The sequence below is a fragment of the Bartonella massiliensis genome (assembly GCF_902150025.1).
GTDB classification, from domain to species: Bacteria; Pseudomonadota; Alphaproteobacteria; order Rhizobiales; family Rhizobiaceae; genus Bartonella; species Bartonella massiliensis.
Genome location: NZ_CABFVS010000024.1, coordinates 57,672 through 115,342, shown reverse-complemented (window position 1 = coordinate 115,342; position 57,671 = coordinate 57,672). Strand labels below are relative to the sequence as shown.

52 protein-coding genes, 1 tRNA gene and 1 pseudogene are annotated in these 57,671 nt (G+C 35.6%); 28 read left to right on the top strand and 26 right to left on the bottom strand.

The genetic code is table 11. From position 1 onward, the window contains the following. The first annotated feature begins 295 nt into the window (after positions 1-295). The 3 genes from glpD to cobT all read left to right on the top strand — a co-directional run bounded on the left by glpD (position 296) and on the right by cobT (position 4,873). Positions 296-1,813 carry a glycerol-3-phosphate dehydrogenase gene (gene glpD / locus FNZ60_RS06290; protein ID WP_246054729.1) on the top strand — a complete coding sequence of 506 codons (1,518 nt, stop codon included), beginning with the start codon at positions 296-298 and terminating at the stop codon, positions 1,811-1,813. A gap of 701 nt (positions 1,814-2,514) precedes the next feature. Continuing rightward, the gene (dusA, locus tag FNZ60_RS06285) at positions 2,515-3,513 is read left to right on the top strand and encodes a tRNA dihydrouridine(20/20a) synthase DusA (protein WP_142416798.1); all 999 of its coding nucleotides are present in this window, start codon (positions 2,515-2,517) and stop codon (positions 3,511-3,513) included. Positions 3,514-3,865: 352 nt separating this feature from the next. Further along, on the top strand, positions 3,866-4,873 hold the full coding sequence (gene cobT, locus FNZ60_RS06280) for a nicotinate-nucleotide--dimethylbenzimidazole phosphoribosyltransferase (RefSeq protein WP_142416797.1): 1,008 nt from the start codon (positions 3,866-3,868) through the stop codon (positions 4,871-4,873). Between the two features lie 29 nt (positions 4,874-4,902). Here the strand turns inward: cobT and FNZ60_RS06275 are convergent, their stop codons facing one another. The 7 genes from FNZ60_RS06275 to topA all read right to left on the bottom strand — a co-directional run bounded on the left by FNZ60_RS06275 (position 4,903) and on the right by topA (position 13,582). Next, a complete protein-coding gene (locus FNZ60_RS06275; protein WP_142416796.1) occupies positions 4,903-5,394 on the bottom strand; it encodes an Lrp/AsnC family transcriptional regulator in 492 nt (163 codons plus the stop codon). A 21-nt stretch (positions 5,395-5,415) separates the two neighbouring features. After that, positions 5,416-6,045, bottom strand: coding sequence for a uracil-DNA glycosylase family protein (locus tag FNZ60_RS06270; protein WP_142416795.1), 630 nt, complete (start codon positions 6,043-6,045; stop codon positions 5,416-5,418). Between the two features lie 25 nt (positions 6,046-6,070). Beyond that, positions 6,071-6,631, bottom strand: coding sequence for a thermonuclease family protein (locus tag FNZ60_RS06265; RefSeq protein ID WP_142416794.1), 561 nt, complete (start codon positions 6,629-6,631; stop codon positions 6,071-6,073). A 330-nt stretch (positions 6,632-6,961) separates the two neighbouring features. Next, positions 6,962-7,129 carry a 50S ribosomal protein L33 gene (rpmG, locus tag FNZ60_RS06260; protein WP_004864083.1) on the bottom strand — a complete coding sequence of 56 codons (168 nt, stop codon included), beginning with the start codon at positions 7,127-7,129 and terminating at the stop codon, positions 6,962-6,964. Between the two features lie 103 nt (positions 7,130-7,232). Further along, entirely contained in the window at positions 7,233-8,402 is a 1,170-nt protein-coding gene (locus tag FNZ60_RS06255) for an MFS transporter (RefSeq protein WP_142416793.1), read from the bottom strand. 332 nt (positions 8,403-8,734) lie between these two features. Next, on the bottom strand, positions 8,735-11,005 hold the full coding sequence (rnr, locus tag FNZ60_RS06250) for a ribonuclease R (protein ID WP_142416792.1): 2,271 nt from the start codon (positions 11,003-11,005) through the stop codon (positions 8,735-8,737). Between the two features lie 3 nt (positions 11,006-11,008). Continuing rightward, on the bottom strand, positions 11,009-13,582 hold the full coding sequence (gene topA / locus FNZ60_RS06245; RefSeq protein WP_142416791.1) for a type I DNA topoisomerase: 2,574 nt from the start codon (positions 13,580-13,582) through the stop codon (positions 11,009-11,011). Between the two features lie 266 nt (positions 13,583-13,848). Here topA and FNZ60_RS10175 point away from each other — a divergent pair, with 266 nt between their 5' ends. Continuing rightward, on the top strand, positions 13,849-14,055 hold the full coding sequence (locus tag FNZ60_RS10175; RefSeq protein WP_142416790.1) for a hypothetical protein: 207 nt from the start codon (positions 13,849-13,851) through the stop codon (positions 14,053-14,055). Here FNZ60_RS10175 and dprA read toward each other — a convergent pair. The 4 genes from dprA to FNZ60_RS06220 are packed head-to-tail and all read right to left on the bottom strand — an operon-like array spanning position 13,985 to position 18,082. Further along, the gene (dprA, locus tag FNZ60_RS06235) at positions 13,985-15,217 is read right to left on the bottom strand and encodes a DNA-processing protein DprA (protein WP_142416789.1); all 1,233 of its coding nucleotides are present in this window, start codon (positions 15,215-15,217) and stop codon (positions 13,985-13,987) included. The two genes, FNZ60_RS10175 and dprA, sit on opposite strands and share 71 nt — an antisense overlap. Beyond that, positions 15,174-15,806, bottom strand: a complete 633-nt coding sequence (plsY, locus tag FNZ60_RS06230) for a glycerol-3-phosphate 1-O-acyltransferase PlsY (protein WP_142416788.1) — start codon at positions 15,804-15,806, stop codon at positions 15,174-15,176. Before plsY ends, dprA begins: the two co-directional genes overlap by 44 nt. Before the next feature lie 12 nt (positions 15,807-15,818). Further along, positions 15,819-17,120 (bottom strand): dihydroorotase, encoded by a 1,302-nt coding sequence (locus FNZ60_RS06225; RefSeq protein ID WP_142416787.1) that lies wholly within the window; start codon positions 17,118-17,120, stop codon positions 15,819-15,821. Next, entirely contained in the window at positions 17,117-18,082 is a 966-nt protein-coding gene (locus tag FNZ60_RS06220; protein ID WP_142416786.1) for an aspartate carbamoyltransferase catalytic subunit, read from the bottom strand. The genes FNZ60_RS06225 and FNZ60_RS06220 overlap by 4 nt, the downstream gene beginning before the upstream one ends. A gap of 126 nt (positions 18,083-18,208) precedes the next feature. Between FNZ60_RS06220 and FNZ60_RS06215 the strand changes: the two genes are divergently transcribed. Beyond that, positions 18,209-19,828, top strand: coding sequence for an acyl-CoA dehydrogenase family protein (locus FNZ60_RS06215; RefSeq protein ID WP_142416785.1), 1,620 nt, complete (start codon positions 18,209-18,211; stop codon positions 19,826-19,828). Here FNZ60_RS06215 and ruvX read toward each other — a convergent pair. Next, positions 19,813-20,292, bottom strand: coding sequence for a Holliday junction resolvase RuvX (ruvX, locus tag FNZ60_RS06210; RefSeq protein WP_142416784.1), 480 nt, complete (start codon positions 20,290-20,292; stop codon positions 19,813-19,815). The genes FNZ60_RS06215 and ruvX overlap by 16 nt on opposite strands. Positions 20,293-20,435: 143 nt before the next feature. Between ruvX and gatC the strand changes: the two genes are divergently transcribed. Together gatC and gatA are read left to right on the top strand one after the other, a co-directional pair. Then, positions 20,436-20,723, top strand: a complete 288-nt coding sequence (gene gatC, locus FNZ60_RS06205) for an Asp-tRNA(Asn)/Glu-tRNA(Gln) amidotransferase subunit GatC (RefSeq protein ID WP_142416783.1) — start codon at positions 20,436-20,438, stop codon at positions 20,721-20,723. Positions 20,724-20,754: 31 nt separating this feature from the next. Beyond that, positions 20,755-22,239, top strand: coding sequence for an Asp-tRNA(Asn)/Glu-tRNA(Gln) amidotransferase subunit GatA (gene gatA, locus FNZ60_RS06200; RefSeq protein WP_142416782.1), 1,485 nt, complete (start codon positions 20,755-20,757; stop codon positions 22,237-22,239). Between the two features lie 95 nt (positions 22,240-22,334). Here the strand turns inward: gatA and FNZ60_RS06195 are convergent, their stop codons facing one another. The 5 genes from FNZ60_RS06195 to FNZ60_RS06175 all read right to left on the bottom strand — a co-directional run bounded on the left by FNZ60_RS06195 (position 22,335) and on the right by FNZ60_RS06175 (position 27,190). Then, a complete protein-coding gene (locus FNZ60_RS06195) occupies positions 22,335-23,045 on the bottom strand; it encodes an ABC transporter ATP-binding protein (protein ID WP_142416781.1) in 711 nt (236 codons plus the stop codon). Continuing rightward, entirely contained in the window at positions 23,032-23,814 is a 783-nt protein-coding gene (locus FNZ60_RS06190) for an ABC transporter ATP-binding protein (protein ID WP_142416780.1), read from the bottom strand. Before FNZ60_RS06190 ends, FNZ60_RS06195 begins: the two co-directional genes overlap by 14 nt. Beyond that, entirely contained in the window at positions 23,811-24,869 is a 1,059-nt protein-coding gene (locus tag FNZ60_RS06185) for a branched-chain amino acid ABC transporter permease (RefSeq protein WP_142416779.1), read from the bottom strand. The genes FNZ60_RS06190 and FNZ60_RS06185 overlap by 4 nt, the downstream gene beginning before the upstream one ends. Continuing rightward, positions 24,869-25,942 (bottom strand): branched-chain amino acid ABC transporter permease, encoded by a 1,074-nt coding sequence (locus tag FNZ60_RS06180; protein WP_142416778.1) that lies wholly within the window; start codon positions 25,940-25,942, stop codon positions 24,869-24,871. Before FNZ60_RS06180 ends, FNZ60_RS06185 begins: the two co-directional genes overlap by 1 nt. A gap of 114 nt (positions 25,943-26,056) precedes the next feature. Then, positions 26,057-27,190, bottom strand: coding sequence for an ABC transporter substrate-binding protein (locus tag FNZ60_RS06175; protein ID WP_142416777.1), 1,134 nt, complete (start codon positions 27,188-27,190; stop codon positions 26,057-26,059). A gap of 314 nt (positions 27,191-27,504) precedes the next feature. On the opposite strand from FNZ60_RS06175, the gene FNZ60_RS06170 reads away from it, so the two are divergent. From FNZ60_RS06170 to FNZ60_RS06155, 4 genes are all read left to right on the top strand, one after another. Then, on the top strand, positions 27,505-28,080 hold the full coding sequence (locus FNZ60_RS06170; protein ID WP_142416776.1) for a cold-shock protein: 576 nt from the start codon (positions 27,505-27,507) through the stop codon (positions 28,078-28,080). Between the two features lie 257 nt (positions 28,081-28,337). Then, on the top strand, positions 28,338-28,850 hold the full coding sequence (locus FNZ60_RS06165) for a DUF192 domain-containing protein (protein WP_142416775.1): 513 nt from the start codon (positions 28,338-28,340) through the stop codon (positions 28,848-28,850). After that, a complete protein-coding gene (locus tag FNZ60_RS06160) occupies positions 28,847-29,620 on the top strand; it encodes an alpha/beta fold hydrolase (protein ID WP_142416774.1) in 774 nt (257 codons plus the stop codon). Before FNZ60_RS06165 ends, FNZ60_RS06160 begins: the two co-directional genes overlap by 4 nt. 558 nt (positions 29,621-30,178) lie before the next feature. Beyond that, positions 30,179-30,391, top strand: coding sequence for a DUF3126 family protein (locus tag FNZ60_RS06155; RefSeq protein WP_142416773.1), 213 nt, complete (start codon positions 30,179-30,181; stop codon positions 30,389-30,391). A 42-nt stretch (positions 30,392-30,433) separates the two neighbouring features. Here FNZ60_RS06155 and radC read toward each other — a convergent pair whose 3' ends face one another. The 3 genes from radC to sfsA are packed head-to-tail and all read right to left on the bottom strand — an operon-like array spanning position 30,434 to position 32,785. Beyond that, the gene (radC, locus tag FNZ60_RS06150) at positions 30,434-31,228 is read right to left on the bottom strand and encodes a RadC family protein (RefSeq protein ID WP_142416772.1); all 795 of its coding nucleotides are present in this window, start codon (positions 31,226-31,228) and stop codon (positions 30,434-30,436) included. A 17-nt stretch (positions 31,229-31,245) separates the two neighbouring features. Continuing rightward, on the bottom strand, positions 31,246-32,076 hold the full coding sequence (gene map, locus FNZ60_RS06145; RefSeq protein WP_142416771.1) for a type I methionyl aminopeptidase: 831 nt from the start codon (positions 32,074-32,076) through the stop codon (positions 31,246-31,248). Next, positions 32,069-32,785 (bottom strand): DNA/RNA nuclease SfsA, encoded by a 717-nt coding sequence (gene sfsA / locus FNZ60_RS06140; protein WP_142416770.1) that lies wholly within the window; start codon positions 32,783-32,785, stop codon positions 32,069-32,071. Before sfsA ends, map begins: the two co-directional genes overlap by 8 nt. A 297-nt stretch (positions 32,786-33,082) precedes the next feature. Here sfsA and FNZ60_RS06135 point away from each other — a divergent pair, with 297 nt between their 5' ends. From FNZ60_RS06135 to ttcA, 4 genes are all read left to right on the top strand, one after another. Next, positions 33,083-33,913 (top strand): RNA methyltransferase, encoded by an 831-nt coding sequence (locus tag FNZ60_RS06135; protein WP_142416769.1) that lies wholly within the window; start codon positions 33,083-33,085, stop codon positions 33,911-33,913. After that, on the top strand, positions 33,913-34,740 hold the full coding sequence (murI, locus tag FNZ60_RS06130; RefSeq protein WP_142416768.1) for a glutamate racemase: 828 nt from the start codon (positions 33,913-33,915) through the stop codon (positions 34,738-34,740). Before FNZ60_RS06135 ends, murI begins: the two co-directional genes overlap by 1 nt. Before the next feature lie 170 nt (positions 34,741-34,910). After that, positions 34,911-35,528 (top strand): 30S ribosomal protein S4, encoded by a 618-nt coding sequence (gene rpsD / locus FNZ60_RS06125; protein WP_142416767.1) that lies wholly within the window; start codon positions 34,911-34,913, stop codon positions 35,526-35,528. A gap of 263 nt (positions 35,529-35,791) precedes the next feature. Next, positions 35,792-36,667 (top strand): tRNA 2-thiocytidine(32) synthetase TtcA, encoded by an 876-nt coding sequence (gene ttcA / locus FNZ60_RS06120; protein WP_142416766.1) that lies wholly within the window; start codon positions 35,792-35,794, stop codon positions 36,665-36,667. 539 nt (positions 36,668-37,206) lie between these two features. Here ttcA and rimO read toward each other — a convergent pair. Both rimO and lexA read right to left on the bottom strand, forming a co-directional pair. Further along, positions 37,207-38,520, bottom strand: coding sequence for a 30S ribosomal protein S12 methylthiotransferase RimO (rimO, locus tag FNZ60_RS06115; protein WP_142416765.1), 1,314 nt, complete (start codon positions 38,518-38,520; stop codon positions 37,207-37,209). A gap of 718 nt (positions 38,521-39,238) precedes the next feature. Then, positions 39,239-39,952, bottom strand: a complete 714-nt coding sequence (gene lexA, locus FNZ60_RS06110) for a transcriptional repressor LexA (protein WP_142416764.1) — start codon at positions 39,950-39,952, stop codon at positions 39,239-39,241. 1,197 nt (positions 39,953-41,149) lie between these two features. Between lexA and FNZ60_RS06105 the strand changes: the two genes are divergently transcribed. From FNZ60_RS06105 to FNZ60_RS06065, 9 genes and pseudogenes are all read left to right on the top strand, one after another. After that, positions 41,150-41,225 (top strand) — tRNA-Lys (locus FNZ60_RS06105). Between the two features lie 566 nt (positions 41,226-41,791). Further along, positions 41,792-42,688 carry a septal ring lytic transglycosylase RlpA family protein gene (locus tag FNZ60_RS06100; RefSeq protein WP_142416763.1) on the top strand — a complete coding sequence of 299 codons (897 nt, stop codon included), beginning with the start codon at positions 41,792-41,794 and terminating at the stop codon, positions 42,686-42,688. A 1,060-nt stretch (positions 42,689-43,748) separates the two neighbouring features. Further along, a pseudogene (locus tag FNZ60_RS06095) lies at positions 43,749-44,911 on the top strand (D-alanyl-D-alanine carboxypeptidase family protein). A gap of 29 nt (positions 44,912-44,940) precedes the next feature. Next, entirely contained in the window at positions 44,941-45,576 is a 636-nt protein-coding gene (gene tmk, locus FNZ60_RS06090) for a dTMP kinase (RefSeq protein WP_142416762.1), read from the top strand. A gap of 5 nt (positions 45,577-45,581) precedes the next feature. Then, a complete protein-coding gene (locus tag FNZ60_RS06085; protein WP_142416761.1) occupies positions 45,582-46,625 on the top strand; it encodes a DNA polymerase III subunit delta' in 1,044 nt (347 codons plus the stop codon). A gap of 75 nt (positions 46,626-46,700) precedes the next feature. After that, positions 46,701-48,260, top strand: a complete 1,560-nt coding sequence (metG, locus tag FNZ60_RS06080; RefSeq protein WP_142416760.1) for a methionine--tRNA ligase — start codon at positions 46,701-46,703, stop codon at positions 48,258-48,260. After that, the gene (locus FNZ60_RS06075) at positions 48,250-49,023 is read left to right on the top strand and encodes a TatD family hydrolase (RefSeq protein WP_142416759.1); all 774 of its coding nucleotides are present in this window, start codon (positions 48,250-48,252) and stop codon (positions 49,021-49,023) included. Before metG ends, FNZ60_RS06075 begins: the two co-directional genes overlap by 11 nt. A 10-nt stretch (positions 49,024-49,033) precedes the next feature. Then, positions 49,034-49,843, top strand: coding sequence for an MBL fold metallo-hydrolase (locus tag FNZ60_RS06070; RefSeq protein WP_142416758.1), 810 nt, complete (start codon positions 49,034-49,036; stop codon positions 49,841-49,843). A 45-nt stretch (positions 49,844-49,888) separates the two neighbouring features. Then, on the top strand, positions 49,889-50,128 hold the full coding sequence (locus tag FNZ60_RS06065) for a hypothetical protein (RefSeq protein WP_142416757.1): 240 nt from the start codon (positions 49,889-49,891) through the stop codon (positions 50,126-50,128). A gap of 468 nt (positions 50,129-50,596) precedes the next feature. On the opposite strand, the gene FNZ60_RS06060 is transcribed toward FNZ60_RS06065, so the two are convergent. Genes FNZ60_RS06060 through pcsA form a run of 3 tightly spaced genes read right to left on the bottom strand, consistent with a single transcriptional unit; the run spans position 50,597 to position 52,895 of the window. After that, entirely contained in the window at positions 50,597-51,010 is a 414-nt protein-coding gene (locus FNZ60_RS06060) for a DUF6163 family protein (RefSeq protein ID WP_142416756.1), read from the bottom strand. Then, complete coding sequence (locus tag FNZ60_RS06055; RefSeq protein ID WP_142416755.1) at positions 51,007-52,053, bottom strand: enoyl-CoA hydratase/isomerase family protein; 1,047 nt, start codon at positions 52,051-52,053, stop codon at positions 51,007-51,009. Before FNZ60_RS06055 ends, FNZ60_RS06060 begins: the two co-directional genes overlap by 4 nt. A 23-nt stretch (positions 52,054-52,076) precedes the next feature. Next, complete coding sequence (pcsA, locus tag FNZ60_RS06050; RefSeq protein ID WP_142416754.1) at positions 52,077-52,895, bottom strand: phosphatidylcholine synthase; 819 nt, start codon at positions 52,893-52,895, stop codon at positions 52,077-52,079. Positions 52,896-53,074: 179 nt separating this feature from the next. On the opposite strand from pcsA, the gene FNZ60_RS06045 reads away from it, so the two are divergent. The 4 genes from FNZ60_RS06045 (at position 53,075) to sodC (ending at position 56,733) form a co-directional block, all read left to right on the top strand. Next, entirely contained in the window at positions 53,075-54,307 is a 1,233-nt protein-coding gene (locus FNZ60_RS06045) for a UbiH/UbiF family hydroxylase (protein ID WP_142416753.1), read from the top strand. A gap of 846 nt (positions 54,308-55,153) precedes the next feature. Next, complete coding sequence (locus FNZ60_RS06040) at positions 55,154-55,498, top strand: hypothetical protein (RefSeq protein ID WP_142416752.1); 345 nt, start codon at positions 55,154-55,156, stop codon at positions 55,496-55,498. Continuing rightward, positions 55,476-55,832 carry a hypothetical protein gene (locus FNZ60_RS06035; RefSeq protein ID WP_142416751.1) on the top strand — a complete coding sequence of 119 codons (357 nt, stop codon included), beginning with the start codon at positions 55,476-55,478 and terminating at the stop codon, positions 55,830-55,832. The genes FNZ60_RS06040 and FNZ60_RS06035 overlap by 23 nt, the downstream gene beginning before the upstream one ends. Before the next feature lie 376 nt (positions 55,833-56,208). After that, on the top strand, positions 56,209-56,733 hold the full coding sequence (gene sodC / locus FNZ60_RS06030) for a superoxide dismutase family protein (RefSeq protein ID WP_142416750.1): 525 nt from the start codon (positions 56,209-56,211) through the stop codon (positions 56,731-56,733). Positions 56,734-57,247: 514 nt separating this feature from the next. Here the strand turns inward: sodC and FNZ60_RS10170 are convergent. Then, complete coding sequence (locus tag FNZ60_RS10170; RefSeq protein ID WP_246054727.1) at positions 57,248-57,508, bottom strand: HrgA protein; 261 nt, start codon at positions 57,506-57,508, stop codon at positions 57,248-57,250. Positions 57,509-57,671 lie beyond the last annotated feature (163 nt).

Below are 57,671 nucleotides of genomic sequence, written 5' to 3'. Positions count from 1 at the left end.
AAAGCATTATCTAAGTGCAATAAAGCATTTAGCTATAGTATCTATTCAGAATGAAAGAAAACATCAATTTTTCTCTAAAAGCTTTCATAATGATACGCATTTGCAAGAATTATGATCTCTAAAGGAGAGAGGGAACTCTTTAGTTAATTTGTCAAATGTTGTTTTGATAAAAGTGTGTCAAAAAGCTTTTTATACGTATTTATTGTGGAAAAAAGCAGGTTGATAGTACAATGAAAAACACTTGTATTGATTTTTTGCTGTTACCTTATTGAGTAGTGTGAAACAAAATTAAATAATGAAAAGTAAAATTATGAAAACCACAACGCATTATGAGTTGTTTATCATTGGGGGAGGGATAAACGGATGTGGATTGGCAAGAGATGCAGCTGGGCGCGGCTTTAAAGTAGGATTAGCTGAAATGAATGATCTTGCATCAGGAACATCAAGTGCATCAACAAAGCTTATTCATGGTGGTCTTCGTTATCTTGAACACTATGAGTTTAAACTTGTTCGTGAAGCACTGAAAGAACGCGAGGTTATTTTACGTATGGCGCCCCATATTGTGCGTCCTTTGCGTTTTCTTCTTCCTTATCATAAAGAATTACGCCCTGCTTGGATGTTGCGTTTTGGACTTTTTATTTATGATTATTTAGGGAAATGGAATCAGAAATTGTGGCGTAGTAAAACGATTAATTTTTCAAAAAAGTTTTGCTCTATACTAAAGAAAGAATATCAGAGAGGTTTTGAATATTCTGATGCCAGAGTAGATGATGCCCGTTTGGTTATTGCCAATGCACGTGATGCCGAAAAATGGGGAGCTGATATAAAAGTACGGACAGAAGTCCTCTCTTTAAAAAAAGAAGATGAAAAGTGGCGTATTGTTCTACAAGATAAGTTAAGTGGTGAAGAATATTGTGTCACAGCCTCTTATGTCGCAAATATGACAGGACCGTGGATCGATCATGTTTTGACAAGCATATTAGACTGTAAAGAACATCCACCTGTACGGCTTGTTAGAGGTTCTCATATTTTGGTTCCCAAGCTTTATACGCATGATCGTGCTTATATTTTTCAAAATGGTGATGGGCGTATTATATTTGCTATTCCGTATCAAGAGAAGTTTACATTGCTTGGAACAACAGATTGTAACTATCAGGGTAATCCAGCTGACGTTCATATTACCGATACAGAGATTGATTATATTTGTGCTGCAGCTAGTGAATATTTCATACAACCAGTGTCGCCTAAAACTATTGTCTGGTCTTACTCTGGAGTCCGTCCACTCTATGATGATGGTTCTTCAAAAGTACAAGAAATTACACGTGATTATGTATTAAAAGAAATGGGAACAGGAAGTACAGCAAAGATTCTTAATCTTTATGGTGGGAAAATCACAACTTATCGTAAATTGGCTGAAGATGCGATGAAATTCGTTGAAAAAGCGCTTGGCAAAAAAGGAGCATCATGGACGGCTCATGCAGTTCTTCCAGGAGGTAATTTTCCTTATAACCAATTAGATGCAATCGAAAACAGGATTGCTTTTTTGATGGCAGATTTAGATGCTTTTACACATCGCAGACTTGCTCGCTCCTATGGTACGGAAGCATTGGTGATATTTGCAGATGGTAAGGCGGATAGAGGAAAAGATTTTGGACATGGGCTTTATGAAGTAGAAGTAAAGTGGTTGATGGAAAAGGAATGGGCTAAAACATGTGAAGATGTGTTATGGCGTCGTTCAAAACTTGGACTTTTCTTTAATCAGCAAGAAGTTGATACTCTTTCTTCCTATATGCAAAGTCAAAAAGGAAATTGAAAATTTTTAGAGTGATCTAGCCTTACAGGCTTGATCTGCAATGTTGTGAAATATTTTTCTCCAGGAGATATTGATACAAGTTGTACACGTTTAAAAGGTAATAATTGTCTATATCTTCAAATTAGTTTTTTTCAACCACCATAAAATAGCAAAATTAGATGGAATATTTAGAATGAAATTTCTCTATCCTATGAAGAAAAATCCAATAAATATCACCCAAGAAAAACGCATTGAGAAAAAATAACTTATCATCTGATTCCCATGGAATAAGGAAGCTTTGCTTTTTATTAGAGGAGAAATAAAAGCCTTTTTGTTACATCTTTTTTACAATGAATTGAAAAAGGCTAAAGAAAATTAAGCCTATCATGGAAAATTATGTAATGTTTTAGTTTATGATTTTAAACTCTATGCTAAAATGTTTAAGGATAGAAGGTTAATGGGCATAAAAAACTTGTAAGTGAATTTTTTTACATTACAGACAAAGATCTGCTTTTTTCATGTTTATATATCTGAGCATAGCTCTATGAAAGTGTGGTTTAGTATGATTAATTATCATAACCCTTTATATCACTTGAATAAAGAATTTGAATAGAGGGGCTTTATTATGCTCATGGTGGTCTTAGAGAATAAAACTTCCTATAAACTAAAAAGTAAATATTTTTCTATGTGTAAAGAGAGAGGGATATGAGAGTAATACCCTCATGACATTTTACCATCTTCCATCGCCTATAAAATTTGCAGTAGCACCAATGTTGGACTGGACTGACCAGCATTGCAGGTTTTTTTATCGTCTTTTAACGAAAAAAGCACTCCTTTACACGGAAATGGTCGTAGCAGACTCTGTCATTCATGGTGTTCGCGAACAATTGTTGTCTTTTAGCCATGAAGAATCTCCTGTTGCATTACAATTAGGGGGAGCAGATCCCAAAAAATTGGCAAAGGCCGCACGAATTGCTGAAGATTTTGGTTATAATGAGATAAATCTCAATGTTGGTTGCCCATCAAATCGCGTTCAAGCAGGCGTATTTGGCGCTTGTTTGATGTTACAGCCAGATATTGTGGCAAATGCTGTAGAAGCGATAAAAAAAGCCGTTACCATACCTATAACGGTTAAATGTCGGCTTGGGGTAGACGAACAGGATGAAGAATTAGCTTTAGATCTTTTCGCGGATAAAGTTTGGAATGCAGGGTGTGATGCTCTTTGGGTTCATGCACGTAAAGCGTGGCTACAAGGATTGAGCCCGAAAGAAAATCGCAATATTCCGCCCCTTAATTATGAAAGAGTTTATAAATTAAAACGTAAATATCCTCATAAATTCATTGGGATAAATGGTGGAATTAAATCAATTGGTGAAATCAAAGAGCACTTGACTTTCTGTGATGCAGCCATGGTTGGTCGCCAAGTTTATCATGATCCAACTTTGTTAAAACACATTGATTTTGAACTCTATGGTGAATCGCAAAATAATTTGAGTGAGAGTGATCTTATTGAAACCATGTGTGATTATGCAGCTCGTCATATTGCATCGGGAGGACGACTTTCTCATGTGACGCGTCACATGATTGGTTTATTTCATGGGCGTAGTGGGGCACGTCGATGGCGGCAAATATTATCAAATGATGCGACAAAACCAAATGCAGATATATCTATTTTGAAAGAAGCTTTTTCCGCTCTCATTGAAGAACAGCCAAAAAAATAATTATGTTATAAAATTCAAATTCTTAGCACTTTAATCACTTCAATTTTATAAGTTTTTGAAAGTTTATTATTTTTATTATGAATATGAATGTTAGAACTTATAGATTAAACGGCATGCTGATATAGCTATTAAACAGAGGGATAGCTTAAGAATATGATATTAAAAATAGTTATAAGATATTGATAATATTTTTTGCATGTTTGTTGTTGGAGTAGAAACTAGAATATAAAAATCATTGCTTTTATAATATTTATTATTTTTTAAACAGTGTTTTAAAAAGCAATAAATTATTCATACCCTATCTATATGACGTGATTTTCATTAAACACTGTAGATTTTAAAAGGTATTTTCATGACCGCTCGTCCATTTGATGATTTTCGTGCTTTGCTTACAAATTTACCTGTTGCTGATGAGTTTTCTATAATTTTGGCTAAAAAACGGCAAGAAAATTTAACAAAAGCACGAGGAACATTAGGAAAACTAGGAGATATTGCTGTTTGGTATGCGGGGTGGAGAGGTACAGAAAAACCTATCGTAACGCGACCTTTGGTTGCTATTTTTTCTGGAAACCATGGTATCGTAGAAGAAAATGTTACACCGTTTCCACAATCTATGACACAAAAGATGGTAGAAAATTTTGCATCTGGTGGTGCTGCTATCAACCAAATTTGTATAGCTTATGATCTTGGATTGAAAATTTTTGATTTAGCACTGGAATATCCAACAATGAATATTACAAAGGATGCTGCAATGGACGAACGAAATGCGGCTGCTACAATGGCATTTGGTATGGAATCTATTGCTGGTGGAACAGATCTTTTATGTATTGGTGAAATGGGAGTTGGAAATACAACAATAGCTTCAGCTTTATGTTTTGCATTATTTGGTGGAGAAGTGGAAGAGTGGATAGGAAATAATATGGGGGCTGATGGCGATTTTTATCAGCGTAAAATAGCAGCAGTTAAAACAGCCATTGCTTTGCATAAGGAGCATTTTAATGATCCCTTTGAGATAATGCGGCGCTTAGGAGGACGTGAAATTGCTGCTATGGTTGGGGCTATTTTAGCAGCAAGAATGGAAAAAATCCCCGTTATTTTAGATGGTTTTGTGGCAACTGCTGCTGCTGCTATCCTTTATAAAATGCATCCAAGAGCGCTTGAACATACCCTTGTTGGACACGTTTCTTCTAAGACAGCTCATCGTAAACTTTTGAAAACAATTGGTAAAAAACCTCTTCTAGATTTGGAGATAGGTCTTGGTGAAGGGGCAGGAGCTGCTATGGCTGCTGGTATCGTTAAAGCTGCTGTTTTAACACATGCGCAAATGGGAGTTTTGGAACAAGAAAGTTTGAATAGCTAAAAGAATGATGAGAAGGATATAAAAAGCTCTTAAGAGTTTTGTTCATTCGCCTTTTCGTGTAATTTTATATAATTAAGTGGAAGTTCTGTTGTATATTTAATCTGTTCCATTGCAAAAGAGGATGAAACATCACGGATGTCAATTTTAGAAATCAATTTTTTATAAAAAAGATCATAAGCTTCAATATCGGGAACAACAACACGCAATAAATAATCAATATCTCCACTCATTCGATAAAATTCAATGACTTCACGAAATTCTTGTACAATTGTTGAAAAACGCTTAAACCATTCATGACTATGGGTGTTTGTGCGAATAGAAACAAAAACCGTGACATGCGCATTGACCTTTTCTGGAGAAAGAACAGCAACACGACGCTGAATAACACCATCTTCTTCAAGTTTTTGAATTCTACGCCAGCAAGGTGTGGTCGAAAGTCCCACTTTTTTAGCAATATCAGCAACAGAAAGCGTGGCATTTTCTTGCAGAAGGTGTAAAATTTTTCGGTCAAGACGATCCATATTTTTTCTCAACATTTTAATTTATAAAAATTTACGAACTAAACGACGCAGATATACAACAAGTTCATCATTAAACCATGGATTTTTCTGTAGCCAAGAAGTATTTCTCCATGATGGATGAGGCAAAGGCATAACATTATAACCTCTAGGTTGCTGTATGGAAAGGATATTCCTCCAGTCTTTGACGGTTTCTGAAACAGTCTTATGTTTTAATTCTGTAATATGCCACTTTTGCGCATAACCGCCAATAGCAAGAACAAGTTTTATTTGCGGCATCGCTTGAAATATCTTTTCATGCCATATTTCTCGACATTCACGTCTTGGTGGCAAATCAGCTTTATTTTTATCATATCCTGGAAAACAAAATCCCATAGGAACAATTGCAAAGAGAGATCGATTATAAAATTCTTCTTTTGTTACGTTAAGCCAATCCCGTAATCTTTCGCCAGAGCGATCGTTAAAAGGGATAGATGTTTCATGAACGCGCAAGCCCGGTGCTTGTCCTGCAATAGCAATTAAAGCCGTATGAGATAAATAAACAACAGGATTTGGTTCATGAGAAAGAGGGGGAAAATAATGGGGTTGTTCGATACAAACCCGACAGGAATAGATTTTTTTTTCAAGTTTAATGAGCTGGCTATATTTTTTCATCGTTAAAAAATAAAGAGTCTCTCTCTTATTCCATACGAGGATTTGCTTTGCGCCATTCTTTTGGTCGTTGAAAACTTGATGCCCATATGCCCCTTTTTTTCCTTCTGGCTTCTTGCTCCTCTTTAGGGTATTCATAATAGCTTACAGCCCAACCATTCTGTACAAGCGCTGCATTGATATTGCTAACGTGCTTCGTTTGACATGTTGCAAGGATACGGTGATATTTATCTGTTTTATGCCAGTGACATGTAACAGATTGATTTTCTACCAATTGTTCTAAATATTTTTTTGCCTCAAGCCCGCAAGGGTAGCGTTCCTCCTTTTTTCCACACAATTGGTGGAGTTCAGGGGCATCGATTCCAACCAATCGGATCTTAATGGAAGAAATCATGATAGAATCGCCATCAATGATCAATGCCTTTCCTTCAACAGAATTTTGAGAAGAAAATTTTTCTTTTTGAGAAAACGTCTGGGGCTGCTTAAAATAAGTTGCTATAATGAAAAATATGCCAGCAGCGATCACAAGACCAAAATCGATAATTTTTCTAAAGCTTCTTAGATAAAAATGAGAAAGGATCTTTTTCATGAAATAGAAAAACTGCAACTATCATTATAACGTACTCTATTAAGTGCTTATAATTCTTTCAAAAAACTTTATATTCACATGACGAAACAACATCTCGTTTTAATGACAAAATTTTCATTAGAATCACAACAATCAAATATGCATACACTACGATATGTAAGCAGCTTAAATAATAAATCAACTTAAGCTGCAGCCATACAAAATATACAAATTAAAAATATAACAGATTTTAAAGCAAACCTTTAATATCCCCTTCAGAAAATAATTTCGAAGAGCAATAAGCCCACATTTTTTTGCAGTATAAAACCTTATCAATAATGATTGACTCATTTATTTAATTTTTGTTTCTTTAAATTCAACATGCTTTTTTACAACTGGATCATATTTACGTTTGCTCATTTTATCTGTCATTGTACGGCTGTTTTTCTTGGTTACATAGAAAAAACCAGTATCTGCAGTTGATAAAAGCTTAATCTTAATAGTTGCTGCTTTAGCCATAATGTAAGAACCCTGTTTATACTGAAAAAAATATTATTGCTATCAAAACCTATTTCCGACATCATCAGATTTTTTGGCAACAGTACGGATGTTCTCGAAAAAGTCAAGAGCTGATTAATTTTCTCATAAGTTGGACAAACACTAAGATGGCATATAAACCGAAAAAAATAGCCATGGCGATTGAAAAACCAAAAGGATTAAAGATATCCATGGATTTTCCAATAAAGGTTGGTCCAATGAGCATGCCAATTCCATAGCAAAAAATAAAAGCAGAATTAGCTGCAGCAAGTTCTTGTCCCTTGAGACGTGCACCTAGATGTGCAAGACCAATTGTATAAAGGCTTGCAGATACGCCGCCAAGAAGGAATAGATCAATCATTAAAATCCATGGATATTGAATAATCCATGGTACCATAAAAGTTCCCATAAAACCTAAGATAGCGCAACTGATCAGCGGATAGCGCCGATCTTTGGCATAATCACTTATCATGCTGATAGGAATTAAGAGCAAGACATTTCCAAGTGCAAGCGTTGCTATAAAATGTGCTGCTTCATTCTCATCATAACCAATGGATAAACTAAAGGGTGTTATAAGAGTCAATGCCCCCATTTGAATAGCACCATAAACAAGGACTGCCATCATTGCGCTTGGAACATGAAAAAGATAACGAAAAAATGGCGTATATTGGCTTTTTTGAAATTCTGGACTTAATTTCCAAGCAGCAAGAATTGGAATAGCAGCTAATATAATAAGGCTATAACCAATGCCAAAAGGAATAAATCCTTGTGTTCCTACTTTTATCAGCAGTGTTGGACCTACCGCAAATCCTAACCCTAAGACAATAGCATAAATAGAAAGGATCAAACCACGTTTTTTAGGGGAGGCATAACTGTTGATCCAAAACTCTGACAGGATAAACATAACTGTCATTGTAAAATGTAATATAAACCTTAAAGTGAACCAAACCCATATGGATTCAAAAAAATAGAACCCTAAAAAACTTAAAGATCCTATCGCCATCATAAGCAATATTGTTTGAGAAATGCCTAAATATAAGGCGATTCGCGACGTAAAAATAGCAGCAATAATTGTGGCGATTCCACCAACTGTTCCACTATAACCGATCGTAGTGTTGGAAAATCCTTTCTCTGCCATAAGAAGAGAGACAAGTTGTGTTCCCATTCCCAATGCTATTCCAACAATACCAATAGTTGCAATAGCGGCAATAATTGCACGCAAAGAATTATTTTGAGGGGCTAAAAATTTTTTCATGAGAATAGCTTAAGGTACTTTTATTTATACGAACAATGAAGAGAAAAGAAAGGTTAAATGATCTTTGCAGATTTTCTCAGTTCATTGAATATAAAAAACTTTGCAAGACTGTTATGCGGTTATTATGGATATAAAATATACGACTTTATATGCTAAAGAAAGCCTATTGTATATATAAAATAATATAAATACAACATACTATAGAATAATTTCTTATTCTAAATCATTCTATAGTGTTATTTCATTATTACTATGCCCTTTAAGAAGGAATAAAAAACTTAATTTAAAAAAAATAAAACCATGAAAATTGCAAAAATATTTTTTGTGTTTAATTAATATTTTCTTCTTCCATAAAAACGATGCTTTTGTTTTTTTAATTTGTTTTTATGGTAGGATGTCGATGAAAATTTGATTGGACGAGGCTCTGTTAAGAGTTCAAAGCTTAAAGCACCAGCAAAAGGTTGTACCGTTATAAGTTTTACTTCTACAATATCACTGAGCTGATAGCCTTTATGGCTATGTTGTCCTACAAGAATATGTTGCGCTTCATCAAAATGATAATAATCATTTTTAAGTGTAGAAATAGGGACAAAACCATCTGTATTGAGTTTATCAAGTGAAATAAAAAGACCTGCTTTTATAACGCCAGAGATGCGACCTGTAAAAACACGGCCGATTTTATTGGTTAAATAATGAGCAACAAGACGATCAATGGTTTCTCTTTCAGCCATCATTGCACGCCGCTCGTATAAAGAAATTTGTGCAGCAATTTCTGCAAGATTTTGTTCTTGTGTATCTGTTAATTGATCATTGCCTAATTTGAGAGCTTTAATGAGTGCACGATGAATAATGAGATCAGCATAACGACGGATTGGTGATGTAAAATGTGTATAGTTTTGCAAATTCAAACCAAAATGGCCACTATTTTTAGGATTGTATTCTGCTTGTGATTGAGAACGCAAAATAACTTGATTGACCAGTCCTTGCTGTTCGGTATGAGCAACCTTTTCTAAAATTCTATTAAGGCGTGCTGATGTTAATTCTGCACTTTTGGAGAGGGATATCCCTAAACTTTGAAGAAAATTCCGCAATATTTCTTGCTTGGCAAGGGAGGGTTTGTCATGAATACGATAAATGAGGGGCTGATGATGTTTTTTTAATGTTTCAGAAGCCGCAATATTGGCTTGTATCATAAACTCTTCAATCAAACGATGGGCTTCTAAATGTTCTTCACTCACAACATCTTGGATACATCCATTTTGATCAAGAATAATCTTTTTTTCTACTATTTCTAATTCTAGTGGTTGTCGATGATCCCGCGCAATCTTAAGGCATGCATAAGCTTCCCATAAGGGTTGCAAAATATTCTCAAGCAGAGGCGCGACTTTTTTATGGATATGTCCTTTTCTTGCCAATTGCACTTCTTGATAGGAGAGTTTGGCGCTTACACGCATCATAATACGATGAAAACTATGTTTTAGTTTATGACCATTTGCATCAAAAATCATACGAACAGCTAAAGCGGGTCTTTCTTTTCCCTCACGCAGAGAACATAAATCATGAGAAAGGCGTTCAGGCAGCATTGGTACAACGCTATCCGGAAAATAAACAGAATTTCCACGTTTTAATGCTTCTTTATCTAAAGCACTTCCTGTTTTGATATAGTAAGAAACATCGGCAATGGCCACAATAATAATCCAGCCACCATCATTTGCAGGATCTTTATCCTTGCTTGCATAGACCGCATCATCATGGTCCTTGGCATCTGGTGGATCAATCGTAATAAATGGTAATTGTCGCCAATCTTCGCGATTATTCATATTGGCAGCTTTAATATGTTTGACTTGCTCAAGAACGCTTTCAGGAAAAACATAAGGAATTCTCTTTGAGAGAAGAGCAATCATTGAGAGTGTTTTCTCACTCTTAATATGTCCTAAAACATTTTTTATTTGCGCATTTTTAAAACTATAACCAGTATTTTTTGTTATTTCAACTTCAACGAGATCCCCCGTTTTGATCTTCATTTCTGGAAATATTTCAACCATGAGCTCATTGGCTTTGCGGTCTATAGGCTCAAGACGCCATTGATTATTTTCCAACTCTCGTACCACACCCAATATACTCTTTGGGGATACTTCAACCTTACGAATAATTCGCCCCGTATAAGAGAGATTTTGAGAATTTTTATTTCGAAAGACCTTTACAAGAACATGATCTCCAACGCCAACGCTCCCTCCTTTTATGTGACGAAAAGAGTGTATTTCAATATTGGGCTTTGGCGTATCTTCCCATTCAAGAGGTTGGGCAATAAAACTGCCATCTTTATCACGTTTGCTAATTTTTACTAAAGCAACAGGAGGTAATTTTCCTTTATTTATTCCTCTTTTACGCTGTTTAGATATAAGATTTTGATCCTTTAACGCACGTAATATATCTTTAAGCCAAATACGAGAATCACCTTTTAAGTTAAAAGCTTTGGCGATTTCTCGTTTACTTGATCGATCAGGGTTCTCATTGATAAAGGAAAGAATCTCTTCCTTAGTGGGTAATTTTTCCCCCTTAAGTGAGGAGAGGCATTTTACGTTTTTTTCACCTTTAGCCAAAATTTATGTCTCTTTTGTTTTTGCTTTTGTTTTGGAAGAAGTTCTTTTTGACGTTGTCTTTTTACGCGATGCTTTAGCCGATATAAGTTCTAATGCCTCTGGAAGGGTTACACTAATGGGATCTTTATCTTTTGGCAATGTTGCATTAATTTTACCCCAATTGACATAAGGACCATAACGTCCATCGCGTACGGTGACAGTTCCTCCTTCTGGATGTTCCCCTAATGTTGCCAATGCTGCAGATGTTGTTCGGCTTTGCTTGGTTTTATTTTCTTGTTGTTCTGCCAATACTGTAACAGCGCGATTGATACCAATATCAAAAACGTCATCTGCATGAAGAAGGCGTGCCGATTTGCCATTATGACTAAGATAGGGACCATAGCGTCCGATTGTCGCCGTAATCATTTTACCCGTTTCAGGATGAATGCCAATTTCACGGGGAAGAGAGAGTAAAGCCAATGCTTTTTCAAGGGTTATATTTTCTGTCTGCCATTCTTTTGGTAGTCCTACACGCTTGGCTTCTTTGCCTTCCCCCAATTGAATATAAGGACCAAAGCGACCATTGCGAAGAGAGATCTCTTTTTCTGTTTCAGGGTCAATACCAAGCATAATAGGTTCGTCATTGCGAACAGCTTCATTCTCTTCTCCTGTGTCGCTACCAAGTTGGCGTGTGTATTTACACTCAGGGTAATTGGAACAGCCAACAAAAGCACCATAACGACCAAGTTTTAATGATAATTGACCATTTTTACAAAGAGGACAGGAACGTACATCACTTCCGTCTCCACGTTCAGGAAAGGCGAGGGGAGCTAATGTTACATTTAAAGCATCAAGGACATTGGTGATACGCAGTTCTTGGATATTGCTAATAGATGCATTAAATCCATCCCAAAAATCGCGTAATACGTCTTTCCAAGAAAGTTTGCCATCAGAGATAAGATCCAGCTTTTCTTCAAGATCTGCTGTGAAACCATATTCTACATAACGATTAAAGAAATTTTCAAGAAAGGCTGTAACAATACGTCCCTTAGCATCAGGAATAAGCTTCCGTTTATCAATGACAATATATCCACGATCAGACAATGTTGCCAATGTGGAAGCATAAGTTGAAGGACGACCAATTCCTAATTCTTCAAGTTTTTTAATTAATGAAGCTTCCGAATAACGGGAAGGTGGCTCTGTAGTATGTTGTACAGATTCAACTTTTTCTTTTGTAAGTTCTTCACCTGTGTTTATTTGTGGTAAACGTGTTGATTCATTTTCTTCATTATTTTCTTCGTCTCGTTGATCCGTATAGACGGAAAGAAAACCGTCAAAACGAACAACAGATCCTGTTGCACGAAGATTTGCACGATCTTCTCCTTGTAGGGCTTCAATTTCAACGGTTGTACGTTCAATTTCAGCAGAACGCATTTGGCTGGCAACCGCGCGCTTCCATATCAGCTCATAGAGCTTTGCCTGATCGCTATCGAGAAAATTACGGACCAGGTTGGGAGACCGTTGAAAATCTGTTGGGCGTATTGCTTCATGTGCTTCCTGCGCATTTTTTGCCTTTGTTGAATAAAAACGCGGTTTTTCAGGAATATAGTCTTTTCCAAAAGATTCATGAATTACTTTTCTTGCAGCATCAATGGCTTCTGGCGCTATTTGCACACCATCAGTACGCATATACGTAATAAGCCCTGCCATTTCACCATTAATTTCAACACCTTCATAAAGTTTTTGGGCAATTTGCATTGTACGAGAAGCTGAAAAACCTAATTTTGAAGAAGCCGCTTGTTGTAGTGTAGAGGTTGTAAAGGGGGGAAAAGGATTTCTCTTTGTAGGTTTTGCTTCAACACTGAGTGTCTGATATTGGGCCTTCTCCAGCATAAGACGAATTTGATCTGCTTGTTCTTGAGATTGAATATCAAATTTACCAATCTTCCTTTGATTAAACATTGTCAATCTTGCTTGGAAATGATCATTTCGAATGGTTTTTAACTGTGTTGTAATAGACCAATAATCTTCTTTAATAAAATGTTCTATTTCTGATTCACGGTCACAAATAATACGCAAAGCAACCGATTGAACGCGCCCAGCAGACCGTGCACCAGGGAGTTTACGCCATAAAACCGGTGAAAGTGTAAAACCAACAAGATAATCGAGAGCACGACGTGCAAGATAAGCATCAACAAGTGATGTATCAATATCACGCGGATTGTTCATAGCATCAAGCACAGACTTTTTGGTGATAGCATTGAAGACAACTCTTTTAATAGGTTTATCTTTTAAAACTTTTTTTTGACGTAGAACATCTAGAATATGCCATGAAATGGCCTCTCCTTCACGATCAGGGTCTGTTGCTAAGATGAGGCTATCGGCTTCTTTAACGGCTTTTGCTATTTCATTTAGACGTTTAGCAGCCGAAGAATCTATATCCCATTTCATCGAAAAATCTTGATCCGGTAAAACAGAGCCATCTTTTGCAGGTAAATCACGAACATGTCCAAATGATGCGACAACTTTATATTGAGACCCAAGATATTTATTAATTGTTTTTGCTTTTGCTGGAGATTCAACGATAACGATATTCATAATTTTACCCGAATATTGAAATAAAAAATTTTTTTATAAACGCCTTTCACATGAATAGCTAATGGCAATTGCTTAAGAACACATAAAAAAAATATTAGCCATATAAAAAACATGAATATTGTACAACTTGTGATTGTTATTATTAAAACGCACCCTATATAGAATTACACGATTTATTTTCCACTGTTATTACAAAAACATACGGCGAAATACTAAGATAACGTCTACTGAGAGGTAGGAGGGGAAATGCTCAAGGATAGAGGATTATGTTTATAAATCATTTGAAAGTTATCCAATATATTACAGACATGTCAAAGCAAATGAATCAGATGGCGCGTCAGGCGCATAGTCCGCTTTTAGCATTGCTTTTGGATATGGTTGCCAAGGAAGGGCAAAGCATTATCAATAGTGCTGAGGTTCTTGGGGAAGATCAAGATTCGACAATGACACACAACCATCAGAGTATCGAATAAGTTTTCCAGCCAGCTCTAGTTCTATCAAAAAGAGATAGAGAGTTGGGAGTGAAACACCTGAATGGGTACTAAGTGTGTCTATGTCTATTGGCGTTGTTGAAAGAGCACTGAGAATTGCTGCGCGTGCTGTATCACCATCTGTTAAAGAGGGGTGACAGTTTTTTTCGTCTGTTGAATTAAAATTCTCCTTTTTAAGTTGTAAAGAGGGTGATTCTTCAAAAAAATTGAGTTGAGAATTTTGAGGCGATGAAATTAATGGCGTAAGTGTTTCAATGATGTCAGAAGGATGTGTGGTGAGCAGAGCACCGTCCTTGATAAGATTATTTGTACCAACAGATCTTGGATCAAGTGGAGAACCGGGAATGGCAAAAATCAACCGTCCCATTTCAGCGGCTTGACGTGCAGTAATTAAGGACCCTGAGCGCAAAGCAGCTTCAACAACCAAGAGTCCAAGTGATAAAGCTGCTATAATACGGTTTCTTCTGGGAAAATCGACAGCGCGCGGCTTCCAGGAAATGGGCATTTCGCTGATAATGGCGCCACCGTTGAAAATAATATCTTCATATAACTTTTTATTTTCAGGAGGATAGATATGATCAATCCCTCCAGCCATAACGGCAATAGTGCCTGTTTTTAAACTTGCTTGATGTGCAACGCTATCAATTCCACGAGCGAGCCCAGAAATTATTACAAAACCTGCGTCTCCAAGAAAATGCGCAAATTGGACCGTAAGTTTTTTTCCAGCAGCTGAAGCATTTCGAGAGCCGATAATTCCAATAGAAGTTTTTTGAAAAATTGAAACATTACCTTTGATCGCAATCAGTGGCGGAGGGGATTCTGTAACTTTCAGAAAAGCTGGATAATCTGGTTCCCCCATACCGATAAACCGAATACCTAATCTTTCAGCTTCTTGTATTTCTTTTTCTACATCTTCTAAGCTGGCTATTTTAATAGATGCAGAACCACCCCCTTTTCTGCTAAGCTCTGGCAACGCTGCTAAAGCGTTTTCTGCTGTTTTATAATGATCAATGAGATTGCGAAAACTAACAGCTCCAATATTTTCACTGCGTAATAACCGTAACCAGCTTAAACGTTGACGATCAGTAAGCAGGATTCCTTCATTTATCTCCGTTTTGCGTACCAATCTTACTTTCTTTCCCAATTAATAATCTACTGATATTTGCAGAATGTTTTATGAAAACAAATAGGCTCATCGTAATGAGCATACAACAGAAATAAGAATCAGAAAAATAAAAAACAAATATTGGTGTGACCGTAACGGTAACAAGCGCAGATAATGAAGAATAACGCATGAGGAGAAAAATCGCACTCCATACAATCATAAAAATAATTGCTGCCGGCCAATAGACTCCTAAGCAAACGCCTAGATAGGTCGCAACACCCTTGCCACCCCTAAATTTAAGCCATATGGGAAAAAGATGTCCTAAAAAAGCAAAAAAACCTGCGAGAGAAACAAGAAGGCTATTGTCTAGCGGATCACTAAAGAACTTGATAACAAAAACAACGATAGCTCCTTTCAACATATCACAAAGAAGTGTTAGAGCAGCAACTTTTTTATTTCCTGTTCGTAAAACATTTGTTGCTCCAATATTGCCGGAGCCGATTGTTCTTATATCACCAAGTTTGGCCAACTTTGTAAACAAAAGACCAAATGGGATCGAGCCAATGAGATAAGATATGAGGAAAATAAACCATGGATTGGACTGAAAAAATATTTCTGCTTCATTCATTCAAGAATCTCATTAAGTTTGTTGATCAAGTTTAAAAACGGATTTCCCTTTTACAAAAGTCTGAAGCACACGTCCTTGAAAACGTGCATTCTCAAAAGGGGTATTTTTTGAACGTGAATAAAACTTCTCTGTCGAAACAATCCACGGTTCTTCAAGATCAACCACAATAAGGTCAGCATAAGCCCCTTTCTTCAGTGTTCCTGCATCAAGTCCAAAGAGCTTTGCAGGCGTCGTTGACAAAAGTTCAGTTATTCGCAAAAGAGATAGGCTCTCATCATGATAAAGACGTAAGGCCGCACTCAATAAGGTCTCCATACCAATAGCGCCAACTGCAGCATCATTAAATGGTAATTGTTTTGTGTCGATACCCTGAGGATCATGGGAAGAGACAATGATATCTATAGTTCCATCTTTTATGGCTTCAATCATTGCTATACGGTCATCTTCTGTACGCAATGGGGGCATAAGGCGAAAAGAAGTTTGATATTGGCCAATGTCATTTTCGTTGAGAGATAAATGATTAATCGATACACCAGCTGAAATTTTCTCACTGCGTTTTTTGCTTAAACGAAAGGCATCAACAGAGAGTGCTGTGGATATCTGGGCGGCATGATAGCGTGTTTGCGTTAATGTTGCCAAGCGTAGATCTCTTTCAAGGGGGATAACTTCTGCTTCGCGGGGGATACCAGAAAGACCAAGCCAACTGGCGAGAAGTCCTTCATTCATTACGCCTTGTCCTATAAGATCTTTATCTTGCGTTTCATGGATCAATGGCACGTCAAAATCGCGAGCATAAGTCATTGCACGTCGCATAACAGATGAATTTTGAAGTGTTTTTTTTCCTTCACTAAAAGCAACGGCTCCTGCATCCTTAAGCAAACCAAATTCGGTTATTTCTTGTCCATTAAAACCTTGTGTGATTGCCGCAACGGGATAAATATTAACCGATGACATTTCTTGGGCTGTGCGCTTAATAAATTGAACAAGGGCAACATTATCAATAACTGGATGCGTGTCTGGCATCATAAGAAAGGAAGTAATACCACCTGCTGCAGCTGCTTGACTTGCAGATGCAATTGTTTCACGATTTTCATTTCCTGGTTCTCCAACAAAAACATGTGCATCAACAAGTCCAGGGAGAATTGCTTTGTTTTGTGCATTAATAATTTCTGCTTCTGCAGGCGTTCCCTGATTTAAAGCTTCTTTTCCAGCGGCTAGAATTTGTCCATTTTCAACAATAACTGTACCAATTTCATCGAGTGCGCGTGAAGGATCAATAATACGGGCGTTTTGAAAAACAATTGGTTTTATCATTTTTTCTCTCCATTGATCTTCAAGCGTGAATCTAATAAAGCCTCCATAACCGCCATACGCACTGCAATTCCCATTTCTACTTGTCTATGAATCATACTTTGTGGTCCATCGGCTATGTTAGATGCAATCTCCACACCACGATTTATGGGACCAGGATGCAAAATAATGCAATCGTTTTTGGCATAGGCTAAATTTTCTTTATGTAAGCCAAAATAATGAAAATATTCACGCGTGGAGGGAATAAAAGAGCCTGTCATTCGTTCATGCTGTAAGCGTAACATCATGATAACATCAGCATCTTTAAGGCCTTCTTTCATGGTGTTAAAAACCTCAACACTCATATGATTAATTTCGGGTGGTAAGAGTGTGGAAGGGGCAACAGCGCGAACACGAGCTCCCAAAGCATTAAGACTGAGGATATTAGAACGTGCAACACGTGAGTGTAAAATATCTCCGCAAATGGCAACCGTTAATCCTTCAATACGACCTTTTGCTCTTTTAATGGTGAGAGCATCTAATAAAGCTTGGGTTGGATGTTCATGAGCGCCATCACCTGCATTAATGACACAACAATCAACTTTTTGCGCTAATAAAGCTGCTGCTCCCGCACTGCTATGGCGAAAAACCAGTATATCTGGCTTCATCGCATTAAGCGTTGCGGCTGTATCAAGGAGTGTTTCCCCTTTTTTTACAGATGAGTTGCCGATCGCGATATTCATCACGTCTGCTCCCAATCTTTTTCCTGCTAATTCAAAAGAAGATTGTGTTCGCGTAGAGGCTTCAAAAAAGAGATTAATTTGAGTCCGTCCGCGCAAAATGGATTTTGTTTTATCAATTTTGTTAGAAAGGATAATATTTGCTTCTGCACGATCAAGCAATGTATTAAGATCTTGTACACACAGATCTTTAATAGCTAAAAGATGTTCATGAGGGAAAAGTGGAAAAAAATTATCTTGAATCATAGTATTCTTTTTTATCTCTCTTTAAAACAGGTTAAGCAAGCATTTGTTTGAATATGATAAATGTTTCTTAACTCTAAAAAGACAAATAGTCTATGATATGGATGATTTGAATATAGGAAAAGACCTATGAGTGCTGTCTCTGCGCAAAATGCTCGTCGAAAAAATACATTTCTTAGCGATACGCTTATGTTTCGTATGGCCTCTACTCTGCCTAAGTTTTTATTAGCAAGCTTTGAAGAAATAGGGGATTTTGCAGCAAGTCAAGAAGCATGGAGACTTTCTTGCTTAGCGAATCATTATAAGCCCTTGTTGCATTATAATGATGAATGGGGACAGCAGGTAGAAAAATTAGAAATACATTCTTCTTATCAAGATCTTCAAAAATATTCTAGACAAGCAGGGTTGGTTACCTCGCTTTGGGAAAATACTTCTTCAGAAAATGGAGTGCGCTATCAAGCGCGTGCGATTCGTTTGGCTTTATCTGCAGGTTTAGAAACAGGGCATTTGAATGAGATTATTATAACCAGTGCAGCGATTGCTGCCTTAATTAGTGATAGTGAGCTCTTCAAAAAATGGCAAAGTGTCCTTTTATCACGCCAATATGATTCCTCATCAAAGCCTATCCATCATAAAAAATCTGCTTCTCTAACATGTGCCTTTGATGGCATTGAACAAAACGCTTTCAATTTTCCAAGTGTGAAGAAAATTTCTTTCGATGAAAATATGGAACGTGACCTGTATCGTTTAAATGTTGTAAAAACCAATGTTATCAATCCTACAGCTGATGGATATCTTGTGAGTGCAGATTTAAATGGTCATTTAAGTTGCTTTTTTGTTCCACGTATACAGGAAAATGGTGCATTAAATGGATTGATATCGATTCGTCATTTAATTCAGCGTTCTGGAGAATTTTTAACCCCAGAAGGAGTTGTTGATTTTCAAGGCAGTTATGGCTGGCTTTTAGGAAATCCTGGGGAAGGGCTTAAAGTTATTAAAGATATCGAGACGATGATGCGTTTTGATCAATCTGTCATATCGGCCGGTGTTTTGCGAGCAGCTCTTCAATTTGGCATAGATTTTTTCCGAAAAAAAATGCCCAATCAGCCTTTACCACCACTGACAGAACGTATTTTTGCAGATATTGCGTTAGATATTGCTGCTTCACAAGCATTGGTTTTACGTTTAGCACGTGCATTTGACAATGCCGCAAATGACCGTTCTGAAGCCGCTTTCGCTCGCATTATGACCCCTATTATTGCTTATCACGTCAGTCAATTGGTTCTGCCTATTATTGGTGAAATTATTGCACAACTTGGTCTTGAAAGCTTTATAGAGAATAATCCATTATCACAAATGCTGCATAATGGACCTGCGCGAATTGTGAGAAATAGTTCTGCTAATCAATTGGTAAAGGATGCCATTCTTATTGCTGAGAAAGCACCAGGATTATTTCAGAAATTGTTAGAAAAAATTGCTCTTGATATTGGTCCAGCAGGACCACGAGCCATTGAAATTATTAAGTCAGCCAGTGATATGGCAGCGGAAAATGAAGGCGCAGGAAGGTTTTTTGTTGAACAATTAGCCTATGCCGCCGCCGCCGCGTCATTACGTTCTACAGATATCGAACATGTTGCCAATGCCTATATGGAAAGCCGTCTTGGGGGACAATGGAGATCTTCCTATGGAATGCTCATTGCACGCTATAATGCAGGGCATTTGCTCAATGTTCTCTATCCTTCCCTATGATGAAAGTTTTGAATTCTATTGAGAGCACCTTGCAATATAAAAGCAGCAGCTGCCGAATCAATTCTGTTTGCTCTTTTAGCACGCGATACATTCATTTCTAAAAGAGAACGTTCTGCAGCAATTGTTGATAAGCGTTCGTCCCAAAAAACAAATGGAATTTTTGTATGCTCTTTCATATTGCTCACAAAAGCTTTGGTTGCCTGAACGCGAGAGCCACTGCTTCCATTCATGTTAAGAGGTAAACCAATGATAATAACGCCCACATTTTCATGATCAAAAATTTTAATAAGTGTGTGGGCATCTTCTGTAAATTTTTTTCGCTGGAGCACAGGACGTGGATTTGAAACCGTCAACCCCATATCAGAAATCGCAATTCCGATGGTTTTTGTCCCTAAATCTAAGCCTGCTATTGTTTGTCCAGGCAAAAGATGTGTCATAACTTCATTGATATTAATAACAGCCATAGGGAGTATAGTACGTTTTTTAATGTTTAAGATCTATATATTCTTTATTTATGTTATCTAATATTCTTGCGCTTGCAAGCACAGCCTTGTATAGCCAAATGGGGATCAATAAATAAACAAAGAAACAAAGAGGCGTAAAGGGTATGTCTGTTGATCAAGAAACCGTCAAGCGGGTTGCACGTTTAGCGCGGATTGCTATCCACGATAATGAAGTGGAATCTATGACAAAAAAATTCAATACTATTTTAGGTTTTGTAGAACAATTGAATGAAGTTGATATCAGTGAGGTTGAGCCATTAACATCTGTGATACCAATGGCTCTACGAATGCGTGAAGATAGTGTTACAGATGGCAATAAAGCAGCAGACATTGTGGCCAATGCCCCTGTTACAGAAGAAAATTTTTTTCTTGTCTCAAAAATTGTTGAGTAACTTTTTATGTTTTTGAAATTTGAGAACCGATATGACTGATTTAACAAAACTCACAATTGCACAAGCTCGTGATGCTCTCATAAAGAAAAAGCTCAAAGCAACGGAATTAACGGAAGCTTATTTAAAAGCAATTGAACTGGCTAATCCAACTTTGAATGCTTATGTCACAGTAACAGCAGAACAAGCAAGAAAAATGGCTTCTAAATCAGAGGATCGCTTGACAAGAGGAGAGGGGGGACTTTTGGAAGGGATCCCCTTAGGCATTAAGGATCTTTTTGCAACCCGTGGCGTTCATACTCAAGCCTGTTCAAATATCCTTGACGGTTTTAAACCGCCCTATGAATCAACTGTCACAGCTAATTTATGGCAAGACGGTGCCGTGATGTTAGGAAAACTTAATATGGATGAGTTTGCTATGGGCTCTTCTAATGAGACATCCTATTATGGTCCTGTTATTAGTCCATGGAGAAAAAAAGGCTCGAATGAAAAACTTGTCCCCGGTGGTTCTTCGGGGGGATCGGCTGCCGCGGTTGCCGCACAAATTTGTGCTGGTGCAACAGCAACAGATACAGGTGGTTCAATACGTCAACCAGCAGCTTTTACGGGAACTGTAGGAATAAAGCCAACTTATGGGCGTTGTTCACGATGGGGCGTTGTCGCGTTTGCTTCATCGCTTGATCAGGCTGGACCTATTGCCAGAGATGTTCGTGATTGTGCTATCTTGCTCAGATCAATGGCTTCTTTTGATGAAAAAGATTCTACTTCTGTGAATTTACCAGTCCCTGATTATGAAAGTTATCTTGGTCAGTCAATCAAAGGAATGAAAATTGGCATTCCAAAAGAATATCATATGGATGGACTGTCATCTGAAATTGTTGAACTTTGGCAAAAGGGAATAAATTGGTTAAAAGAAGCAGGCGCTGAAATACGCGATATTTCTTTACCCCATACAAAATATGCTCTACCTTCTTATTATATTATAGCGCCTGCAGAAGCCTCTTCTAATTTAGCGCGTTATGATGGTGTCCGTTTTGGTTTGCGTGTGCCTGGAAAAGATATCATTGAGATGTATGAAAATACGCGTTCTGTTGGTTTTGGCGATGAAGTCAAGCGGCGTATTTTGGTTGGTACTTATGTTCTTTCATCCGGTTATTACGATGCTGGTTATCTAAGAGCTCAAAAAGTAAGAACACTCGTAAAACGTGATTTTGATCAATGTTTTGATTCAGGTATTGATGCTATTCTTACACCAGCAACACCAACACCTGCCTTTGGTATTGCTGATGAAAAAATAAAAAATGATGCTGTCGCGATGTATCTTAATGATATTTTTACGGTACCCGTTAATATGGCTGGTTTACCAGGAATTTCTGTTCCTGCTGGTCTATCATCAAGTGGTTTACCCCTAGGATTGCAACTGATTGGTAAACCTTTTGCTGAAGAAGTTATTTTTCAAATAGCGCACATTATTGAACAAGCCGCAGGAATATTCTGTGCAGAAAAATGGTGGATATAATCATCAAACTTCACAAGAAAGCATTTTTCATCAGTGATGAAAAGTGCTTTCTTAAAGGGAGAAAACGTGCGCTCTATTTTCTTAATTTCTCACCTTTATCCACCAAGATATGCTTCTTTAACACGTGGATCAGAAAGCATAGCTTTTCCTTCACCGTGAAATAAAATATGCCCTACCTCTAAAATATAAGCATAATTAGCTATAGAAAGAGCTGCAAATGCATTTTGTTCAATAAGAAGAACAGTTTTCCCCATATCATTAATTTTTCGGATGATCGAAAAAAGCTCTTTTACAAGAAGTGGCGCTAACCCCAAGGAGGGTTCATCTAATATAACCATATCAGGATTGCTCATAAGTGCGCGCCCTACAGCAACCATTTGTTGTTCCCCTCCTGACATGGTTCCTCCCAACTGTTTTGCTCTTTCACGCAAGCGTGGAAAAAGATCAAATATCCATTCAATATCACGAGAAATGCCCTTTTTATCATGACGAATATAAGCACCTAGATGAAGATTTTCTAAAACAGTAAGATGCGGCATAATACGCCGCCCTTCAGGACTGAGAGCAATCCCTAATCGCAAAATCTCTTCTGGTGTTTTTTTTATAATTGATTCGCCATTATAGGTAATCTCACCGTAAACAGAGCGATTAAGCCCTGTAATAGAGCGTACAATACTGCTTTTTCCAGCACCATTGGCTCCAATTAAAGTGACAATACTGCCCCGCTTTATGGACATAGAAAGGTTTTGGACAGCTTTAATGGCGCCATAATGAACGTGAAGATTTTTTATTTTAAGAATACTCATAAACATCTCCGCCAAGATAAGCTTCAATAACTTTAGGGTTATTACGAATTTCATCTGGTGTACCATTGGCAATACAACAGCCATATTCCATGACAAAAATATGTTGGCAAAGCCCCATAACCACTTTCATATCGTGTTCAATAAGTAAAATTGTAAGGTCAAAGTCTTTTTGCACTTTTGCTATAAATTTTCTAAGATCTTCACTTTCTTGTGGATTCATGCCTGCAACAGGCTCATCAAGAAGAAGCAGTTTGGGCTTTGTCGCTAACGCGCGTGCAATTTCTAAACGTCGTTGCACACCATAAGGCAGCGCTGTTGCAGAATGACTGGCAAGGTGATCAAGTTGTAAGCGTTCAAGAAGCTCCATGGAATTTTTATAGACTTCTCTTTTTTCTTTTATTGCTTTTGGAAAAAAGAGAGCTGAAGAAAACCAGGGATATTTTTGTCGAACATGTGCTCCCACCATAACATTCTGCAAGACCGTTAATCCTGAAAAAAGACGAATATTTTGAAATGTTCTCGCAATATGATGTCTGCAGATAGTATAAGGAGACGCTCCAGAAATTTTTTGCTCATCAAAAAGAATGGTGCCGCTTGTAGGGGCATAAAATCCAGAAATCATATTGAAAACTGTTGTTTTACCAGCCCCATTGGGACCAATTAATCCAGTAATACTTCCTCGTTTAATGGCTATATTAACATTATTAACAGCAACTAATCCGCCAAAACGCATTACAATATCATTGAGTGAAAGAAGGGTGTCGTTCATAGCTTTCCCTCAGTATTAGAAATTTTTTTGCGTGCCAAAAAGCTATAAATTCCATTCCATGAGAATTCACGTTGTCCCATCACCCCTTTTCTCCAAAATAAGATAATGACCAGCAATAAAAGAGAGAAAACAACCATGCGAAGTCCTGGCGTTTCTGGAATATGTATAAAACCTAAGTCAAATGGACTTTCAATAATACGAAGCCATTCAAGCATGACTGTAATAATAATGCTGCCAATAATGCTTCCTGTAATTGAACCAAGACCACCAGCAACAACAATCATCAAAATATTAAAAGTGAGAAGAAAATTAAACATTTTGGGATCAATGGTTGAAATAAGAGCAGCCATCAATGCGCCACCGACCCCTGCAAAAAATGCACCAACCGTAAAAGAAAAACTACGGTAGAAAAAAGCGTTAATTCCCATGGTTTTCGCAGCAATTTCATCATCACGAATAGCACGTAACACATTACCAGTGTTGCTTTTCAGTAAGAGAATAATAAAGAGAACTGTAAATGCTAACCAACCATAGTTCCACCATAGGGTTGCATCTTGAGGGATCCCTTTGATCCCCAAAGAACCATTTGTGAGTGATGTTGCATTCGTAATGACAATGCGAATAATTTCTGCAAAACCCAATGTTGCAATTCCAAGATAATCCCCACCAAGACGCAATATTGGCAAAGCAATCAATAAACCGATAATTGCAGCACACAAACCACTGACAACAACAGCAATAAAAAAAGGAAGTTGTAAATGGGATAATGGTTCAGCGATAGGCTCAAGAATCCACATCATCTCTTTTTGTTCAGGGGAAAGAAGTAAAATTGCACAGACATAGGCACCAATAGCCATAAATCCGGCATGTCCAAGAGAAAACATACCTGTAAAGCCATAAATCAAATTAAGCGAAATTGCCAAGATCGCATTAATAGCAATCAGATTTATGATACGCAGTGTATAGTCATTAAAATTATTATCAGCATAGAATAAAAAAACGATAAGAAAGAAAATACTGATACACGATAAAAAAGTTGCCGCTGACTTTGCCATTAGATTTTCTCCTGACTTCTTTTACCCATTAATCCCGTGGGCAATACCAATAAAATCAGAATCAATAAAATAAAAGCGAAGGCATCTCGATATCCAGATAACGCGGGAAAAAATGCGATAATCATAATTTCAATAAACCCTAATAACAATCCTCCCAACATCGCACCTGGTATCGAGCCAATACCTCCGATAACGGCTGCAATAAAGGCTTTAAAACCAGGAAGAACACCCATATAGGGCTGAATTTGAGGATAACGTAAAGACCACATAATTCCTGCTACAGCGGCAAGCGCTGAGCCTATTCCAAATGTAAAAGCAATGACTTTATTGACAGAAACCCCCATCAAACGAGTCGTTTCAATATCATGAGAGATTGCACGCATAGCAAGACCAGGTTTTGTTTTATGGATAATCCATAGCAGTACAACAATAAGAATCAATGACACAATGGGAACAATCAGAGACATGGGAGCAATTCTAATGATCCCCTCTGTTTCTGACCCTAGATGCCATAAAAACGGTGTTACTAAAAAGTCTGGTTGCTTTACACCTTTAGGAACACCACTAAAGAGCACAGTTGCAAGATTTTCAATAAAAAAAGAAACACCAATTGCACCGATCAGTGCCGAAATACGCGGCGCGTGGCGTAGAGGCTTATAAGCAAGCTGATCAACAACAATCCCCACTGCACTTGTAATAAAAATGGAAAAACAAAGAGCTAAAACCCAGATCGGGGTAAAATCTTGTGGAAAAATAAAATAATAAATAAATCCTAACGCAAGAATTAAAAAAACAGCACCCCAATAAATTGGAGGGCGCCTTTTAAACCCTATAAAGACTGAATAATAAATAAGAGCAGCAAGGAACAAAAGGAGAAGTGCAGCCCAAGCAGGCATAAAGCTAATTGTGGAAAAGAAAACAAAGTAGGCTCCCAGCATAAAGATATCACCGTGAGCAAAATTAATCAGTCTCAGTATACCGTAGACCATGGTATAACCAATAGCGATAAGTCCATAAAGAGCCCCCAATGCCAGTGCATTAAAAAAATACTGGATGAACATTTCAGTGCTCATCTCTCATCCTTCCACATCTATTAATTTACATAGGATAATAAGAAATCTCTAAGCTTTTGGTTGAGAAAAAAATCCTCAACCAATTTTTGCATTTTTATAAGTACAACTTTTAAATTAAAAAGCAGGTTTAACTTCTTCTAAATAAACACGTTTTCCATCTTGTATTTTAATGATACCAATAGGAATTTTAGGGTTATGATTTTCATCCATCGACATATCACCAAAGGGCGTTGGAAAGTCTTTCAATTTGCTCAATGCAATTGTAATTTTTTCACGATCAGCACTGCCAGCATTTTCAATAGCTTTCATGAACATCATATAACTTGTGTATCCCAAAACGGAATTAATATTTGGCTCTTTATCAGGATAAGCGTTTTTCCATTCTTTTGTGAATTCTTGCGCAGCTGCTGACATATTGGGCATATCTTCACTATAGGGAAGTGTCGTATGTAAGAATCCTTCAGCTGCACTTCCTGCAATTGTAATGGTTTCTGGATTATCCATGGCGTCCCCACCCATAATTTGAAATTTCGCCCCTAATTCACGCGCTTGTTTCATAATGATGGCGCCTTCAGAAAAGTAAGATGGGATGAATAAAATATCAGGCTTTTGTGCGATAATTTGCGTAAGAACTGCTGAAAAGTCCTGATCTCCAGAATTATAATTTAAATTTGAGATAACTTCACCCCCTAGTTTTTTGAAAGCACGCGTAAAATAACTAGCAAGACCAATGGCATAATCGCTTGAAATATCTTTTAAAATAGCGGCTTTTTTTGCATGTAAAGTCTGGCGTACATACGTTGCGATTCCTTTCCCTTGATAGGAATCAATAAAGCAAGCACGAAAGTAATATTTTTTACCCTGCGTAACGAGAGGACTCGTTGAAGAAGTTGCAATGGTTGGAGTCTTTGCTTTTTCAGATATTTCACCACCCGCTAACGAGAGTGAAGAACCATAGCTACCAATGATTCCACTGACCTTTTCACTTGCTGTTAAACGCATAACAGCATTCGCTGCTTCTACTTTATCAGACTTATTATCAATAACAATAAGTTCCACTTTACGTCCCAAAATTTCTGGAACTTGTTTATGGGCTAATTCGATACCTCGAATTTCAAGCTGACCTCCAAAGGCATTTTGACCACTTAATGGAAGATAAACTCCAATCTTGATAGGTTCGCTTGCATAAACATTTGCTGTAAATGCCATAAAAGCTGTGATTGTTGTAAGGACTTTCTTCAATTGCATTGCGCATTTTCCTTGAATTAAATTGTCGTTTTTGCACCTTATATTGAACTTCTTTATCATGCAAGTTACACATTCATGAAAATATCATTATGTAAAAAAACTTTATAGGATCTTTTTTGTAGGGCACTCCTTGTAAGATATGTAAAACATACAATCAAATAGTTTTATAAATATTTTTTATAAATATTTTTTTAAGTGATACGACAATATGGGGAAATCTTATCTTGGGGCTTGCTTGTTGATACAAGAGCAATGTTTACTTAAGTCTAGAGAATCAATATCGTACAACTTATAAGCTACAGGATCACGTTATTATGACGAGTAAGGATGCATTAAAGGATTTTTCCCTATCTGAGGATAGTATAGGTGCTTGTGGGGAGATTATCGAAATCAGTGGTGTCATTAAGTGGTTTGATGGTAGTAAGGGTTATGGATTTATTGTACCTGATTTACCGCATTTCCCCGATATATTATTGCATGTTACAGTGATGCGAAGGGATGGTTTCCAGACAGCTTTGGAGGGTGCTAAAATTATTTGTGCTGTGGAAAAAACGGAACGAGGGTTAAAGTGCGTTCAGGTGAAATCCATTGATTATTCTTCAGCGGTTCATCCATCAGAAGTTCCAGCCCGTACGCATGTTGTTGTTACGCCAGAAAGTGGACTAGAACGTGCAATTGTTAAATGGTTTAATCGTGACAAAGGTTTCGGTTTTCTTAGCCGTGGGCAGGGGACAGAAGATATTTTTATCCATATGGAAACGTTACGCCGTTTTGGTTTAGCAGAGCTTCGTTCGGGGCAAGTTGTTCTCGTTCGTTTTGGTAAAGGGGCAAAAGGTTTGATGACAGCAGAAATCTATCCGGATATAGGATTTCCTCTTGCGACACATTAAATCGTTGCGCATTGAACTTTACAAGTGAAATCAGTATTTTTCTGTGTTTTAAAAGGGGAACTATTGTCTAAATAGCTAGAGGAGAGCCTTATCTTATGACTCTCGTAAACTTATAAAGTACATGAAAAAAAAATGTGCATATTCTATTGAAAAATAAAGAAAACAAAGAAACAATTCACTTATTTTTTTGACTTTTAAACGCTGACGTTTTTTATATAAAAAACAAAGTTTAAAATTTTTCTGTGGTGGAGACAAAAATGTTAAAGCCTTTTAAAAAGGGGTATATTGTTTTATTGGCAATACTTTTTATGTTAGAAATGCATGTTGTTGTCCCTAAGGAGCCCATAGAGATCCCTGTTCATCCGCTTCCTTTAGAAATACACACAAAGCACGGTACGGTTTCTTATAAGATAGAAATGGCGTTTAGTCCCTCTCAAGCAGCAGCTGGTTTAATGTATCGGACTGATTTTCCACGAGACCGTGCAATGCTCTTTAAGCAGCAAAAAAAATATCAATCGGGAGATGAGCAGAAGTTTTTTATGTGGATGGCCAATACACCTTTACCTTTAGATATGATTTTTTTAAACTCTGAAGGGATTATTGTATCGATTATTGAAAACACCTCTCCGTTTTCAACAAACACCATTTCATCCGGCGTTCCTGCTGCTTTTGCACTTGAGATTAACGCTGGTGAAGTTTCTGAAAAACAAATACAAAAAGGGCAGCGTGTTATTCATCCTGTTCTTTGTGGAAAGTGCGATAAAAAATGACTGCTGAAGATATTCGTTTTTTTGAATATGATGGTTTGCGATTTGCTTATCGAGAAGAAGGGCAAGGCGCACCTATTTTATTGATCCATGGTTTTGGATCTTCTGCGCGAGTGAATTGGTATGCAACGGGTTGGTTTCGTCTTCTTACTGAAGCAGGATATCGCGTTATTGCGCTAGATAATCGCGGGCATGGAGATTCAGTTAAAAGTTATGATCCTAACTTTTATACACCGCAAGCTATGGCTGGCGATGCCGTAAAACTATTACAGCATTTAGAGTTATCTAAAGCCCATGTTATGGGATATTCTATGGGAGCTCGTATTAGTGCTTTTATGGCTCTTTTGTATCCAACATATGTAAACAGCGTTATTTTTGGTGGTTTAGGGATTGGTATGGTAACAGGAGCAGGAAATTGGGAACCTGTTGCTGAAGCTCTTTTAGCAGAAGATCCCTCTACCATTACCAATCCGCGTGGTTTAATGTTTCGTAAATTTGCTGATCAAACGAAAAGCGATAGACGTGCTCTGGCTGCGTGTGTTATCACGTCAAAACAAGAGTTGACTGCATCTGAAATTTATAAAATTGAACAACCTGCACTTGTTGCCGTTGGATCATTAGATGAAATTGGCGGTGCAGCAGAACCATTAGCCGCTTTGTTGCCTTGTGGTGAAGCTTTATCGATTCCTAATCGAGATCATATGCTTGCTGTAGGCGATAAAGTTTATAAAAAAGGTGTGATCGATTTTCTTTCTCGTTATCCTATAAAATAAGAACTTTTCATAGACTTTAGCGTTTACCAAAATACTCAATATTTTTATCACCTATAAACTAAAAAGCTTATTTAAAATTTCTCTATTGTGACATATGTGACATAAATTTTAATATAAAATAAGAAGAAAAACAAATTCTTGTTTGCTCATTTTGTATATTTCTTGAATAATGTAACAATATTTTTTGTTTTAAAATGCATTTTTAAATAAAAAATTATGATTATTTTAATTTTTTATAAAAAGGACAAAATTATAAATGCTTGATTAATTTTTCTTACCAATATGCATCACCAATGCAGATGCTAAAGTTTGAGATAAAGTAAAATTATTAAAAATATACAGTTTTCTGCCATTTTTTTAGCTATACGGGTCTATTTAATAATGATAGACTCTCTTTATAAAAGTTCTTTATGAATATATAAAGAAAGAGCTATAAATATATGTAATATTAAGAAAATATTCAGATTAAGCTTTTTTACTGGCTTTACAGAATCAGAGGAGTGTCTTATTCGCACGACACGCAGTTATTTTAATCGTCTCAAAAAACAGGAGAGCATAGTGAATGCTGATGAAATAAAAAAACTTGATAATTATTTTAAAAATACATTCCAAAACTCAGCATTGCAAGTCAGAGCACGACCTAAAAAGGATGATTCTTGTGAGGTTTATATGGGGGATGAATTTTTAGGCGTTATCTATCGAGATGAAGATGAAGATGAGCTATCCTATAATTTCTCAATGGCTATATTGGATATTGATTTAGAAAATTGATTTGCTATTCATTCTTGAATGACGTCTTTGTTCCCATAAGGTTTATATAAGTTTTAATGCTTTAAAACTTGTGTAGTTATGTCGTGCGATAATAAGATGATCATGGATCGTAATGCCTAATGCATTTGCCGCATCTTTTAATCTGTATGTCATTGTTATATCTGCATCAGAGGGAGTGGAATCACCAGAAGGGTGGTTGTGGACTAAAATAAGTCCTGATGCGGATAACTCTAAAGCGCGAGAAATAACTTCACGAGGATAAACAGGGGTATGATCAATCGTTCCGGTTTGTTGTACCTCATCAGCAAGTAAGCCGTTTTTCTTATCGAGAAATAAGATACGAAATTGTTCACGTGTCTCGTGAGCCATAACCGCTTTACAATAAGCTAATACTTTATCCCATGATGAAAAAATATCACGTTTAAACAATTGTGCACGAGCAAGACGTCCAGCAACATCTGAAATAATTTTTAAATCAATTGCAGTTGCCGGACCACATCCTTGAACCTCTTGAAGTCGATGAATATCAGCTCCTAACACATCAGCTAATGAACCAAAATGTGCTATCAAATTTTTAGCTATCGGTTTTGTGTTTGCACGGGGGATTGTACGAAAAAGCAATAATTCAAGATATTCATAATCTTCAATTGCATTTCCTTTTGACTTTAAATAGCGTTTTCGAAGACGTTCACGATGTCCTTGATAATGTTTAGCAAGCTGTGCGTTTTTCTTAAGTTCTTTACTTTTTCTTTCTGATACTGGAGTGAGTGGAGAACTTGATGTTAATGCAAAGTGATTACTTTGAATATCTTCCTTTTTATTTAATTTTTTAGCCATAACATCTCTATAGTGCATTAGGTCTGCGAATTGGGAATATAAAAAATATTTTTAGGCGATTGTGTAAATATTTCATACCCTTCATTTGTGACACCGATTGTATGTTCATATTGTGCTGTCAAAGAGCGGTCACGGGTAACGGCAGTCCAACCATCAGATAAGATCTTAACGTGTGGCTTACCAAGGTTAATCATAGGTTCAATCGTAAACATCATCCCTTGTTTTAATTCAATTCCTTCTCCAGGATTTCCATAATGGAGAATATTGGGAGCATCATGAAAAAGCTGACCAATACCATGTCCGCAAAAATCTCTCACAATTGAGCAGCGTTCAGATTCTGCATACTGTTGAATGGCTGCACCAATATCACCTGTCGTTGCTCCAGGTTTAACAACAGCGATTCCTCTCATAAGACTTTCATAGGTTATTTCTAAAAGGCGTTCTGCAGCACGTTTGATTTTTCCAACAGGATACATGCGGCTTGAATCCCCATGCCAGCCATCAAGAATAAAGGTCACATCAACATTCACAATATCGCCTTCTTGCAAGGGTCTTTTATTGGGAATGCCATGACAGACGACGTGATTAATAGATGTACAGCATGAATGGCTGTATCCATGATAATTGAGATCAGCAGGAAGAGCGCTTTTTTGGGCGCCAAAAGTAAATACAAAATCATCAATTTCTTGCGTCGTGACACCAGGTTTAATAATATCCGTAAGCGCATCAAGGCATTCAGCCGCAATACGACCAACTTCACGCATTTTAGCAAAAGCATAGTCATCGAAAATGCGGATTTTCCCATTAAATTCTAAAGGGGTTTTATTATATTCAATATACTCAATCATTGTTTTTTCTGTTTTCTATTTTAACTCTCTGAATCGGAAAAATGCCTTCTACACTTACATGACACTTTACAGCATAACATTCTACCCCTGATTTTAATGCTAAATCAAACTGACGTCCATAGATTGGATCAAGATCATGACAAATTGAAAAAGTTGCACAATCTTCTCGTTGAATAACGTAAAGCATTGCAGCTCGTTTTCCTTGTTGTACGGCTTGCATGAGTTCTTCAAGGTGACGGGCACCCCGTTTTGTCACGGTATCAGGAAATTCTGCTAATCCTTTTTGACGAATAAAATGAACATTTTTGACTTCTAGATAACAATCAGGAAGACTGTCATCTTGTAAAAGAAAGTCAATGCGTGATTGCCTTCCATAACGTTGTTCTTTTAAAATTGTTTTATATCCACTTAATTCTGGTAGTAATCCGTTTTGAATTGCTTCTAACGCAAGTTTATTCGGTAAAGTGGTATTAATGCCAACCAAACTATTATCGGATTCAACAATTTCTAATTGATAGGCATATTTTCTCTTGGGATTTTTATGATATGAAAGCCAAATATTAGCGTTGGAATCTGTCAATCCAAGCATTGATCCTGTATTTGGTACCGATACGGTGAAAATATGTTGATCATCTTGCTTAACATCTGCAAGGAAACGTTTATAACGACGGATAAGCTTTGCAGGAAAAAGTTTGGGTGTAAAGTGCATACTCTTTTTTAGGATTTATAGTTTCATAATTCAACTGAGATTATGATTTGTTGGGGCTATTCCCTCTTAAAAAAGATAAAATTGATGTGAAAAATGCTACGATATCTTATATAAATTGTTATAAACTCTATTGTTCACTTTAAGAGCTTTTAAAATTTATTATGCGGGAATCTACACTCTTTGAGTGAGAAATAGTGTTGTCTATAATTTATTATTAAACAGCATTAGAGTAGTGTGAGGAAGGTTACATTAAAAAAATAGTTGAGAGAGAGCGTTAAATGACATTAGGTAAAGTTGATGGCTGGAACGAATAAAAATCGTAAAAATTTAACAAATGGTCCCATTATTATTTTAGTTGAACCACAGCTTCCTGAAAATATTGGTATGGTCGCAAGGGCAATGGCAAATTTTGGGCTTTCTCAACTTCGGCTCGTCAAACCTCGAGAAAAATTTCCAAATGAAAAAGCCAGAGCTGCCGCAAGTAAAGCGGATCATGTCATTAACAACGCCGTAATTTTTGATACATTGCGTGATTCAATTGCAGATTTACACTATGTTTTTGCTACAACAGCCCGTGAAAGATGTGGATTTAAAACTGTAAAAAGTGCTGTCGAAGCAGCAAATGTACTGCGTCAGCGTGAAAATATCGGACATAAAACAGGTATTGTCTTTGGAAGAGAAAGATGGGGATTAGAAAATGATGAAATCAGCCTTGTTGATGAAATCATTACTTTTCCGGTTAATCCTGCTTTTGCGTCACTTAATATTGCGCAAGCGGTTCTTTTGATGTCTTACGAATGGATGAAAGCAGGTCTAGAAAATGTGAGCGATACGGCATTTCGTGCCGTAGAAATGGAGCCTGCAAATAAAACAGTGTTTCATGGTTTTTTATCTCAATTAGAAGAAGCTTTGGATATCCGTGGGTATTTTCGACCCCGAGAAAGAAAAGAGGTTATGATTACAAATTTGCGCTCTGTTTTTACGCGCGCTAACTTTAGTGAATCTGAGGTTCGCTTATTGCGAGGCGTTATATCTTCATTGGATCATTTTTCTCCACAATATCCACGGGGAAGTAGTGCACCTAAAGAGCGCGATCGTCAAAAAATTAAAAATAAGTGTGAAAATTGATGGATGAACGGCCTGTTCTTTTTTTTGATAGTGGTGTTGGTGGTTTAACAGTGTTGAGACAAGCGCGCGCTCTTATTCCTGCAATACAATTTATTTATACAGCCGATGATGCAGGATTCCCTTATGGTAATTGGGAAGAAAATGCTCTAAAGGGACATATTTTAAAGATTTTTACAAATCTTTTAACATGCTATAATCCCGCCTTATGTGTGATTGCTTGCAATACTGTTTCTACACTGATGATAACAGATTTACGACAAAACTTTCCTCATGTCCCTTTTGTAGGAACGGTTCCAGCAATCAAATCTGCTGCTGAACAAACAAAATCTGGTTTTATTTCTGTATTAGCGACTCCTGGAACCGTTAAACGTGCTTATACAAATGAATTGATTAACGCGTTTGCTGGACAGTGTCATGTTCAACTTGTAGGAAGTGAAAAACTTGCTGGATTTGCTGAAGATTATTTACGGGGAAAACCTATTGATTCAGAAGAGTTAAGAAAAGAAATCTTACCATGTTTTGTGGAAAAAGATGGCAAATATACTGATGTTATTGTTTTAGCCTGCACGCATTATCCTTTTTTGATTAAACTCTTTCGTGAACAAGCTTTATGGTCCGTCAAATGGATTGATCCAGCAAAAGCGATTGCTAAACATATCAGATCATTATTGTCCTTGTCGGACAAAATACATCAGCACCCCATAAAAAAATATCAAGATTTTGCGTTGCTAACATCAAAAAATATCACTTCTTCAACGGAACATTTGTTAAAAGGGTTTGGCTTAAAACTTATAAAAGGAGTTGACTTTGGGATACGGGAGCAATAAAGATGCTTTAGCTTTTTCTTTCAAGAAAATGGCAATCATTGACGTGTCCCGTGGATAACTTTGCATGTTGGTATGTTAAGCTATTCTGTCAGTCTTTAAGCATTAAAGGCAGAGGAGGGTGCGTTTCCTTGAGATCTTAAGATCTCGTGTTTTATTTTAAAGGAAATGCGATGAGTAAACGCGAAACAACAAAATATAAAATTGACCGACGTATGGGAGAAAATATTTGGGGTCGTCCAAAATCTCCTGTCAATCGTCGTGATTATGGTCCAGGTCAGCATGGACAGCGTCGTAAAGGAAAACTTTCTGACTATGGTGTGCAATTGCGCGCTAAACAGAAGTTAAAAGGATTTTATGGCGATATTTCAGAAAAGCAATTTCATAAAACTTATGTAGAAGCTGCTCGCCGGCGGGGTGATACTGGTGAAAATCTTATCGGTTTGTTGGAATCTCGTTTGGATGCCGTTGTATATCGTGCGAAATTTGTGCCTACGATTTTTGCTTCTCGGCAATTTATTAATCATGGTCATGTGAATGTAAATGGACGACGTACAAATATTCAATCATATCGTTGTAAACCAGGTGATGTTATTGAGATTCGGGAAAAATCAAAGCAACTTGTTTTGGTTTTAGAATCGGTGCAATTGGCAGAGCGTGATGTCCCTGATTATATTGAAGCAGACCATAAACAGATGAAAGCGACCTTTACACGTATTCCTGCTTTTGCAGATGTTCCTTATGCTGTGCAAATGGAGCCTAATCTGGTCGTTGAATTTTATTCTCGATAATTTTTATATGAAAAGAAATGTTTCTATTCTACTGTTATAATTTCAAACTATTGTATTGTTTTTATAATCTTTGAAGTTAGGGAATGTTTTGTGAATGGTTCTATATTAAGTTTATTACACTATGCTAGTGTTATAAGCTTATATAGTTCCATTTCTTTTTTTGTATCTGTTTTTATAAATTCAAAAAACATAAATATAAGCTTGCTTTATGTTTTGTTTCTGTCTTTGCAAAACGAGCTATTACTTGTGCAGGATATGGTCTTATGAATAATGTTTCCGTTGAATATCAGGCAATAGAAGAAAACGAAGAGAAAGATGATCTTTTGGCAAGCAAAGAAGATAATTGTCATCCCATATTTCAGCGGGCTCCTTTAAATGTGGAGTTTAATAAATTGCGCAAACGACTTTTGCGTCATATGCGGCAAGCTTTGGATGACTTTTCTATGTTCTCTACTGGAAAAAAATGGCTTGTCGCGTTATCGGGCGGAAAAGACTCTTATGGTTTATTAACACTTCTTTTAGATTTAAAATGGCGTGGTCTTTTACCCGTTGAAATTCTTGCTTGTAACCTTGATCAAGGACAACCAGGATTTCCTAAACATATTCTTCCAGATTTTTTAAGTTCTTATAAAATTCCCTATCGTATTGAATATCAGGATACTTATTCCATTGTTACAGATAAATTAGCAGAAACACAGACATATTGTTCACTTTGTTCTCGATTGCGACGTGGTAATCTCTATCGCATTGCACGTGAAGAGGGATGTTCTGCATTAGTTCTTGGTCATCATCGAGATGATGTTTTGGAAACATTTTTTATGAATTTGTTTCACGGAGGCCGTTTAGCCGCTATGCCTGGAAAACTAAAAAATGATGAAGGAGATCTTTTTGTGTTACGTCCTCTTGTCTATGCCGCTGAGGAAGATCTGGAAAAATTTTCTCAAGCAATGCAATTTCCAATTATTCCTTGTAATCTTTGCGGTAGTCAAGATGGTTTACAACGTAATGCCATGAAAGAAATGCTGAAAAATATCGAAAAACAAATGCCAAGACGTAAAGATACAATGATTCGCGCTTTAACGAATGTACGTCCAAGTCATTTGCTTGATAAGAAATTCTTTGATTTTAAATCGTGTTAATAAAAAGGAGATATTTAAAAATAAGTTTAAAGAGTTTCAGATAAGATATTTATTATTTGTAATAATTTTATTGCTTTGCAATTTAATCATCGTAGGTGTTTTATTTCAAATTTTCTTATATTCTATCCATAAAAATATCGCCCCTGCATATTACAAGCGGCGCTTTTGTATGCATAAAACCCAATTAAAAAGCTTTTTTTAAATAACCAATGACTGTCACAATATGGAAAAATGAAAAAATAATATGATTGTCGGTTTTCTCTTTTTTTAAAGTAAAAATGAAAGAGGCTTGTAGGTTATCTTATCCTGTTGATGCCATAAAATACCGTCATTTAAGGCAGAAATGAATCAAAACGATCGTTAAATATTTATTAAAATTAAATATTTTTAGAGTTTCTAGTGATCCTTTAGGGCAGGGGTTGTCCGTAACTCCTTATGAAGTGAATCACATAAGCGATCTGGCTCTATTGTGGGAAACTGATTTTTTAACCGATGCTAATAGGAAACGCCAACATTAAGGAGGAGAAGAAGCCAAATTTTCAAACGGCTATACCATAAAGATCATAAGCATCTGACTGTTCGATTTTAACGGTAGCAAATTCACCGGCACGCAAGGGGCGTCGCGATGATATATGGACAATACCATCTATTTCTGGCGCATCGTATTGACTCCGTCCTTTGGCAACTTTTCCTTGACTTTCATCGATAAGTACTTGGAGTCTTTTTCCAATTTTTTTCTTTAAAAGATGTGTAGAAATTTGTTGTTGTTTTGCCATAAAACGATGCCAGCGGTTTTCTTTGACTTCTTCAGGAATATTTTCTAATCCCAAATCATTTGCAACAGCTCCTTTTACTTCTTCATATTTAAAGCATCCAGCGCGTTCAATCTTTGCTTCTTCTAGCCATTCTAGCAACATATTAAAATCTTCATTTGTTTCGCCTGGAAATCCAACAATAAATGTTGATCGCAAAGTAAGGTCTGGACATATTTTTCGCCACTTTTCAATTCTATGGTTTGTTTTTTCCATAAGAGCAGGACGCTTCATATGACGTAAAACAGTCGGTGATGCATGTTGAAAAGGAATATCCAGATAAGGAAGAATTTTTTTTGCCGCCATAAGTTCAATAATTTCATCCACATGAGGATAAGGATAAACGTAATGCATACGGACCCAGATACCCATATCGCCTAGTTCGCGACAAAGATCAAAAAATTTGGTTTTGATTGTGCGATCTTTCCAAGAGTTCTCAAGATATTTAAGATCAATACCATAAGCACTCGTATCTTGCGAAATAACCAAAAGTTCTTTTACACCCGCTTGTACAAGTTTTTCAGCTTCACGAAGAACGTCACTGATGGGGCGTGAAGTAAGATTACCACGCAGTGTAGGGATGATACAAAAGCTACACCGATTAGAGCATCCTTCAGAAATCTTTAGGTAGGCGTAATGGCGAGGTGTTAAACGAATCCCTTGGGGAGGAACTAAATCAAGAAAAGGATCATGAACGGGAGGAATTGCTGTATGAACTGCTTCTATAACACTTTCATAAGCTTGTGGTCCTGTAATGGCCAATACATTAGGGTATGTTTGTCGAATAACATCAGGATCAGCACCAAGACACCCTGTTACAATAACTTTTCCATTTTTTTTGAGAGCTTCATCAATATTAGCTAATGATTCTTTTCTAGCAGAGTCAAGAAAACCACAGGTATTCACGATAACGATATCAGCCCCTTGATGTTGGCGTGAAATTTCATACCCTTCAGAACGAAGGCTTGTAATAATTCGTTCAGAATCTACGAGTGCTTTTGGGCATCCGAGGGAGACAAAACTAATACGAGGAGCGACCATGATAATCCTATAATTATTATGAACGATTACATTCCGTTTTTATTGACTAAAAAAATTAAAAGTATTCTTTATTTTTATAAATAATAATCTGTTACAAATTTATTTAATTTTTTTCTATAATATTTTTGTGTATGCTTACAATTTTATCTTATTGTGTTGTCAGATATCTTTATTGAGGGCGATGATATAAGACAGACTCCTCTAAATTTAAAGTATTCAAGTTCTTTTAGGCTACGTAGTAAATATTTTAAAGCAAGCTGGTATCATCACACTATTTGCCAGCCTTTGAGTGTTGCGACAGACCTTGGTACGTAAGACGTTTATAAGAGCCATTTGTCCTTTCTTATACAATTTTTACCCACACGCCAGCTCCGCTTGTAACGTGCAAACCAAGTAATTTTGATTGATTCAAGATAGAAAGATTTAAAATACAAGAATCTTATGTTATTCGAGGGTCTAATTCATTATATAATAATGATAAATTATCATTATAAATCAATATATTGTCATTAACTTATCACGTCTTTCGTTAAATGGAAAACATAAGAGGGAAGAGAGGAAAGTTGAAACACGCTCAACAGAGATTTGAGATTAAATTATAGGTGCATTTGGGGGCTGTAAGAAGAAAGTCAACTGCGTGTAGCATAATGTCAAAAAACACCCCGTAGTTTTTTACTGTATTTTATTGTGCTATCTATCGCGTATATAGGTTTATTTTTTAATATTTGCGAATAAGTCCGGTAAGTTTTCCTTGTATTTCTACACGTTCGGATTTGTATGTACGCACTTCGTAGTGAGGATTAGCGGCTTCTAATGCAACTGCGGCTCCTTTGCGTCGATAACGTTTTAATGTTGCCTCTTTTTTATCAATAAATGCGACAATAATTTCACCTGATATTGCTGTATTTTGACGTTTGATAATAATCATATCTTTATCAAGGATACCAGCTTCCACCATAGAATCATCTTTAACTTCTAATGCATAGTGCTCACCTGTCTTAACCATATCATGTGGGAGAGAAAGTGTGCTTGTTTGTTGCAGAATAGCAGAGGCGGGCACGCTCGCAGAAATACGTCCCATAATGGGAATGACGGTATTTTGTTTGTCTTCTGCCGCAAAGTTATCAAGATTAGTCAAGTTTTTTGATATTTCTCTTTTATTATTTTCTATCATACTGGGAGAAATCTTCCGTGCTAGAGAAAGGTTAAATGTTATTTTTTCAGGAAGTCGAATCACCTCCACTGCACGAGCACGATTGTGTAAACGACGTATAAAACCTCGTTGTTCTAAGGCTATCATGAGCTTATGAATACCAGACTTTGAAGAAAGTCCTAAAGCATTTTTCATTTCTTCAAAAGAAGGGGGAACACCAATTTCTTTTATATGATTGTGAATAAACAAAAGTAGCTCATATTGTTTACATGTTAGCATTCACTATTCCAATCAAAATAATAAAAAACATTACTGTAATAAATACGTGTATATATAATAATTCTACATTTTTTTTAGCTAAATCAAAGTTATTTTCTTTATTTTTGATCTTATAAATGAAGTTAACTAGGCAATATGTTTATTTATAAACGTATTTAATGTTAAACTTTTACTTTAATAAAGTTATCATAATATTTTATATATTATAAAAATATATTAATATTATAAGCATAGTTTATAACTCTAATTGAATGATCTTACACTAAATTTATGATCAGTTTTATCTTTCTATTTTTTAATAGAGATACGTATGTTGTAATTTCTCGCATAAAAAATTAAATAGAATGCATTCTTTTAATCGCGTAACAGATTACTTTATATGTATTTAGAATCATTTCGCATATTGTCTCTATTTTTTTATTTTGTAGTCAAATTATCTACAGCTACAATAATGCACGTCATTCTAATTTTTTCCTCATATCTTCTTTATGTGCCATAGAGAAATTGATTTTCGTTATAAAGTCATTGTGCATGAATACTAAAGTCGCATTCTCAAAATGCCATTACTTCTCATTCAATCATTTTTTTAAGAATAGCTCTCAATATGCTTGCTTCCATCAAGATAATCTTAGCAATACCATAAAATTTATTGAACCGTACTCTCTTTACATTTCAACAGTTTAGAACATCATATTATTTTTCTCCAACCTTCATGTTGTGATAATTTTTTGTTGTTGAAAAAATATAAAAAGCATTTTTATTCTTTTCCTTGTGTTGAACAAACAAATGATTTTTATTGTTTCAATATAAAAACAATTTGAAATGAAAGAACCTTACAGTATTTGAGATCTCTCATTCGAGAGAGAAAAATGATATTGTCGTAAAAGGATATTTTTCTGCTCACCCCATGATGCTCAACAGCCCATGTGAGGAAAAAGAGGGGGAGAGCTTATAATTTTAGGGTTTCAAATCTATGAGTTATTTTTATAGTTAAGTTGTTTATTTATCGAGACTTTAAAAAGAAGATCAAAGAGTAGCTATGCAATGACGAGGAAAGGGATAAAACCTGAAAACTATTGATAACTGGAAAAAATAATAATATTTTTTTCAAAAGGTGTTGACCAAATGAAAAGTCAACCGTATGTTCGCTTCACTTTCTGCAAATTAGATAGTCTACAGACTAGATAGCTTGTGTGAGAGCGCGTAGCTCAGCTGGTAGAGCAACTGACTTTTAATCAGTAGGTCCAGGGTTCGAATCCCTGCGCGCTCACCAACTATAAATAATGCCAATAGACTATACAAAATTTTGAAAATTTTTGTTGCTTTGATTCCTTTTAGTCTTTTAAACTATTCTAATCTTTTTTGGATTTTTTTGATTGATTCTACAGTCCGTCGTTTTCTATCGGATATTTTAGTATAGAATGTTCGCCATTCTAATAAAGTGCTTTAAATTCCATGATGCTATTACACCTGCATTAATAGCACATGTGGCTGTTTGTTTTCATAATTCATGGTTTGATTTTTTAATACGCTCTGTATTAGATGAAACAGGCTAAAAAATATCATACTTATTCACAGCTTATATTATGAGATGATTTTTCAATAACATATTGATTTATATGTCTTTTATTTTTTAATGTTTCTCCATAGTGCATTTATTTTTTATGACAATCATAAAATGGTTAACAATATGTTAATTTTTTGATAAAGAAGTCGAATTCAAGGACAGTGTATACGCGATGGAAATTATTTAAGAACATGACTTCTCCTCTCGCGTGCGGAAAGTGTGACGTGTTTTTTTTTACAGCAGTACTTAACAAAAATAAGTGGACTGAATAAATGCCCTCAAAAAACAAAAAGAATTTTACCTCTATTATTAAACCAACACTTCAATTATTTTCTATGATCATTATTTCTCTGTCATTGGTGTCTTGTTGCGCAAGCCAAACTGCACATTTTTCAATAAAAGATTCCTATCATAACAAACCAATTGACGTAAATACTTCTGTTCTACCAAAACAAATGTCCAATAAGAAAAATCAATCAAAAGAAAAAAAGCGTGGGCGGGTTGTTGTTGGTAGACCTTACCAAATAAAAGGAAAGTGGTATTATCCTGAACATGATCCAACCTATAAACGTGTTGGCGAAGCATCATGGTATGGTTCAGATTTTCATGGGCGTTTAACGGCCAACGGTGAAATTTATGATATGAATCTTTTGACGGCTGCTCATCCTACAATGCCTTTACCTAGCTATGCTCGTGTTACTAATTTGAAAAATGGATCTTCACTCATTGTTAGAGTGAATGATCGTGGACCTTTTATGAAAGATCGTATCATTGATTTATCCAAACAAGCTGCAGCAATCCTTGGTTATGTAGATAAGGGGGTTGCAGATGTTAAAGTGGAATATATTTCTGAAGCTCCTGTTGGACATTATGATGGTGCATATTTAATGGCCTCTTATACGCCTGGAAACGCTTCCTCATATTCATTAGCATCGAAAAATGTTTCGAAAAAAAGAGAAACTGTTTTGCTAAAAGAGCCCAATACAGGAAACAAGGCAGAATTAGCTAAGGTAGCTGCTATTAAACAGGAACAACACAATGAAACTGTTGCAGTGAGATTGCCAGAAATCGGTCCTATCATGGCTGATAAGCCGGTGCCATTCGATCAAGTTGCTTCTATAAGTAAGCTCAACAAAAAAGCAAAGTTCAATTGGCTACAATTGTTTTAAGAAAAAGTGCGTTGATTTTTTATCAATATAATTTTCAAGTGAGAAATGATAAAGAAATCGTGGATTTCATTTTGAGCTTTCATCTTAAAGAACGCTGTTCATAAAAAAGGGGGAGAGATTATAAAACACCAACTCTCTCTCCAGCCTCCAGCCTATTGTCAGCTTATACATAAGTGTTATGATATTACTTGCCTAATAAAGCACGTGCTTTTTCTACTGTAACAATTTTTGTTAAATGAAGATAAATTTATTTTATGAGCTTGTTTATCAATCTCTAAAAATAATTATACAATTTCACTTTAGAAGAATACAAAATTGAAAAGTAAAAAACATTTCCTTTTAATTCAGCTTTATAACTTTTGAAAACATCCACAACATTATCTTTAAAAGATCATACCTTACCTCATGCTTTTGTTTATCATGTTCTTATGCGGTAAGTGCCCTCACGTAACGCAGAACGCTTCAAACAAAATCACTTGCATTACCAATTCACACACTTATTTTAATCAACGCTCTCAAGCTCATTTTATGACAGCGCTCGTAAATAATGTAACTTTAAAGCTATAAAGCTATTAAGTATCCCCATCTTTACACGTGTGAACGTATAAACAAACACCATCATACATTTTACAAAGCCTTTATGTTTCGCAATAATCCTTGGTACTTGAGAGAGTTATAAAAAATATTTTTACTCTTATCTTTGATAATCTTAATCTTTACCTCTATACTAACCTTGCTTATGAAGGGTAAAAAGGCGAATTTAATTGCTTCAAAGGGAGATGATGAGAGAAACTTACAGTATTTTGATCAGCTTTAAGTTTTAAAAATGATCATTTATCATAAATAAATCAATGTACTAATAATAAAAAGAATTTTTGTCTATCATATTTTAAAACCTTACAATCAACTTTTGTTTGAAAAATAAAAAGTGTATCATTTTGCTTATGCTGAATAAAAATAAAGTCTATTCTTGAACTATAAAAATTTCTCAGTTTGCGGAAATAAGAAGAATTTTTCCTATATAGTGGATTCTGCTGATCTTTGAATGAGAGGAGGGCTCATGTATATAGCATTAAGGATCTTATTAATTTTATGGGGAATGTTGACATTTGATACGTGGGGACAAGCGCAAGACTTTCAAATTTCTGCCTCACAAGTGTTGTTACTCGATGATGATACAGAAACAATACTATATGAAAAACAAAGTAATCTTCCTTTTTTTCCTGCTTCATTAGCAAAAATGATGACAGCAGAAGTTGTCTTTCATCAGTTAAAAGAAGGACTGTTAAGGAATACACAAAAATTTAAGGTTAGTGAAAATGCTTGGCGCAAGGGAGGGGCCCCTTCCGGTACAACCACTATGTTTGCAAAGATAAAGACAGAAATCAGTGTTTCTGATCTTTTACGTGGTTTAATTATTGTCAATGCAAATGATGCTGCTATTATTCTAGCTGAAGGATTATCAGGAGATGAGGCTCATTTTGCACAGCTGATGAATCAACGCGCTAAAATAGTTGGATTATCTCAAAGCCATTTTGTTAATGCAACTGGTCTGCCCGAAGAGGGACAATTTGTAACAGCGCGCGATATGATTATATTAGCGCGTCATATTGCTCAGGAATATCCCGATTATTATGCACTCTATCGTGAACCTCATTTTACCTGGAATAATATTTTTCAACGGAACAAAAACCCTCTTATTTCTAAGGAAATTGGTGTCGAAGGATTTGGTTTTGGCTACAGTAAAAAAGAAGGCTTTTCAATGGTTGCTACCATTTATAAAAATCATCGACGTCTTTTTTAGCAATCAATGGTTTACAAGATAGTAAAAAGCATACAAAAGAAATAGCACGCATTCTTCAATGGGGAATAACGGCGTTTGATCTCAAAACGATTTTTACAAAAGGAGAAATAGTTGGTCGTGCTTCTGTTTATGGTGGAAAGAAAAACTTTGTTCCACTTATTGTCAAAAAAACAATAAGTTTTATGCTTTCGAATGAAAAAGAAGTCAATGTTAAAGCAAAAATTAAATATCATGGTCCATTGAAAGCGCCCATTGCTTCAGAACAATCCGTTGGCATTATTCAAATTTTAGAAGATAACAAGGTTCTTTTGGAAAAACCGGTTTTTGCCGGCATGAATATTCAAGAAGGAAGTTTCTTTACAAAAACAAAAGATGCATTCTATGAAATAACAATTGGATGGTTACGGAAATATTTTTAGTTACGCGCTCATAAGATTAAGGTTCATACGTGTCAGGTTATTTTATCACATTCGAAGGAGGGGACGGGGTAGGAAAAACAGTACAGATTTCTTTACTTGCTAAGTCTCTCACATGCCAAGGTTATGATGTTGTCACAACACGAGAACCAGGAGGAACGGCAGGGGCAGAAGCAATCCGACATATTTTGTTATCGGGGCAAGCACAACAATATGGACCGTTGATTGAAGCTGTTTTATTTACAGCGGCACGTGCTGACCATGTTGCTGAAATTATCGCGCCTTCTTTGCAACAAGGTAAACTCGTTTTATGTGACCGCTTTATAGATTCTACACGCGTTTACCAAGGACTCAATGGGGCTGTTAATTCTTCTCTTCTTTCTGTTTTAGAGAGTGTTGCGCTCAATGGCATCATGCCACATTTAACATTTTTATTAGATATGCCTGCAGCATATGGAATGCAGCGTGCAAATTTGCGAAGAAAAAAAACGGAAGAAATCGATTATTTTGAAAAAGATCAGTTGGAAATTCAAGAACAAAGGCGTAAAGCTTTTCTTCAATTGGCTAAACAAGAACCACAAAGGTTTCGGATTATTGATGCCACTGGTTCAGTAGAAGCTATTGCACATCAAATAAATAATATTTGTCATCAAGTATTGTTGGATTAATTTTTATGAGTAATATAAATATTCTACACCAATATGATGATATTGATACAATTTTAGCTCCATCCCAGAATAATGTTATTTTTGGTCATGAGGATGTTCGTCATTTTTTGACACAAATGCTTAAAGAAGAGCGTTTGCATCATGCATTATTATTTGAAGGAGAATATGGAATTGGAAAGGCTACATTAGCGTTTCATCTTGCTTGGAATATTTTAAATTCTCAAAAGAGAGATTTCCACAAACCCGATCCTCATTCTACTTCATGGCGCCAAATAACACAGGGGAGTCATCCTGGTCTCTTGTATATTTCGCGTCGATTTGATGTAAAAACACAAAAGTTTAAAACAGGAATACTCATTGATGATATCCGCGATATTCTGCATTTTTTAAGCCGAACATCGCAAGATAATGGATGGCGTATTGTGATTATTGATTGTGCAGATGATATGAATAGAAATGCCGCCAATGCAATTCTTAAAATACTTGAAGAACCTCCTGCAAAAACACTCTTTATTATTATCGCGCACTCTTCAGGAAAATTACTTCCAACAATTCATTCACGGTGTCAAAAAGTTTCTTTTCGCCCGTTAAATTATGATGAAATGAAAAAAGTCATTACACATATTTTCTCCAACCAGGATTTATCTGATGAAAAAACGATTGAAATGATTATTAAAAAGGCTAAAGGGAGCCCTCGAAAAGCTGCTTTACTTATTCGCCATGGCGGTCTTGAAATTATTAAAACAATTAATGCTCTCCTAGAGCAACCTATTTGTAACGCGACACTTGTACACACGCTTGCGCAAACATTTTCATCTGTTTCTTCCCCATTCCAATTTCAACAGTTTTGTGATGAAATTCTTGATAAAATTCAACAAAAAGCTATCATGCTTGTTGAAAAAGGAAACTTATTTCTCTCAAAAAAATATGCGCAAAAATGGCAGGAGATTCATCAAGAAATAGAAGAAATACAACTGTTTAATCTCGATAAGAAACAGTTTGTTATTAACTTACTTTTTAGAGTTCATAAGATCATTCATGAGGATTAGTTTTTCCGTGACAATATGATGAACAGACATTAGTCATTATATCTTTTATTTATGGCATTTTACAACGAGTATAACATGCGTGACACATATTACATAACGACTCCTATCTTTTATCCTAATGGTACACCGCATATTGGACATGCCTATAGTGCCATTGCAAGCGATGTTTTAGCCCGCTTTCAACGCTTAAATGGAAAAAATGTCTTTTTTCTTTCGGGTACAGATGAACATGGTCTAAAGATGCAACAAACCGCAGAAACATTAGGCATGACACCGCAGCAACTTGCAGACCGTAATAGTGCTGTGTTTCAAAAAATGCTTGCGGTATTAAATTGTTCTAATGATGATTTCATTCGCACGACAGAAGAGCGCCATTATCACGCTTGTCAAGAAATTTGGAAAAAGATGGAAGCAAATGGTGATATTTATCTTGGCCGTTATAAGGGGTGGTATTCGGTTCGCCAAGAATCCTATTATGAAGAGAACGATACGGAAGTTGGACCAGACAATATTCGTCGTGAAAAGGAATTAGGTTCTCCCGTTGAATGGAATGAAGAAGAAAGTTATTTTTTTAAACTTTCTCGTTATGAAAAAGTGCTTCTTGAATATTATGAAAAATATCCTGATTTTATTGCTCCCCTTGAGCGGCGTAATGAAATTATAAGTTTTATAAAGTCGGGTTTAAAAGATATTTCTATTTCACGGACAAGTTTTAATTGGGGCGTTTCTGTTCCTGATAATCCCAAACACGTGATGTATGTTTGGGTTGATGCGCTTACAAATTATCTATCCGCAATTAACTTTTTCAACGAAGATTCAAAAAAACGTGATTTTTGGCCTGCCAATACGCATATTATTGGTAAGGATATTATTCGTTTTCATGCCGTCTATTGGCCGGCATTTTTAATATCTGCTGGAATTGCATTGCCTACAAATATTTTTGCACATGGTTTTTTACTTAATCGTGGTGCAAAAATGTCAAAATCTGTTGGAAATGTCGTTGATCCTTTTGAAATGGTCGATCATTATGGTCTTGATCAGGTTCGTTATTTTCTTCTCCGTGAAGTGCCCTTTGGACAAGACGGTAGTTATAGTCATGAAAGCCTTGTGAACCGTATTAATGCCGACCTTGCTAATGATCTTGGTAATTTAGCGCAACGTTCCTTATCTATGATTGCCAAAAATTGTGAGGCAAAAGTCCCTAGACCCGCTGCATTTTTAATTCAAGATAGACAGCTTTTAGAACAATCTCTTCAAGTGCTTGAAACTGTACACCAAGCTATGTCTTCTTATAGTATGCATTTAGCCCTTTCAGCTATTTTTTCAATTGTAGCAGATGCTAATCGCTATTTTGCCAACGAACAACCTTGGAGTTTACGGAAAAATGATCCAGAGCGATTTTCTACAGTTCTTTATATAACTGTAGAAATCTTGCGACGAATAGGAATTTTTCTTTTGCCTTTCATCCCCCAATCAGCAGCAAAACTTCTTGATAGCCTTGCGGTTGCTGAAGATGATCGGTTGTTGTATCATATAGCTCATGGGAAAATTCAAGAAGGAACTGATCTTCCACCACCAGAACCGATTTTCCCTCGTTATGTCTTGAAGAAAGAAGATTCTCATCATGCTCATTGATACACATTGTCATCTTGATTTTGAAGATTTTTCACAAGATTTGGATAATGTTATCCAACGGGCTTTAGATGCTGACGTTGGACGTATGATAACAATTTCAACGCATGTTCGTAAGTTAGATAAGCTGCTAGCCATTGCGCAAAACTATGATCAAGTTTTTTGTTCCGTTGGAACACACCCCAATCATGCACATGAAGAACAAAATATTACAGCCAAAAAACTTATACAGCTCTCAAAGCACGCTAAAATTATTGCATTTGGGGAAGGGGGGCTTGATTACCATTATGATTATTCTACACCAGAAGAGCAAAAGAAAGTTTTCCAAGAACATATCATTGCTTCTCGAGAAACGCAGATTCCTCTTGTTATACATTCACGCAATGCAGATATCGATATGGAGAAAATCTTACGCGAACAGATGAAAGAAGGAGTTTTTCCCTTTATTCTTCATTGTTATTCGTCGGGAATGCAGCTTGCTCGTGCTGGCATTGAACTTGGTGGTTATATTTCTTTTTCAGGTATTCTTACTTTTAAAAACGCATTTGAAATCCGTGAAATAGCAAAAATTGTGCCCCATGAGCGTTTATTGGTGGAAACAGATGCACCATTCTTAGCCCCCACTCCTCATCGGGGAAAAACCAATGAGCCATCTTTTGTATGTTATACAGCGGCTATTTTAGCTGAAACAATTGGCTTAAGCATTGAAGAAACAGCTCAAGTAACAACGCGGAATGCTTTTCGTTTATTTAGCAAAATGAAATAAGGCAAAAGCTATGTGTGATCAATACCGATTTACAATATTAGGCTGTGGTCCCTCGCCAGGAGTCCCACGGCCCAATGGTGATTGGGGAACCTGTGATCCGGATAACCCTAAAAATAAACGCTACAGAAGTTCTTTATTGGTTGAACGCATTAAACCATCAGGAAAAAAAACAACGGTCGTTATTGATACAGGTCCAGACTTTCGCTCACAAATGATCGATGCGCATGTCAATCATCTTGATGCTGCTCTTTACACACATTCTCATGCAGATCATATCCACGGTATTGATGATTTACGCAGTTATGCACTTGCACAAAAATGTTTAATCGATATTTATGCAGACAGATTTACACTAAAGCATCTCAAAAATTCTTTTGGATATTGTTTTCAAACGGCAAAAGATTCATCTTATTCTCCCATCTTAAAAGAGCATCTTATTGATGAAGATAGCCAATTTATTATTCAAGGGCAGGGTGGAGCAATAAGTGTCAAGACACATTTACAATACCACGGAAACATTCATTCCTTAGGTTTTCGTATTGGAAATGTTGCCTATTGTACAGATGTTAGTGAATTTCCTAAAAAAACATTATCCAAATTAATGAATTTGGATATACTCATCATTGAAGCTCTTCAATTTAAATCTCATCCGAGCCATTTTTCTGTTGATCAAGCATTAGAATGGATAGAATATTTAAAACCAAAACAAGCCATCCTCACACATATGGATAGATCACTCGATTATAATGAGGTTGTCAATTACGTTCCAGCTTATGTAAAACCTGCATACCAAGGTCTTATTTTTGAAACAAAGGCATAAGCTGATTAATGCAATATTTTACGTTAAATAAAAAAGCTTTTTTAAATTGTTCTTTATTTTGTTTTTGTCGTAATTGGTACTTTAGCCATTTCCTTAACAGCATGTGGGGGGCGTTTAGAAAAAAATATATCAACGACAACATTACATGACGGAACAATGAGTTGTGCCGATATTCAACAAGAGTTTTATGCGAATAAACGCCAGATTAATGATACAATTGTAGAGCGTTCTAAAGCTATTTTGAGTGATCTTGCGCGTATGAAACGTTGTAAAATAGTAAAATAATTATTCTTTTTTATTATAGTATTTTACTATAATTATTTAGGTCTTTAAGAAATATACCTTAAAGACCTATTTTTTTAATAAGTTATTTTCACTCAATAGATAAAATACTTTATAAAAATACTTTTATGACAAATTATTGCCATAATTTTGTTTAAAAAAAGAAAAATGCGATATCAATATGGCATCTATTATATCAAAATGAGGGATTACTTGTTTCTATATCGAGAACAGAGCTTTTATTTTTGTGTCTTATTATCGCATAATATATATTATGGAACTTTTATGGAAAGGGATTAATTATGACAGTGGCACTTTGGGGAACAATAGCATCATTATTATGGATATTTTGTGCAAAAGCAGAGAGTCCTTTGCAATTGTGGTGGATACCTTTTATTTAAAGAATAACTTATTAAAAAGATTAACAAAAATTAAAAACTTCGGGCCAGTCATTCTGGCCCAATTTTTCAATTACGATAATTTTTTATTTTTTACTCTTTTAAAGAAAATCATCATAATTTGTAGGATCATAAAGACTAAAAATAATATTCCATAAAATAATGGTACAAATGGTTGATCAATAAAATTTGAATAATAGATTGTTATGGTTTCAATCAATGTTGCACTACACCACAAAATAATCCCCCATAGTGAATACATCCAAAGCCCAATCAAGGCAATAGGATAAAGAATAGCCAATATAGCTGATGCAAATTGCCACTGCCAAGGCATAAGGTCAAAGCGCCATAAAATACCTGGAAAGACACCAACAAGGCGTATCCAATAAAAAATACTCAAACCTAAGCAAATAAGCGCCAAAAACCGTAAATAACAGTTATAAATTAAATTGATGTTTGAAATCCGTTTGTGTGAATTATTTTTCACAATAATAACTCTTGTTCAACAGGTTTAAAATAAGAATCTACCATTTCATCTGTAACATCTGAAAGTTTATCTGGCTGCCATTGAGGCGTTTTGTCCTTATCGATTAACATAGCACGTATGCCTTCATGAAAATCATGTGAATTAATCATATGATGTGCAATGCGATTTTCAATTTTTATACAATCTTCCAAAGTCCGAGATGTATTTTGTTTCATTTGTTTCCAGATAACTTTTAAACTTATCGGAGAACGTGACTGCAAAATATCATAACATTCTTGCGCAAATAAAATACCTTCATTACTTTTTTTATGAAGCGCTTCAAGACATTCTTCTAATGTCTGGACACTAAAACAAGTTTTAATAAGACCACGTATTTCATGACTCGTTTCATAGTCTTTTACCCTTGCACACTCCTCTAAAGCCAAACTAGGATTTCCTTGCTCAATAATAGCCTTTTTAATGGATGCTAATTCAACTTCAGGAACAGCATGTGTTGCTAATCCCAGATTTAAGCAATCTCCCCACTTTATACGTGCGCCAGTTAATGCAAGGTAGATACCAAAATAATTGGGAAGAGAAGGAAAGAAAAAACTTGCACCAACATCTGGAAAAAATCCAATTGCTCCTTCTGGCATAGCAAAAAGTGTATTTTCTGTAACAATTCGATGAGAACCATAAAGTGAAATCCCTACCCCTCCTCCCATCCAAATACCGTTTAAAAAAGAAATGTAAGGCTTTGAAAAACGTTTAATATAAGCATTTAAACTATATTCATCCCTAAAATATTGATAAGCAGAGGCATTTTTCCCCATATGGTAAATTTCTACAACATCTCCACCAGCACAAAAAGCACGGCCCTCCCCTTCAATTAGGACACAAGACACATCATCATCTGTTTCCCATGTTTTGAGAGCTTTTTTAAAAGCGAAAACCATTCGTTGATTAAGAGCATTTAATGCTAAAGGACGTGTGAGCTTTATAATACCAGCACAGCCCTCTTTCGTAAAAGAAATATCATCACCTGCTCCAAAATCAATTTTCATCTTAACACCCTTCTTAAAAACAACTATTTTATTGTTCTTTTTATATTTTTTGCCCCAAGCTGCGGAAATATTTGCATGACCGCGCCAATACAATATATATAAATCCCCGTTATTGAAATTCCTATTTTAACCCAATATGGAGCCTCTAGTCGATAAAAGAACGCAGAAACACCAAAAAAACACCATAAGAGAAAAATTGGAAAATTAATTTTCCGCAAACGAAGAACTCTTACGGGATGGATAAAATAAATTGGCAAAAAAGATATAATTGCCGATAAAACAATGATACTAAAAGTAATCCACTCCGCTGGTCTTACGATAAAAAGCGTAAAAACCATCATATTCCAAACAACAGGAAATCCTTTAAAAAAGTTTTCTTTTGTTTTCATACCCGTATCAGCGTAATAAATAGCCGATGAAATAACAATGATCGCACTCAATGAAAATGATAACCCTACTCCCATAAAACCACTTTGATAAAGTGCAAAAGCAGGAATTAAAACATAAGTTACGTAATCAATGATATTATCTAATAGTTCTCCTGACCATGTTGGAAGTACATATTTAACATCAAGTTTGCGTGCAATGGGTCCATCTATACCATCAACGAGAAGCGCAAGTCCAAGCCAACAGAACATCGCTGTCCATTCTTTTTGAGAAGCCGATATAAGAGAAAGAAACGCTAAAAAAGATCCCGAAGCTGTGAGTAAATGAACAGAAAAAGCTTTTGCTTGTGGCATTGTTACTTTTTTATGACGTAACAATTTAGCATTTGTTTTGATTTTTTTTGTTAGTTTACGTTTCAAGGTTTTTGTATCCTCGTTTTTAAAATCTTCATCCATTTACCAATATGCCATTTTTACCCATGATTATGACTCAGCATAAAAAAAATCATAAAAAGGTTACTTTTTTATATCGTATTATTTATCATAATATAATAGAAAAGCTTCATACAATAAAAAGAGAGCAATCATTTGGAAACGTTAAAATATTTGCGCAATGAGGAAAGATTCAAATTGTTGTGATCATTGAAAAGAAAGAGTATAAAAACATTATTGTTATTGGTGCAGGTCCTGTTGGGATGTTAGCCGCGTTGAGGCTTGCGCGTAAGGGTTTTTCTGTTTTTCTTGTTGGCCCTTCTGCTCATACAGATGAGTTACGAACAACAGCTCTTATGATGCCTGCAATACGCACACTTCAAAAACTTAATATTTGGAATAGTCTTCAAAAACAGGCTTCGGCTTTATCGTGCATAAGAATTATCGATATAACTGCTAGGATTGTGCGTGCTCCTACGGTGCATTTTTCTTCTGCTGAAATTGGTGAAAAAGCTTTTGGCTATAATATACCCAATGTAGAATTGAACAATGCTTTAAATGATGCTGTTACACAAATGCCCAATATTAAAAGATTTGTTTCTGAAGCCAAATCGTTTCATCACACAAAAAGCCATGTATCTATTACGCTGGCTGACGGTAGAGTCATTCAAGCACCACTTGTTATTGCTGCTGATGGACGACATTCTCTTACGCGTGCAGCAGCAGGAATAACTGTCAAACAGTGGAACTATCCACAAAAAGCAATTGTTCTCAACTTTTCTCATGAATTTTCTCACCAAAATACATCAACTGAATTTCATACAGAACATGGCCCATTTACACAGGTTCCGCTACTAGGGCGAAGATCTAGTCTTGTATGGGTTGTTCACCCTTCTCGTGCTGAGGAGTTATTGAATATAAACTCAAAAGAAGTTGCAAAAATAATCGAAAACCAAATGCAATCAATGCTTGGAAAACTAACCTTAGAAACATCAATTCAAGCGTGGCCGCTTTCAGGACTTCTCTCTCATCATTTTGCTGCTAATCGAACAATCCTCGTGGGTGAATCTGCTCATGTTTTTCCCCCTATTGGAGCACAGGGATTAAATTTAGGATTCCGTGATGTTCAAACTTTGATTGATATTTTACCCAATCAAATATCCGCTTCTAATTCTGAAATGATTGTGACACGATATAACCAATACCGCAAACCAGATATATTAATCCGCAGTAAAGCTGTTCATACCCTCAACTCTTCTTTACTTTCTCATATGTTGCCTGTTCATATCATGCGCGGTATTGGGCTTGGTCTATTACATAATTGCTCGCCACTACGTAATTTATTTATGCGCAAAGGAATGTATCCCGGTTACGGCTTTAAGGAAATGATGCAAATATTTTCAACAAAATCGTCTAAAAATTCTATCGAAAAATAAGGGATAATAATGGAAGATAAACGCTAACTTTGGCTCTAAATTACTCATGAAAACTAAAAAATAGTAATAAAAGCATAAGGAATAAATAGCCTAATAAGTAATCATTTCTAAAAATGTATTTTAAAGTATGTCTATTCAGTAAAAAATAATATTTTATTAATTTATGCGCTTGTTTTAAAGTAACATTTAACACTTAAACGCGTTTCGCAATAGCCCTCCCTCTTAATTGTATAAACAGAAAGCTATTGAACTATCATTTTTACACTTATGAATCTAAAAACCCGTACGTATTATAGTTTTTTGCCATTCTAATGTTTTGATCTCTTTATATTTTAAAAACATTTCTAAGAAGCGTTTTATTTCTTTATACTACTCACATACCAGCTGCCCTTTTGTATGTATGTACGATATTTGAGACGCTTATTTAACATATAAAATAATGAATTATTATGATAAACTTATGTGTTATAAATGAGAAATATAATCACTCTATAATTTGAATCATATTTATTTGAGTTTGTATAATAATATATAAAAATTAATATTTTTATACCGCATACTTTCTAAAAAAGTAACATATATATTTAAAAAAATTATATAAAAATAAGAGAAAATATAATATATATTTTTATAATACTGTATAATAATCAAAATTATAGTTTATATAATAGCATTATAATATAATTTAAAATTTTTACTACTAAATAAAATAAAAAGTACTTTTATTTAATCAATAAGTTTTCAAAAAGTTTTGTTATTAAGTATAATATTAAAAATAAAATCATCTTGGGAACCTGTTCGCAATACAAAGGTTAATGAAGTATTGTTTCAATAGATGGTGACAAGATGAAACTAAATAAAGTTTTTAAATTAAGTATTTTTTTTATGATGATTGTATGTGTTTCATTGCTCGTCACGCATTCAATTAGTAATTTTTTTTATCTTCCTTACTGTAGAGCTTTTACCTATAGCTCTACTCAAAATATCACTAAAATAGGACAAAACTCATTTACTGCTTCACAAGTTAAAAACTGTCTTATGCAAAATGGTTTTGAAAACATTAAACGATTGCGTTTAGATGACAAAGGCATTTGGCGTGCTTTAGTAAAATTTAAAAAATCCCATTTTCTCGTATCCGTTGACTACGCAGGAACAGTTAGCATTCAAAATGAAAGAAAAAAATATGATTAATTTTAAAATTTACAACAATGTCTCTTGCCATCGTTATAAGAGCAATTTTTTCAAAAAGTGCTGCTATTCTATTAAAGAATTTGCTTTTATTGGCGGCTTAAACGGTAGCATATCAGGAGCAATCTCAGCAATTCTTGCTACTTATGGTTATATTGCTCTTCCAGGTTTTGGTCCAGTTATCGCAATGGGTATAGGAATAGCACTTTCTGCTGGAATAGTCACAGGAGCACTGATAGGAGCAGGAATGGGGGGGGCTATCGGTATATGCTGTATTTTATGGGAAATTTATATGAATTATAATAGTCCTTTCTCTTATAAATTTCACAATGAATAAAAAGTTTTCGTCATTTTTTCTATGAACAAAAATTAAAATTATCAACCAATTATATATGCAGTTTTTTGATGAAAGACTCATCATATTATAAATAAAATCATCGCTAACTTATTCAAGTTCTTACTTAAGTTTTGATTATATCTCAAAAAAATAGATTTTTTTGCAACGCATCTCTTGAAAAAATGTAGATGAGATATAGTTATCTCTCCATAAAATATTTTTAATTAAATATAAATGTAAAATAAAACGTATATTTTAATTTTATAAAGTTTAAATTATTTATTTTTTATAGTTACTAATATTTTTTATTAGTTTTTAGAAAATTTCACTTAAGTAAAATTATATATATTTTTATATTATTTAAATAAGGCATTTTATGAATAGAATACTACTATCACTATTAGCTTTTACAGTATTTTTAAACTATAAAAACTCTGCCTTAGCACTATCAACAACAGTAAATATTTACAAACTAGAAGATAATAATTCCAAAAAGGCTATTGGTAGTGTTAGAATTGAAGAAAATACATATGGTTTGGTTTTCATCCCTCATTTATCGACTTTACCAGAAGGGCTGCATGGTTTTCATATACATATAAATCCTTCATGTGATACAAAAGAAGGCATAATTGGTGGAGGCGCAGGTGGACATTATGATCCTGAACATACCGGAAAACATTTAGGACCTTATAATGTCGATGGTCATCTTGGTGATTTACCAGCACTTTATGTTGATAAGCAAGGGAATGCCACGATGAGCCTTCTTGCTCCACGATTGAAGAAAATTTCTGAAGTTACAGGGCACTCATTAATAATTCATTTAGGAGGTGATAATCAATCAGATAAACCATTACCGCTTGGCGGAGGTGGTGCACGTCTGGCGTGCGGTATTATTGAATAAATTATTATGGTAAACGGTATCATATACACTCTCTTTATCATAAGATGTGAGAGAAACTTATTTTTTAAATCCACTTCAAGAGATTAATAAACGATGGGAATATTTTATAAAATTGATATTTCTTTTAACAATAATCAAAACGAGCAACAATCGGAACTAAGAAGGTACAAATATAAATTCTCCGTAAGAAGGTTTCTTGATATGAGCAAGAAATATTTGCAATGTTTGAGTAAATAAAGTAACAAAGATTGGATTTCACTTTTTACAATAGCAAATTTGTGATGAGTTATAATCATTAAATCGAGCATCTCATGAAATCACGCCTCATGCACAAAATAGAGCAGGTCTAAAACAAAATTTTATTCGCCTCTCCATAAGATAGCTTGAAACGATTGAATGCTACAATATTCTAATCTCTCATTTAAATTAAAAAAACTCGTTATCATTATACATCAATATAATCAGTCAAATAAAACAGTGATTGTAATTTTTTATCACTCTGAACAAAGAGCTTTTAAACAATAGAGCCTTTTTTCAAATACCCTTCATGGCTCGGCTCCATATGATCCCAATCGGATAAACGCATCTCGCCAGTTTGATAAAATTGACGAATGAGCTTAATATAATGAAGAAAGCCTTTGTTTTCCTCCACTAATCTATTAGCAGTATCCCAATCAATATCACTGCGTTCTTTAGCTGGAATTATGATCTCACTCTCGGAAGCGTTTTCCTTGTCGAGTCTTATAAATCCAATTCCATGCAAGCTTGAAAGCATCCGAAGCTCTTTTAATGTATTACACCTTCAATTTCACTCGCAACCAAATAACTAAAATTAGCCCATGAAGAATTGCTCACTGTTTGAAAAAATGCCTTTCGTAAATTTGAACGATTGATGAGAATTTTGACGTCAAGAGACCAAAGCTTCGTCTTTTTATCAA

Excerpts from the sequence above, each read along its gene's own strand:
- gatC (WP_142416783.1), top strand. The coding sequence starts at position 20,436 with ATGTCTGTTGATCAAGAAACCGTCAAGCGGGTTGCACGTTTAGCGCGG.
- plsY (WP_142416788.1), bottom strand. The coding sequence starts at position 15,806 with ATGAATGAAGCAGAAATATTTTTTCAGTCCAATCCATGGTTTATTTTC.
- FNZ60_RS06275 (WP_142416796.1), bottom strand. The coding sequence starts at position 5,394 with ATGGATCGTCTTGACCGAAAAATTTTACACCTTCTGCAAGAAAATGCC.
- FNZ60_RS06180 (WP_142416778.1), bottom strand. The coding sequence starts at position 25,942 with ATGAGCACTGAAATGTTCATCCAGTATTTTTTTAATGCACTGGCATTG.
- sfsA (WP_142416770.1), bottom strand. The coding sequence starts at position 32,785 with ATGCACTTTACACCCAAACTTTTTCCTGCAAAGCTTATCCGTCGTTAT.
- FNZ60_RS10170 (WP_246054727.1), bottom strand. The coding sequence starts at position 57,508 with ATGCTTTCAAGCTTGCATGGAATTGGATTTATAAGACTCGACAAGGAA.
- lexA (WP_142416764.1), bottom strand. The coding sequence starts at position 39,952 with ATGCTAACATGTAAACAATATGAGCTACTTTTGTTTATTCACAATCAT.
- FNZ60_RS06255 (WP_142416793.1), bottom strand. The coding sequence starts at position 8,402 with ATGAAAAAATTTTTAGCCCCTCAAAATAATTCTTTGCGTGCAATTATT.
- cobT (WP_142416797.1), top strand. The coding sequence starts at position 3,866 with ATGACCGCTCGTCCATTTGATGATTTTCGTGCTTTGCTTACAAATTTA.
- FNZ60_RS06135 (WP_142416769.1), top strand. The coding sequence starts at position 33,083 with ATGGCTGGAACGAATAAAAATCGTAAAAATTTAACAAATGGTCCCATT.
- rpmG (WP_004864083.1), bottom strand. The coding sequence starts at position 7,129 with ATGGCTAAAGCAGCAACTATTAAGATTAAGCTTTTATCAACTGCAGAT.
- metG (WP_142416760.1), top strand. The coding sequence starts at position 46,701 with ATGCGTGACACATATTACATAACGACTCCTATCTTTTATCCTAATGGT.
- FNZ60_RS06070 (WP_142416758.1), top strand. The coding sequence starts at position 49,034 with ATGTGTGATCAATACCGATTTACAATATTAGGCTGTGGTCCCTCGCCA.
- FNZ60_RS06160 (WP_142416774.1), top strand. The coding sequence starts at position 28,847 with ATGACTGCTGAAGATATTCGTTTTTTTGAATATGATGGTTTGCGATTT.
- ttcA (WP_142416766.1), top strand. The coding sequence starts at position 35,792 with ATGAATAATGTTTCCGTTGAATATCAGGCAATAGAAGAAAACGAAGAG.
- FNZ60_RS06040 (WP_142416752.1), top strand. The coding sequence starts at position 55,154 with ATGAAACTAAATAAAGTTTTTAAATTAAGTATTTTTTTTATGATGATT.
- glpD (WP_246054729.1), top strand. The coding sequence starts at position 296 with ATGAAAAGTAAAATTATGAAAACCACAACGCATTATGAGTTGTTTATC.
- murI (WP_142416768.1), top strand. The coding sequence starts at position 33,913 with ATGGATGAACGGCCTGTTCTTTTTTTTGATAGTGGTGTTGGTGGTTTA.
- FNZ60_RS06165 (WP_142416775.1), top strand. The coding sequence starts at position 28,338 with ATGTTAAAGCCTTTTAAAAAGGGGTATATTGTTTTATTGGCAATACTT.
- FNZ60_RS06035 (WP_142416751.1), top strand. The coding sequence starts at position 55,476 with ATGAAAGAAAAAAATATGATTAATTTTAAAATTTACAACAATGTCTCT.
- FNZ60_RS06195 (WP_142416781.1), bottom strand. The coding sequence starts at position 23,045 with ATGAGTATTCTTAAAATAAAAAATCTTCACGTTCATTATGGCGCCATT.
- FNZ60_RS06270 (WP_142416795.1), bottom strand. The coding sequence starts at position 6,045 with ATGAAAAAATATAGCCAGCTCATTAAACTTGAAAAAAAAATCTATTCC.
- FNZ60_RS06055 (WP_142416755.1), bottom strand. The coding sequence starts at position 52,053 with ATGAAAATTGATTTTGGAGCAGGTGATGATATTTCTTTTACGAAAGAG.
- dusA (WP_142416798.1), top strand. The coding sequence starts at position 2,515 with ATGACATTTTACCATCTTCCATCGCCTATAAAATTTGCAGTAGCACCA.
- pcsA (WP_142416754.1), bottom strand. The coding sequence starts at position 52,895 with ATGGATGAAGATTTTAAAAACGAGGATACAAAAACCTTGAAACGTAAA.
- FNZ60_RS10175 (WP_142416790.1), top strand. The coding sequence starts at position 13,849 with ATGTTTATAAATCATTTGAAAGTTATCCAATATATTACAGACATGTCA.
- FNZ60_RS06265 (WP_142416794.1), bottom strand. The coding sequence starts at position 6,631 with ATGAAAAAGATCCTTTCTCATTTTTATCTAAGAAGCTTTAGAAAAATT.
- map (WP_142416771.1), bottom strand. The coding sequence starts at position 32,076 with ATGATTGAGTATATTGAATATAATAAAACCCCTTTAGAATTTAATGGG.
- rpsD (WP_142416767.1), top strand. The coding sequence starts at position 34,911 with ATGAGTAAACGCGAAACAACAAAATATAAAATTGACCGACGTATGGGA.
- FNZ60_RS06085 (WP_142416761.1), top strand. The coding sequence starts at position 45,582 with ATGAGTAATATAAATATTCTACACCAATATGATGATATTGATACAATT.
- FNZ60_RS06100 (WP_142416763.1), top strand. The coding sequence starts at position 41,792 with ATGCCCTCAAAAAACAAAAAGAATTTTACCTCTATTATTAAACCAACA.
- FNZ60_RS06215 (WP_142416785.1), top strand. The coding sequence starts at position 18,209 with ATGAGTGCTGTCTCTGCGCAAAATGCTCGTCGAAAAAATACATTTCTT.
- FNZ60_RS06185 (WP_142416779.1), bottom strand. The coding sequence starts at position 24,869 with ATGGCAAAGTCAGCGGCAACTTTTTTATCGTGTATCAGTATTTTCTTT.
- FNZ60_RS06175 (WP_142416777.1), bottom strand. The coding sequence starts at position 27,190 with ATGCAATTGAAGAAAGTCCTTACAACAATCACAGCTTTTATGGCATTT.
- ruvX (WP_142416784.1), bottom strand. The coding sequence starts at position 20,292 with ATGGCTGTTATTAATATCAATGAAGTTATGACACATCTTTTGCCTGGA.
- sodC (WP_142416750.1), top strand. The coding sequence starts at position 56,209 with ATGAATAGAATACTACTATCACTATTAGCTTTTACAGTATTTTTAAAC.
- FNZ60_RS06170 (WP_142416776.1), top strand. The coding sequence starts at position 27,505 with ATGACGAGTAAGGATGCATTAAAGGATTTTTCCCTATCTGAGGATAGT.
- FNZ60_RS06190 (WP_142416780.1), bottom strand. The coding sequence starts at position 23,814 with ATGAACGACACCCTTCTTTCACTCAATGATATTGTAATGCGTTTTGGC.
- topA (WP_142416791.1), bottom strand. The coding sequence starts at position 13,582 with ATGAATATCGTTATCGTTGAATCTCCAGCAAAAGCAAAAACAATTAAT.
- rimO (WP_142416765.1), bottom strand. The coding sequence starts at position 38,520 with ATGGTCGCTCCTCGTATTAGTTTTGTCTCCCTCGGATGCCCAAAAGCA.
- FNZ60_RS06225 (WP_142416787.1), bottom strand. The coding sequence starts at position 17,120 with ATGATAAAACCAATTGTTTTTCAAAACGCCCGTATTATTGATCCTTCA.
- gatA (WP_142416782.1), top strand. The coding sequence starts at position 20,755 with ATGACTGATTTAACAAAACTCACAATTGCACAAGCTCGTGATGCTCTC.
- FNZ60_RS06220 (WP_142416786.1), bottom strand. The coding sequence starts at position 18,082 with ATGATTCAAGATAATTTTTTTCCACTTTTCCCTCATGAACATCTTTTA.
- radC (WP_142416772.1), bottom strand. The coding sequence starts at position 31,228 with ATGGCTAAAAAATTAAATAAAAAGGAAGATATTCAAAGTAATCACTTT.
- FNZ60_RS06075 (WP_142416759.1), top strand. The coding sequence starts at position 48,250 with ATGCTCATTGATACACATTGTCATCTTGATTTTGAAGATTTTTCACAA.